We start from the raw sequence: 48761 nt of genomic DNA, 5'->3' as shown, positions 1-48761 counted from the left end.
GAGCTATTGGGAACCAGTGTGTCGGTGAGCTCGCGGCCACGGTATCCCTCGGGCTCGCCTGGCTGAAAGTCGTAACGGGGCCGGCCCGCGGATCCCACCGTGTAGTACACGGTGCCATCCGATTCCGGGTAGACGATGGAATTGTCGCCGGCCTCTGTGGTCGGTCGCCTCGCACGAATGGGATCGGTGCGCTCGAACACATGGTTGTGCCCTTGGAGTACCAGATCCACCTGATAGCGGTCGAACAGCGCGCACCACGCGTCGCGGACGCCACCGTCGCTGGCATGCGAGAGGGTCGTCGAGTAAGCGCAGTGGTGAAAAAAGCACACGATGAAGTCGATGTTCGGGTTGGCGCGGTATGCCGCCAAAGTCTTTTCCACCCAACCAGTTTGGGCTCCACCCGAGTAGCCGGTGTTTGCCCGGATCTCATACGAGACATCGTTGGCGTCCAGCGAGAGCACCGCGACATTGCCGTAGGTGAACGAGTACGCCGAGGGGCATCCGGCGGGGCCGTTGCCGGGAAAACCGAGACGGGCCAGATGCCCGCCGTAGCCGTGGTTTCCGTACGCCGCCTCCATGTCGTGGTTACCGGTCGCGAACATCCACGGTGTGATGGAGGCGCTGGGTTCGATGGATGTCAGATAGACATCCCAGACAAACGGGTTGTACTTGTCGAACCCGGTTGCGGGCTTGGCGCCGGAGGGCACGAACTGGGGCTTTCTCCCCATTCCTGACGGGTCCGCGTACGCGATATCGCCGGCCAAGATGTGGAAATCGGGTCGGCACGCCATGATCTGGTTCAAGACGTTCTGCGTGTGTGACACGGCAGGGTCGTTGTCCGCGCTGTAGTAGTTGTCGTCGTACTCACCGGCGGGCAGGCCCGGTGGGAGTGACGGAGTCTCGTCGGTGCCCTGATCACCCATCATGGTGAAACGGAAGGGGGCGAGCGCGTTTCGCGCCGATGGCATGGCCGACGCGGCCGAACGGGTGTCGCTGAGGAACCCGTCGCTGCTGCGCCAGCGGTAAAAATGCTTAGTACCGCCGCCGATCCCCTGCACGGGCGCGTGGACGTAGAACTGTTCGGCAGCCAGCACACCATGGTCGCTGGACGGGATCTGTGTCACCAGATTGCGGACCTCGGCTTCCAGGGAGGCGCCGAGTTCAGGCGTGGGGCCGTGGTCAAGAAAGATCTTGGTGCCGTGCGGATTCCTGGACAGCTGCCCGGAAAAGCTGAGCTGGCTGGAGGAGTCGGCGCCGAACCCGACGCGCCTGCCGGCCACGCTCAGGGGGGAGTCGTCCGCATACGCACGCCGCCCAAACGGTGATACCCCCAGTGCGGCGACTGCAGCGGCCGCGGCCGACCCGCGAAGGAAGTTGCGGCGGGACACCGCGTGACGGCCTAGATACCCGCGATGCCACTCGTACTGCTCGGCCATCGACATCGATCGGGCGATCGGCTCGGGTATGCCCATATCCGGTGTCTCACCGGCGGGGTTCACGGGGTTGCGCGGCATAGGTTCGAATAGTGGCCCACTGCATCGGGTAACGCGACCGCACAGGCCGGTACGGCCACGAACTCTTGATGAATCTTTCGTCGTCGCGTCATGAAGCCGTGAACCCGAGCGCGGCCAGTGTGGTGGTCACCTCGATGCTCGCGCCCAGCACGTCGCCCGTGATGCCGCCGAACCTGCGTACGCAATGGCGTACCAGGAGCGCGCCGACGGCCAGCGCGACGACCACCGCGGCCGGCCCCTGCCACGGCCGCCAGGGCTGTGCGATGACGCCGACGGCCATCGCCGCCAGCACCCATACTCCCGCGAGCCACAGTGGTTGAGATCCGGCCACTCTGGCACCGAAGCCGCTGTGTGCGGCACCGGGCACCCCACGGCGGCACGCCACGACCGCGCTGACCCGTCCTACCGCGACCGCCAGCGCGATGGCCAGCCACTCCTGCCGGGAAGCCAGCACTCCGAAGGACAACGTCTGCGCCAGTAGGGCGATGACGACCGCCACCACCCCGAACGGTCCCGCCGAACCATCGCGCATCACGGTGAGCGCGCGCTCCGGTGGCCCGTAACAGCCCAGCCCGTCCGTGGTGTCGGACAGTCCGTCGATATGCAGTCCACGCGTCGCGAGGATCATCACCGTGACCGCTGCCAGCCCGGCCAGTGGCGCCATGTACGCGAAGTGCATGATCCAGCTGACGGCCGCGGCCAGCGCACCCAGGGCGGCGCCTACCACCGGTAGCGCTCCCAATACCGGACCCGAGAGCGACCCGGCGAGCCGCGCGGGAACCGGTGCCACGGTGGCGAACTCGAATGCGCCGCCGACGGGCCGGAGTAGCCGCAGCAGCCGGTTCACGTGCCTGGCCCGTCGATTCGGGCCTCGTCGAACGTCGCCATCTGGGCCAGCGTGCCCGCGGCGGCCTGCAAGACGGGCAGCGCGACGAGCGCGCCGGAACCCTCGCCCAGCCGCATCTGCAGATCCAATACGGGTTCCAGCCGAAGGCGTTGCAGGGCAAGAGAATGTGCGGGCTCGGTGGAGCGATGTCCGGCGAGCCACCACTGTCGCGCCCCCGGTGCGAGCTGTTCGGCCACCAATGCCGCCGCGGTCACCACCAGCCCATCGAGCAACACGGGGGTGCGCCGCACCGCGGCGTGCGCCACGAAGCCGGTGATTGCCGCCAGATCGGCACCGCCTGCTCGACTAAGTAGTGCGACCGGGTCGGTGCGCACATCCTTGGTGCGGCGCAGCGCATCGCGCACGGCGGCGGTCTTACGTGCCCAGCCGGCGTCGTCGACCCCGGTGCCGCGACCCACCACCGCCACCGGCTCGCTGGCGGTCAAGGCCGCCACCAAGACCGTTGCCGGCGTGGTGTTACCGATGCCCATGTCGCCCGCGATGAGCAGATCGGCTCCGCCATCGATCTCGGCGTCGGCCAGGGCGATTCCGGCGGCCAGCGCGGCGTGAGTCTCCTCGATGGTGAGGGCGTCCTGCACCGCGATGTTGCCGCTGGAGCGGCGAATCTTGTGGGCGGCCAGGGATTCGGTCAATGAACCATCGGTATCGACGGCAATGTCGACCACGCGCACGCTGGCCCCGGCGAGCGCGGCGAGCACGTTGACCGCGGCCCCACCCGCATCGATGTTCCGCACCATCTGGGCTGTTACCGACGGGGGATAGGCCGATACACCACCGGAGGCCACACCGTGATCACCGGCGAAAACGACCACCCTCGGCCGTTGGAATGTCGTAGGGGGGCACTGATTCTGGCAGGCCGATACCCACACCGAGAGCTCTTCCAGCCGCCCCATCGCGCCCTCCGGTTTGGTGAGTTGCCGTTGCCGGTCGCGGGCGGCGGCGGCGATATCCGGATTGGGTGCCGAGACCGGGGCGAATCGCGGCGCCTCGCCGCTGGTCACGCGGTAGCTCCCTTGATCGCCAGCGGCTGGCCGGCCACCACCAAGAGCACGCGCTGACAGCGCTGTGCCACCGCCTGATTCAGGATTCCGAGCTGATCGGCGAACAGGCGCCCGGATGCGGTGGCGGGGACGATGGACAGCCCGACCTCCGGACTCACGATCACCAGGTCGCTGGAGTAGGCGCCGATCGCGTCGACCAGCGCACCGATATCGGCGGTGACGACCTCGCCGCCACGGTCCCAGGCGCCGCGGCTGTCCATCAGCGCGGTCAGCCAACCCCCGAGATCGTCGATAAGGGTCGGCACCGCCTCACCCGTGCGCAGCTCGTCGGCGATATCCGTTGTTTCGGCGGTTGTCCAGTGATCGGGACGCCGAGACCGGTGTGTGGCAACCCTTTGCGCCCACTCGGCATCCTCACGGACCGACGACCCGGTTGCCAGGTATCGCACGGGGCCCGAGGCGGGCAGCAGAGACTCCGCGAAACGTGACTTTCCCGAACGAATTCCGCCGAGCACCAGAGAGGTGGCCGGCGACGAGCCGCTGGCGCGAAGAGCCCCGGACACTGTGAGGCTAGACCGGCTCGCCGCGGTTCACCCGGGGACGTGGTGCCCGCATCTTGCGCAGCTGTGATGCACGGCTCGCCGCATACCAGCCGAGTTTGAAGCCACCCTCGTCGCTGGTCGGGAAACGTTCGGATACACGTTTGTTCACGAGTCTGCCGACGAAGACGCCGTCGACGATCATGACGATCATGAGAACCAGCATCGCCGGGGTCATCCACATCTGAACCTGGACGGACGGCACCGCGAACATGGAGAAGATCAGGAACAGCGCCAGGGGCATGAACAGCCCCAGCACATTGCGCCGCGAATCGACGATGTCGCGAGCGAACGCGCGCACCGGACCCTTGTCCCGGGGCAGCAGGTATGCCTCGTCTCCGGCCATCATCTTTTCGCGACTGTCGGCCATCCGGGAGCGCCGCTCGGCGTTCTCGGCCTTGCGCTCCGCGCGCGACAGTTTCGGCCCGCGCAGGGACTTACGACGCTGCCGGGCCTCGGCGCTGGTCAACGGGGCCGGAGCGACAGGTCCACGACGCTTGCCGGCGTCCCGCTTCGGGGTGGGGCGGCCCTTTCCGGCCTGCGCCGGTGATGTGACGTCCGTCTCATCGGACGGCGAAGAGGACGCGCTGACAGCGTTAACGGTGCCGTTTTCGGAGGTGGATTTCTTTCGGCCGAGCAGATTCACACGCCCAGATTATCCTGCGCGAATGAGTCAGATTCTGGTGGCGCCCGACAGCTTCGGCGACACGCTCACCGCCACCGAGGCGGCGAGCGCCATCGCGGACGGTTGGAAGCGGGCTCGCCCCGACGACATTCTCATCCTCAGCCCGCAATCGGACGGGGGCCCTGGCTTCGTCGAGGTGCTGGCGGCGCAGCTGCCGTCGGCGCACCGATACGCGGTGCGGGTGCGCGGCCCACTGGACGACGACGTCGACGCGGGATGGTTACTCGATGGAACGACCGCCTACATCGAGTGCGCGCAGGCCTGTGGGTTGCCGCTGCTTGGGCGCGTGCCGTCGGCCGACACCGCCTGGCGTGCCCACAGCACCGGGGTCGGGCAGCTGATCGCCGCGGCTCTCGATGGTGGAGCCACCCGGATCGTGGTTGGCCTCGGTGGCAGCAGTTGCACCGACGGGGGTGCGGGGCTCATCGAGGGTCTTGGCGGGATCGACGCGGCCCGTCGGCGGCTGGCGACCACCGAATTGGTGGTCGCCAGTGATGTCGAGCATCCGCTGCTGGGCGCCCGTGGCGCGGCCGCGGTGTTCGGCCCGCAGAAGGGAGCCGACCAGGAGACCGTCACACGCCTGGAGGAAAGGCTTACCGGGTGGGTCACCGAGATGGAGGCCGGAACCGGCCGCTCCGTGCGTGATCTCGCCGGAGCAGGGGCCGCGGGCGGAATCGGGGCGGCGCTTCTGGCTCTGGGCGGGCGACGTGAGTCGGGGGCGAGGATCGTCGCTGAGCACACCGGCCTGGATGCTGCGATCGCTCGGGTCGAGCTGGTGATCACCGGCGAAGGCAAGTTCGACGACCAAACCTTGCACGGCAAGGTGGCCGGAGCGGTGGCGAGCCGCGCCGGGGCAGCCGGCACCCGGGTACTGGTGCTGGCCGGGCAGGTGGCGCTCACGGCCGGTGAGTATGAGCAGGCGGGTATCGCGCGGGCCGAATCGATCGCCCAGTTCGCGGGCTCTGTGCAGCTGGCCATGGAGGACGCGGCCGGTCAGCTGGCCGGCTTGGCCGCCCAGATCGCCGGTGACTGGTCACGTGGCTAGGGCATAGATGTAGGAATAGTCGCAGACGAGGTACCGTTGAGGTCACTAGACGTTTCCGATACGGACGTCGACCCGAGAGCTTCGACGCAGGGGAGATCCCACATGACTGTCCAAGACGAATCGACCGCCACCTCCACCGAGGAGACCCATGGTGCCGTCTTGACCGATGCCGCTGCCGCCAAGGCCAAGGCGCTGCTGGACCAAGAAGGGCGTGACGACCTGTCGCTGCGCATCGCCGTCCAGCCCGGCGGTTGCGCGGGTCTGCGGTACCAGCTGTTCTTCGATGACCGCACCCTCGACGGTGACCTCGTGACCGAGTTTGACGGTGTGAAGCTGACCGTGGACCGGATGAGCGCCCCGTACATCCAGGGTGCCTCGATCGACTTCGTGGACACCATCGAGAAGCAGGGCTTCACGATCGACAACCCGAACGCCACCGGCTCCTGCGCCTGCGGCGATTCCTTCAACTGATCAGAACGCGTTCGCTCCGCGCATGTATGCGGAGCAGACGTAGATCTTGCCCTCGTTGATCAGTAGCTCGGCCTGCCCCTGTGGAGCATCCTTTCGCTTCTGGCTCGTCGCGGTGAACAGCACCTTGAGTTGGTACTCGGAGAAGTAGACGACCTTGTCGATCGACTTCACCGTCGCCGTTCCGAACGTTGTCACAAACTGTTGAGCGTTGGCGCGCACAATCGAGTCGTCGGTGTCCTTGTCGCGCACCGCGTCGTACAGGCCACAGCCGGCGTTGCGTGCCAGCGTCACGACGTCGAGCTTGGCCATCGCGTCCAGGTAGCCCTGGATGGTCTGCTCGATCTTCGCTTCACTGGGCCGGTGGGATACCCCCGAATTCTTGGTCAGAAATCCGAGCAGCAGTGCCAGCACCACCAGCGCCGCCACTACGGCGGCCGGCGCGAGCCATGCGGGCAGCTTGCGCTTGCGTTCGGGGTAGTCGACCGGAGGCGGCATGGGCGGCAAACCAGGGTAGGGCACCGTCGAATAACCTGGCTCAGCCATTGACTCTCCTGAAATTTCGTTTCCCCGGTTGTCACTCCCCAACAATCCAGGCTAGCAATCGGACACAACTACCCGAACAGTTACGCTAGGTAAGCTTCTGGGGTTGTCTCTCGACTTACCCAATCTGCCCGAATCCTACGAAGGGTCTCACGCGTGTCCATCATCGTCACCGGATCCATTGCGACCGACCACCTGATGAACTTCCCCGGGAAGTTCTCCGAACAGCTGTTGGTCGAGCACCTGCAGAAGGTGTCCCTCAGCTTCCTGGTGGACGATCTGGAAATCCGTCGTGGTGGCGTCGCGGGGAACATCGCATTCGCCATCGGCGTGCTTGGTGGTAAGCCCGCTCTGGTGGGTGCCGTGGGTGCGGACTTCGCCGAGTACCGATCCTGGCTTGAGGGTCACGGCGTCAACTGCGACGCCGTGTTGATCTCCGAGACCGCCCATACCGCGCGTTTCGTCTGCACGACCGATCAGGACATGGCGCAGATCGCGTCCTTCTACCCGGGTGCGATGTCCGAAGCCCGCGACATCTCGCTTGCCGATGTTGTATCGCGCACCGGTACACCGGAATTGGTCATCATTGGAGCCAACGACCCCGACGCCATGTTCCGGCACACGCAGGAATGCCGCAGCCTGGGGTTGCCGTTCGCGGCCGACCCGTCGCAGCAGCTGGCCCGGCTCTCGGGCGAACAGGCCCGCGAACTCGTCGGCGGCGCCAAGTACCTCTTCACCAACGACTACGAGTGGGATCTGCTGCTGTCCAAGACCGGGTGGACCGAGGCCGACGTGCGTGAGCGTGTCGAGCTGCGGGTCACCACCCTGGGGCCCAACGGCGTCGAGATCGTCGAGAAGGACGGCACGTCCCTTAAGGTGGGCGTGGTCCCGGAGAAGGGGCAGGTCGACCCGACCGGTGTCGGTGACGCATGGCGTGCCGGATTCCTCACCGGTCGCAGCGCTGGCCTGAACCTGGAGCGTTCGGCACAGCTGGGATCGCTTGTGGCCACGCTGGTTCTGGAAACTGTCGGCACCCAGGAATGGGTGTGGGCGCACGATGATGCGCGGGCCCGCCTCGCCGATGCGTATGGCCAGGAAGCAGCCGACGAGATCGGTGCCGCTCTCTAGAGCTGCACCGGGTAGTGCGGCTCCTGGATGTTCGGCCGCACCGACTGCTCGACGAAGATCGCATGCCACAGCATGAAGATCAGCACCGTCCACAGTCTGCGACTGTGATCGCTGACCCCGGCGGCGTGCTCGGTGAGCATCCGGCCGACGGCAGGCACATCGATCAGGTGCCCAGCCTGCGTGGTCGCCAGCATCTCACGGGCCCAGTCGTGCAGTAGTCCGTCGACGAACCAGTGCCGGATGGGTACCGGGAAGCCGAGCTTGGTCCGGTGCAGAACATGCGCCGGCACAATGGGTTCCAGTGCCTTGCGGAGGGCGTACTTGGTGGTCTCCCGGGTGATCTTCTCGCGGTAAGGCAGCTGCGAGGCCACCTTGAACACTTCGGGATCCAGGAATGGCACTCGCAGCTCCAGCGAGTTCGCCATCGTCACTTTGTCGGCCTTGACCAGAATGTCGCCGCGCAGCCAGGTGAACAGATCCACATACTGCATGCGCGCCACCGGATCCCAGCCCGCGCATCGCTCGTAGAGTGCGGCGGTGACGTCCTGGTGACCCCATTCCGGACGATAGTGCGGCAGCACCGCGCGCAGCTGTTCGTCATCGAAGCTGCGAGCGTTCCCGTAGTAGCGCTGCTCCAGTGTCATTGACCCACGGTGCAGCAGGCTCTTGCCGCGTACCCCGTCCGGGATCGCGGCGGAAAGCCGCGCGGCACCACGTCGTAGCGCGCCGGGCAGGTACTCGAAAGGTTTGAGCGACAACGGCTCCCGGTAGATCGTGTAACCGCCGAAGAGTTCGTCGGCGCCCTCGCCGGAGAGCACCACCTTGACGTGCTTACGCGCCTCCCGGGCCACGAAGAACAGCGGCACCAGGGACGGATCCGCCACCGGATCATCTAGGTACCAGACGATCTCGGGCAGCGCGGAGACGAACTCCTCCTGGCTGACCACCTTCACCACATGCCGGGCGCCGATGGCCTCGGCTGACTCCACCGCCACGTCGACCTCGGAATAGCCTTGCCGCTCAAAGCCGGTCGTGAAGGTGATGAGTTTCGGGTTGTGCCGGATCGCCAGCGCGGCGATGGCCGTCGAGTCGATACCGCCGGACAGGAACGATCCCACCGTGACATCGGCCCGCATGTGCTTGGCCACCGAGTCGGAGAGCACCTCGGTGATCTCGTCGTACCGGGCCTGGCGGGTCGCGCGGGTGAACGGCGTGACGGAGAACCGGGCGGGGAAGTAGCGCATGACGCGTGGTTTCTGGCCGGGGGAGATGCGGGCATACGAACCGGACTCCAGGCGCCTGATCTCGGTGTGCAGGCTCTCGGGCTCCGGAACGTACTGCAGCGTCGTGTAGTGCTGCAGCGCCCGCAGGTCCAGTTCGGTCCCGATGCCCAACTGCTCCACCAGATCCAGCAGGCATTTCTTCTCACTGCCCAGTGCGGTGCCGCCCGGGCCTGTCGCCATGAACAGCGGCTTGATGCCGAAAGGATCTCGCGCGCAGAACAGCTCGCGTTCCACCGTGTCCCAGATCGCGAAGGCGAACATGCCACGCAGCCGGTACAGCGCGTCCGGACCCCAGAAGTGGTAGGCCGCCAGGATCGCCTCACCGTCGCCCTCGGTGGCAAAAACGGCGCCGTAATCGGACCTGAGCGCTTCCCTAAGTTCCAGGTAGTTGTAGATCTCGCCGTTGAAGACCAGCACGTAGCGGTCGGGGGTGTCCACCGGTCCCCAGCGCAACGGCTGGTGTGAATGTGCGATGTCGATGATCGAGAGCCGGTTGAAGCCGAAGAGCACGTTCTCCTCGTGCCAAATCCCCGGTTCATCGGGGCCGCGATGGCGCATATGCACCATCGCCGCATCTACCGCGGGGCTATGGGATTCGAGGGAAGACCCGGGCGGTCCCAGCCACGCCACCAGTCCACACACGCGGCCAAGTATGCAACATCGCCGGACGTATCACGGGACCATGGTCCCGACACCGGCCCCGTCGCTGCCCCGATGCGACCGCGTGGTCTACGCTGCGTAGTATTCGATTGCTGCCACTGGTCAGCGATGGATTCTGGACCGAAACAGGAGGCTGCAAAACGTGACGTCACCGATGAGCCACGTGGGCGAAAAGGCTCGGACACGGTCCGGCTCACGGCCGTCCCTGCTGGCCACTGTGGTGCTGTTGGGCGCGGCGAGCTTCCTGCTCAGCGGTTGTAGCGTCCAAGAAGTGCTCCGGTTCGGGTGGCCCGAGGGCATCACCCCCGAGGCCCACGACTACATGGCTCCCCTGTGGACCTGGGCGGTCGTCGCCTCGCTGGTCGTCGGCGTCATTGTGTGGGGCCTCACCTTCTGGACCGTCGCGTTCCACCGGCACAAGCCGGGCGACACCGAGTTCCCGCGCCAGTTCGGATACAACCTGCCGCTGGAGCTGATCCTGACGGTGGTGCCCTTCCTGATCATCGCGGTGCTCTTCTACTTCACCGTCGTGGTGCAGAACAAGGTCATGCACAAGGACCCGAACCCTGAGGTCGTCGTCGACGTGACCGCCTTCCAGTGGAACTGGAAGTTCGGCTACCAGAAGGTCGCGTTCAAGGACGGCAGCCTCAACTACGAGGGCGCCGATCCGGAGCGCAAGAAGGCCATGAGCTCCAAGCCCGAGGGCAAGGACGCGCACGGTAAGGAGATTGTCGGCCCGGTGCGCGGCTTGAACCGTGAGGACCGCACCTACCTGAACTTCGACAAGATCGAGACCGTCGGAACCTCTTCGGAGATCCCGGTGCTGGTGCTGCCCAGCGGCAAGAGCATCGAGTTCCAGCTGGCCTCGGCCGATGTCGTCCACTCGTTCCGGGTGGTCCCGTTCCTGTTCACACGCGACGTGATGCCCGAGCCCAAGGCCAATAACTCCGACAACGTCTTCCAGGTCAGCAAGATCCTGAAGGAAGGCGCGTTCGTGGGTCGCTGCGTCGAGATGTGTGGCACCTATCACTCGATGATGGCCTTCGAGCTGCGCGTGGTCAGCCCCAATGACTTCAAGTTCTATCTGGAAGCGCGCAAGGCGGGTAAGTCCAACGCCGAGGCGCTGGCTTCGATCGGGCAGTCACCGGTCTCGATTACCACCAGACCGTTCGATGGCCGCCGCGGCGAGCTCGCGCCGGCGGACAACAACGCGGCGAAGAACTAGGCGAGGGAGCGCAGTATGCATATCGAAGCCCGACTCTTCGAGATCCTCACCGGATTCTTCGCCGTCGCGACCGTGGTCTACGCGGTACTCACCGCCCTGTACGCCAACGGCGGTGTGGAGTGGGCGGGAACCACTGCCATGGTGATGACCACAGGTCTGTCGCTGATCATCTCGACCTTCTTCCGCTTCGTGGCCCGGCGTCTGGACACCCGGCCCGAGGATTACGAGGACGCAGAGGTCGCCGACGGCGCTGGAGAGTTGGGCTTCTACAGCCCGCACAGCTGGTGGCCGATCATGATCGCGCTGGCCGCCGCCACCGCCGCCGTGGGTGTGGCGCTGTGGCTGCCGTGGCTGATTGCCGCCGGTGCGGTGTTCGTGCTCAGCGCCGTCGCCGGGCTGGTCTTCGAGTACCACGTCGGGCCGGAGAAGCACTAGCTCATCGCGTCTTTCGCGCCGTGTCCCACGGGCGTGCTCGTGCTTTGCCGCGAGACTCCCGTGACTGGTGTGACATCTCCGTGTGCACTCTCACGTTTTCGATAACAATCCGGTGGTCAGTTTGGTTTTTGCGGCCGTCGGGTTTCGTCGCCCCGGATGGCTTTGGCTATCGTTGCCATGGCGCCTCAGGCAGGTAGCCCGCCGGGGAGCGGGAAGTGACGAAAAGGAACTTGTGTAGATGAGTGGGACGGACAACCCAGGGTCGGGGACTCCCGGGGAAGTTCCGGATCTGGACGGTCCGAACCTGGACAAGGGCGATGCCGCGGCTGCTGACTCTTCCGGGGCGGACTCTTCCGCGTTTCATTCGCAGGCGTACTCGGCCCCCGAATCCGAGCAATTCACCAGCCCGTACGTGCCGTACGACGAATACGACACCGAGCTGGTCGATGGCGACGAGCCGCCTCCGCCGCGGTGGCCGTGGGTCGTCGGGGTGGCGGCGATCATCGCCGCGATCACCCTGGTCGCCTCCGTCGCGCTGCTGGTAGCCGGGCGCTCGGACGAGACGACTGGAGCCGCCAAGAGCACCTCGGTCACGCCGACCCCGAGCACGACGCCGTGGAATGAGATCATCACGACCACCACGCCCCCGCCGCCTCCTCCGCCCCCGCCGCCGACCACGGAGCCACCGCCCCCGCCTCCTCCGCCGGTGACTGAGACGGTGACGGTCGAGCCTCCTCCACCGCCTCCTCCACCGGTGACGACGCATGAGGCCCCGCCGCCGGTGACGACCACCACGACACCGCCGCCTCCTCCGCCCCCGACGACCACGACGCCGGCCCAGCCGCGGCAGATCACGTACGCGGTGACGGGTTCCAAGGCGCCGCTCGACCGCATCACGATCACCTACATAGACCCTCAAGGGCGTACCCGGGTGGCGCCGAATGCGTACATCCCGTGGTCTATCACCGTCACCCCGATCTCCAACTCGGAGATTGGTTCGGTATCGGCGAGCAGCATGCTGCGCTTGAGCCAGCTCAACTGCACGATTACTACCAGCGACGGTCAGGTGCTGTCCTCCAACAACAACAACTCGGCCCAGGCAACCTGCTGATGCCAGCGGGTCGATTGGCCAAGCCGCTGGAGGCACTTGCCGGTCCGGTGCGGCGATCCTCTCCCGAGTCCGTCGACCGGATGCTGATCGGGTTGTGCGCCGTGATCTGGCTGGCGTTCGTCGGGATGTTGGTCGGCGCCATCGTCGTGATGACGGGAGTGGGGGAGGACTCGACAGGGTCCGCTGGTAGCTCGTGGGGGATCTACATCGTCATCGGGGTGTCGCTTGCCGTCATCATCGGCGCCGTTCCGCTGCTGTTGCGCGCCCGTAAGACGGCGACCCGGCCCACGAGGCGTGGCGCATCAAAAGCCGCAGCTAAGCCGGCCAATGCCTCCGGTGCACGCAGCGTGCCGTCAGGTCCTCCTCCCGCGGAGGCCTCGACCGAAAAACTCAAGACATTCGGCGGTCTCGTGGACCCCGTGAGCCATGCTCCCAAGGACTACAACGGTCCCGGGTCGCCGGCATACCGGGCCGCCGCCGAGGCAGCGTCGAAATCGGCAGCAGCCGACCGGCTGTGGCTGCGCGCCACGGTAGGGATCGCTGGTGGGATCGGTCTGGCACTGCTGGCGGTGGTCACCGGTACCTACCTGCTGGCGGTGAACAGTGAGACCGCCGCCATCGTCGCGTTCGTGTTCGGTGGAGTGATTACCTGCGCGATGGGCGCGATTCCGTGGCAGACCCTCAAGAAGCTGCGTGAGCTCGGCGCGTCGTCGTCCTAGTCCGCGATCCCAGCGCGGGCAATGACTTTCGTGATGGTGGCCCGCACGAGTGACTCTTCCGGGACCGCGTTGCGGTGGCCGAAGTCCTGGGCCAGCTCGGCGCCCATGTAACGTCCACCGATCCTGGTCGCCCACTCGAGCATCTCGTCGAGATCGTTGCTCAGCCGCGCCTCCGCAGAGAACTGGACGTAGGAGTACGGTGGCCGCTGGTCGTCGACGGCCAGCGAGATGCGTGGGTCTCGCCGAATGGCCTTGCCCTTCAAGGTTTCCGTGCCCGTCGTGAAGATCAGCTCATCGCCGTCGGAGCCCTCGTGGAGCAGGAACCACACCGGCGTCACGATGGGTGCGCCGTTGGCCCGGACCAGGCCGAGCATTCCGGTGCGGGTGCCCTCGGTGGCGAAGGCCCACCATTGCTCGCGCGTCATCTCCTGCATACAGCCAGGGTAAAACATTGGGCCCCGCACACTTTCGTATGCGGGGCCCAATCGTCGAGCTGACTTCTAGTGGCCGTGACCGTTCGTCGACGGCTCGCCGTCCTGGTACTCCTTGAGAGCGAGCAGCGACTTGTGGTGCGCTTCGTGCTCGGCCTCCACGAGTGCGGCCTGTTCGTCGGCGGGGTCGGCGAACAGGAACGAGCCGGTGCCGGGTGCGCCGGCGGATCCGAGTTTGTTCATGCGCTGAGGCACTGCGGCACCCTGGTATTCCAGCGGGATGGCGTGGCCGTGTTCGTCGACTCCGGCCAGTGGCTGGTGCAGCTCGATGTATTCACCGTGCGGCAGTCGTTTGATGATGCCGGTTTCGATGCCGTGTTCGAGCACCGCGCGGTCGCTGCGCTGCAGGCCGATGGCCCACCGGTAGGCGAGGTAGTAGACGACGATCGGCAAGATGACCATGCCGATGCGGCCGATCCACGTCGTCGCGTTCAGCGAGATATGGAACTTCAGCGCGATGACGTCGTTCATAGCGGCCAGCGTCAGGATCATGTAGAACGAGATCGCCGCCGAACCGATGGCGGTGCGTACCGGAGCATCACGCGGACGCTGCAGCAGGTTGTGATGCGCATCGTCGCCGGTCAGCTTCTTCTCGATGAACGGGTACATGGTCAGTAGACCGAAGACCACGCCCATGATGATCGCCACCGCGAAAACTGCGGGCACGGTGTGCCCGAAGATGTACAGCTCCCAGGCAGGCCATAGACGCGCCAGGCCTTCCGTCCACTGCATGTAGAAGTCGGGCTGGCTGCCCGCCGACACCTGTGAGGGCTTGTAGGGGCCCAACAACCAGATCGGGTTGATCTGCAGCAGGCCACTCATCAGCGCCAGGATGGCTGTGGTGAAGGCGAAGAAGGCTCCGCCCTTCAGTGCGAATACCGGGAGAATGCGCACGCCGACCACATTGGATTCCTTGGCACCCGGGCCGGGGAACTGGGTGTGCTTCTGGTACCACACCAGTGCCAGGTGCACCCCGATGAGGGCCAGGATGATCGCGGGGATCAGCAGGATGTGCAGCGCGTACATGCGCGGGATCCAGATGTTGCCGGGGAAGTCGCCGCCGAACAGCGCCCAGTGCATCCAGGTGCCGACGACCGGGATACCCAAGGTGATCGATGACATCGCGGCGCGCAGACCGATACCGGAGAGCAGGTCGTCGGGCAGCGAGTAACCGAAGTAGCCCTCGAACATCGCCAGAATCAGCAGCAGCGAGCCGATCACCCAGTTGGCTTCGCGGGGTCGGCGGAACGCGCCGGTGAAGAAGATGCGCGCCAGGTGCACCATGATCGAGGCCGCGAACATCAGCGCTGCCCAGTGGTGGATCTGTCGCACGAAGAGGCCACCGCGAACCTCGAAGCTGATGTTCAGCGCGGTCTCGTAGGCCTTGGACATCTGCACACCGCGCAGCGGTTGGTAGACACCGTTGTAGGTGACCTCGGCCATCGACGGGTCGAAGAACAGAGTCAGATACACACCCGAGAGCAGCAGGATGATGAAGCTGTACAACGCGATCTCACCGAGCATGAACGACCAGTGCGTCGGGAAGACCTTGTTGATCTGCCGCTTCATCCCGGCGGCGAGGTGATACCGAGAGTCGATCGCCTCAGCTTGCTTGCCTAGGCGGGACGGCTTTTGGGCTGTTTCGCTCATGATTTGCGCTCCCAGAATGCGGGTCCGACGGGCTCGACGAAGTCGCCATTGGCGACGAGGTATCCGTCCTTGTCGACGGTGATCGGCAGCTGTGCCAGCGCACGGGCGGCCGGCCCGAAGATGGGCTTGGCGAAGTGCAGTGCGTCAAACTGCGACTGGTGGCACGGGCACAGGATGCGGTAGGTCTGCTGCTCGAAAAGTGATGTGGGGCAACCCAGGTGCGAGCAGATCTTGGTGTACGCGAACAGGTCGCCGTAGTTGAAGCTTTCCTGTCCCTTGCGCTTGATCACCTTGCCCATATCGCTGGGGCGCACCCGGATGATCATCACCGGGTTGCGTACGCCCATGGAGATATGCGACAGCTTCTCGTGCGATTCGACGGTGGTGCCATCGCCATCGGACTCGCGCCACGGGAACACGGTCTCCATGCCACCGGCGTCGATGTCCTCGGGGCGGACCTTCAGCAGGATTTGGGAGCTGCTGCCGACCGCTCGGCCCAGATAGATGGTTTCGCCCTTGTACCGCGGGGTCCAGCCGCTGGTGAGCAGCACCGGCTGCTTGCCGTTGGCGGTGGGGACCACGGGTGCCCACGGGTTCTTGATCAGGCCGCCGATGAAGGCTACGGCGGTGCCGGCGCCCATCGCGCCGACGCCGAACCCGAGAGCCCGGATGACCATCTTGCGGCGGGGGAGCGTCGAGGTCTCCAGGGTGTCCTGCAGCTGCGCGACGATGGTCTTGCGGTCCACCTCGGACGAGCCCGGCCCGTCGTGGCGGTCCTGGATCGAGATCTCCTGTGGAACGAACTTCTTGGTGTACAGCACCGCGCCGATACCCAGTGAGAGCACCGAAAGGCCCAGGGTCAGGCCGTACAGCGGTGTCGCGAGGTTGTACGCGGCATTCCCCGGATCGCCGAATGGCTTGTACTCCCAGGGCCAGAACAGGAACACACCGAGCAGGGCCAGGCCAAACACTCCGCCGAGGGCGAACCACAGGGCGATCAGACGCTCGGCGCGCTTCTCGGCCTTGGTGCCCTCCACGGGCCAGCGTGGTTCGCGGTAGACGATCTCGACGCCGTCGAGGTTGGTACCGAGCTTGACCAGCTCATCGCGGCTCATGGCCGCGAGCTGCTCGTCGCTGGGAATCTCTACTTTGGGATCGCCACTCACGCGCGCGCTCCAATCCACAGTGCCGCGGCAATGGCGGCGACGATGCCGATGATCCAGATGGCCATACCTTCAGAAGCCGGTCCGAAGCCGCCCAGGCCGTAACCGCCCGGATCGGGGGTCTCGGTCGAAGCCTTGACGTAGGCGACGATGTCCTTCTTTTCGTCGGGGGTCAGCTGGCGGTCGGAGAACTTGGGCATGTTCTGCGGGCCGGTCAGCATGGCGGTGTAGATCTGCTGCTCATTGGCCGGATCGAGCTCGGGGGCGAACTTGCCCGATGACAGGGCCCCACCGCGGCCGGTGAAGTTGTGGCAGGACGCGCAGTTCAACCGGAACAGGTCGCCACCGCGGGCGATGTTATTGCCGCGCAACGACGTTTGAGCGATTGCGCCGTCGCCGTCGCGGATGACCTGGGGTCCGCCGCCGTTGGCCTGGATGTACGCGCCGAGGGCGTCAGTCTGCTCCTCGTCGAAGATCGGGTCCTTGCGCTGGGCCTGGGCCTCGTTGCGCATGGCCGGCATACGGCCCGTGGAGACCTGGAAGTAGACGGCCGCGTCGCCCACGCCGATGAGGCTGGGGCCGCGGTCGGGTACACCCTGCAGGTTGGCGCCGTGGCAGGTGATGCACGAGGTCTCGTACAGCTGCTTGCCGGTGCGCAGCAGCGCTGACTTGTCCTCGTCGGCCACCGCGACCTGCGGGGTGGGCGTAAAGGTCGAGGCCAAGCCGCCGGCCACTACCAGCGCGATCAGCAGCAGCAAACCTGCTGAGATGCGACGGCGGAACTTGCGGCGTGCGCGTTTCTTGGCGGCTGTGTTGTTGACGGGCTCCACGCTCAACTGTGGGGCTCCCTTCACCGAGTCGGGCTGGTTCATCGGACGAAGTAGATGGTGGCGAACAATGCGATCCACACGATGTCGACGAAGTGCCAGTAGTACGACACGACGATCGCGGAGGTTGCCTGGGCAGGGGTGAACTTGCTCATCCGGGTACGAACCAGGAGATAGATGAAGGCGACCAGCCCGCCGATGACGTGCAGACCGTGGAAGCCGGTGGCCAAGTAGAAGGTTGAGCCATAGGCGCTGCCGGCGATGGTGGTGCCCTCATGCACGAGGTTGATGTACTCGTAGCCCTGGCCGAGGACGAAGAAGGTGCCCATGATGAGGGTGATGACGTACCAGCGGCGCAGTCCGAACACATCGCCACGCTCCGCGGCGAACACACCCATCTGGCAGGTGAAGGACGAGGCGACCAGCACGGCGGTGACGGGGATGGCAAGACCAAGGTTCAGCTCGGTGGGCTCCGGCGGCCAATTGCCACCGGACTGGGCCCGGGCAGTGAAGTAGAACGCGAAGAGTCCAGCAAAGAACATCAATTCACTGGAAAGCCACACAATGGTGCCAACACTCACCATGTTGGGCCGGTTCAGTGAATGAACCCGCTGGGTAATGGCGGTTCCCGCCGGCGATCCTGGGGCTGCTGCGGTCGTCACGTCGTAAGTATGACGCTTTGTAGTTGTCGAGAGCCACCCGGGTCCGACATTGATTTGTGACCGACTCTCCACAACGTGTGTGGCCTCTGATGAGAGTGGTGTCGGCCGCCGCCGCCCGGCGTGTCGCGGTGTGCCCGGAGGGCAATTGGTCCTTTGTTGTCAACGTTGTGTCCATGGGACCATTTGCGGCGTGCCCGAACATTCCTGGCCCCTGGTACTGGGCGAGCTGACCAACCGTCGTGACCTGTCGGCGGGTCAGGCGGGCTGGGCCATGGACCAGATCATGACGGGCGCGGCCACCCCCGCCCAGATCGCGGCCTTCGGGGTGGCGATGCGGATGAAGCGCCCGACGTCCGCCGAAGTCGGGGAGCTGGCCGACACCATGCTCTCGCACGCGGTCGGATTTGCCTCGGGTGAACAGATCGGCGCGAACGCCGTGGACATCGTCGGTACCGGGGGCGACGGCGCGAACACCGTGAACCTGTCGACCATGGCCTCCATTGTGGTGGCGGCGTGCGGTGTGCCGGTGGTCAAGCACGGCAACCGGGCCGCCTCCTCACTGGCCGGTGGCGCTGACACGCTGGAGGCGCTGGGAGTACGCATCGACCTGGGGCCCAAGCAGGTGACGCGCAGCCTCGCCGAGGTGGGAATCGGGTTCTGCTTCGCGCCGCATTTTCACCCGTCGTACCGGTACGCCTCCGCGGTGCGTCGTGAGATCGGTGTCCCGACGGTATTCAATCTGCTTGGGCCGCTGACGAATCCGGCTCGCCCCCGGGCAGGATTGATCGGCTGTGCGTTCGCCGACCTGGCGGAGGTCACGGCAGGGGTCTTCGCCGGACGTGGGTCCAGTGTGTTGGTCGTGCATGGTGACGACGGGCTCGATGAGCTGACCACCACCACAACCAGCACCATCTGGCGGGTTCAGGCGGGCACCGTCGACAAGCTGCGGTTCGATCCGGCGGCATTTGGTTTCGCGCGTGCCCGGCTCGAGGAGCTGGTCGGCGGTGATCCGGAGTTCAATGCCGCCGAGGTTCGGGCGGTCCTGGCCGGCGGAACCGGCGCGGTGCGCGACGCGGTGGTGCTCAACGCCGCGGGCGCCATGGTGGCGCATGCCGGGCTGTCCAGCGATGCCCAATGGCTGCCCGCCTGGGAGAACGCACTCGCGCTGGTGTCCAGCGCGATCGATTCAGGGGCAGCGGCGGCGCTGCTGGATAAGTGGATCGTCGTCAGCCGACGGCTCGGGACGGAACAGGACGCCCAGGTCTGATCAGCTCGGACATTCCCCAGTCGTCGTGGTGGACGGCATCCGCGATGCGTGCGCTGCGCGCTGTCGCCGCCCAATCCCGCAGGGGGCCCGAACATCCCGTCGCCTCGGCGTAGCCATCTGTCGAGGACACGATTCGTACACCGGGTTCGGCCAGCCAGCGCGTGATCAGCCCGGTTTCCTCGGGTGCGGCCCCGCCGAACGGTTCAGGGGTCGGCAGTACTACTTGGGCCGATGCCGAAGCCACCGCCACTACGGGCACCGGGGGGACACCCCTGCGGGCGACCGCCGCACCGGCCAGCTGTCCATGCCGCAGCACGGCGATGTGCCATCCGCCCGCACCGTCGGGCCGCGCGGCGATCAGTTCCTCGATGCGCGAGAGGGCGTGCAGGCGGTGCTGGCGGGCCAGTGCCTCGACGAGGGTGGCGGTCGCATCGCGCTGGCGTGCGGCACTTTCGTACCGTCGCAGACCACTCAGGTCGGCCACTCGGTCGCACATGGCGCGCAGCGGTTGTCCTTCGGTGCCGGCCAGGACCGCGAGTACCGGAATAAGCGCGTCGCGGTATTCGCTTGCGTCCACCCCGGCAGGGGTAGGGCACGGGGATGCGGTGTCGTGTGGATAGGACTGGCCGTTGCAGACGGGTCCGTGCCGGCCGTTGGCACCGATACGTGCGGCGCACGTGCGCACGCCGGTGAACCGGGCCAGTGCCAGGGCGGCCGTCGCCGCGTCGCCGCGTGCTCGAAATGGGCCGAGCATCGGGCGCCCGTTGGTGGTCCGGACGACGGCGAAACGGGGGAATGGCTCCTCGGTGAGCACCACCCACCACCAGCGGTGCGGGAATCGTGACTTCCTGTTGTAGGGCGGTGCGTGCGCACCCAACAGTCGCAGCTCGCGCACCGCTGCCTCCAGGGGATGCGCACAGGTCACGTGGTCCACCGCGGTGGCGATGGTGACCATTTCGCGCATCCGGCCGCGCGGGTCCGCGCCGGTGAAGTACTGCTGCACGCGCCGGTGCAGGTTGACAGCGGTGCCCACGTACAGCACCTCGCCGGATGGTCCGCGGAATAGATAAACTCCTGGGGCGTAAGGCATCCCATCGGCCAGCGAGCGTTTGTCGCGTAACGCGTTGGGCACCTGGGTCCGGTACCGCCGCAGCTCTGCCATGGTGTCGACGCCCTGGTTGCCGACCCGGCCGATCAGCGCATGCAGTACATCGACGGTGGCCCGGGCGTCATCGAGGGCCCGGTGGTTGGGGGTGGTGGATGCGCCGAGCAGCTGAGCCAGGGCACCCAAGCTGACCCGCGGCGCCTCCTCGCGCGACAACACCCGGCGGGCGAGCCGGACCGTGCACAGCACCGTGGGCTGCGGCCAGTCGATCCCGCATTGCCGCGCGGCCGCCTTGAGAAACCCGATATCGAAGCCGGCGTTATGGGCGACCAGCACTGCGCCACGGGCGAATTCGAGAAATGTCGGAAGCACCTGCTCGATCGGCGGTGCGTCCACCAGCATCGCCGAGGTGATACCGGTGAGGCGGACGATCTGTGGCGGCAGCGATCGTTTCGGATCGACCAGCGTGGCCAGCTCTCCGAGCACCTCGCCGCCGCGCACCTTCACCGCGCCGATCTCGGTGATCGCGTCGTTCTCCGCGCTGCCCCCGGTCGTCTCCAGGTCCACCACGACAAAGGTGGTGTCACGCAGGGCTTGCGCCGACGACCCCGGCGAGGAGTGCACCTCGTCGAAGGTCAGTTGCGTCATATCGTGACCGTAAGACCCGGGACTGACATATCGGCGTCACGCCACGGGGGTGCAGATCAGCGCGAGTGCGTCGTTTGTGGTCTCGACGCCGCCATCGCCGATCTTCTCCTCCAGCCGGGACCGCAATACGGCGCGGGCGGGGGCATCGAGCGCGAGGTGATTGGAGTAGGTGAAGACCATGTCCAGGTACGCCCGCGTGGGGAAGTGCCGCCGCTCCAGAAAATGGGAGTGCCGCACGTGGTACCCGGATTTCTCAAGGGCCGGGGAGACGGTGTCCTCGGTGTCGATGGAGGGGCGCCGGGTGGTGTCCATGAAATCGGCGTAGACGGTGTCCAGCTCGTCCTGTGTCGGCGTGGTGGGCACGATGCGGTTCCACACCAGGGCGAGGCGACCGCCGGGGCGAAGCACCGTCAACACCTTCGGCAGCGCAGCAGCGGGCTCTACCCAGTGGAAGGACTGGGCAAAGAGCACCAGATCGAACATCCGGCCCGCCGGCCGCCAGTCCTCGAACGTGGCCACCTCGACGGCGATGCCTTTCCCGGCCGCCACCCGTGCCATCCGCGTGTCCGGTTCGACCGCCAGCACCTCGGCACCGGCCGCGGCCAGCTGTGCCGCCGCGATCCCAGTACCTGCTCCCACATCCAGGGCGCGCGTCTGCCCGCCGGATACGAGCTCGTCGATCAGCGGCTGCGGATAGCGGGGCCGATGACGGTCATAACCGTCGGCGGAGTCTCCAAAGGATTCAGCCCGGCGGCGGTCGTGGTGTGCCGGCTGCGGCTGTTCCGTCATATCGACAGCGTGCCAGGGACCGTCCACTTGTCGGTGGGCGCGGTTACCGTCCGCCTGAACCCGAAAGAACGACTCATAGGAGAGGAGGAGCCATGCTCATCGATTGCGACGATTGCGCGATGCGCGGCCCGGGATGCGGCGACTGCGTGGTCAGCGTGCTGTTAGGGGTGCCCCAGACACTCGCCGACGATGAACGTGCCGCGCTGGCCGTCCTGGCCCAGGCTGGGATGGCGCCCAGGCTGCGCCTGGTGCCGATTCAGCGCGCGTACGACACGCCTGATTCGGCGAAGACGCCCGATGCGGGAGTCGCATAGGGCACACTCGAAATAGGTGCATGATGGCCCGCCCCGGAAACGGGGAGGAGAACCGGCGTTTACGCGATACTGACGTCATTCCACACTGCGGTGGACAATGTCGATGCCATTTCGTAACCTGTCTGAGACCTATCGGCGCCGTAGTTCGCGGCGATCACATTGCAGTAAAGGGATGTAGTCAGTGAGTGTCGGGCGTCTTCTTCGGAATCATTCGGATCGATTGACGCCCTCTCCACTTCGTCGCGCCATGCTCGCGGTGACTGCTGCCGCCCTGGTCGGTGGGGTATTTACGGGTGGTCAGATCGCGACCGCGGACCCCAACAACGACGCCGTCAAGAAGCTCAACGAGCTGTCTCGCCAGGCCGAGGCAACGTCCGAGGCGGCTAACTCGGCGAAGATCGATCTCGACGCCAAGCTGGCGGCCCAGCGCGATGCCGAAAAGGCTGTTCTCGCCGATGAGGCCGTCGCGAAGGCCGCGCGCATGGCGGTGTCCACCTACCAAGTCGACGTCAACAAGGCCATGGTCGCCGCCTATATGGGCGGTAGCACCAGCGGTTACGGCGCCGTGCTGACGTCAAACTCACCGCAGAACCTAATCGACCAGCTGTCGGTGCAACGCACCGTGGGCGGCGAGATGCGTGGCCGGATGGACAACTATCGCGCTGCGCAGTCCTCGGCAGATCAGGCCGAGCAGCGGTCCCGCGACGCCGCCGAGCAGGCCCGGGTGGCCGCCGAGCAGGCCAAGAATGTACGCGCTTCGTTACAGGCCAAGCAGAGCCAGCTGCAGGTGCAGATCGCGGTCGTCAAGTCGCAGTACAACACCCTGAGCCCCGGCCAGCGTGCACAGCTGCTGGCACCGGCACCCGTGCCCCCGCCGCCGGCCGGCGAGCCGGGCCAGGTTGCGGATGAGCCGCTGATGCAGGCCGCCGCCGCAGCACCCGCACCGGAGGCCGCCATCGGCGGCGGAGGTTCGCCTGTCGGCGCCAGCGCCGTTGCGGCCGCATTGACCCGGATCGGCGCGCCTTACTCGTGGGGTGGTTCGGGCCCCAACGCCTTCGACTGCTCGGGTCTGGTGATGTGGGCCTACGGCCAGCAGGGCGTGTCGCTGCCGCACTCCAGCCAGGCACTCGCACGTGGCGGTACACCCGTCGCGCTGAGTGACCTACAGCCCGGCGATGTCATCAACTTCTACGGGGACGCCTCGCATACGGGCATCTATGTCGGCAACGGCATGATGGTGCACGCCTCGACCTACGGTGTTCCGGTCGCGGTCGCGCCGATCACGTCATCCGGCCCGATCTATAACGCGCGTCGCTACTGAGGCGCGGCCTTCGTGCGCGCGTGCCTCGGGTAGCACGCTGGGCATCGTTCTTCGCGGTGCTCGTGCTGATTCTCTGCGGCGGTTGTCGAGCGCGGCCCGCCGCACCGGCCAGCGACGTCTGCACGGCGATTCAGGCATTGCTGACGCGCTACTCCGATGCGTTGCGCAGCCATGACGTTGCGGCATTGCGCGCCGTGCTCGCTCCCGACAAGCCCGCGTTCATCGAGGCTCAGCAGCGGGTGCAGGAGAATCTCTCGGGGCTGAAGGCCGACACGTTCGAGTACCGACTGGCGGCCGAGGTTCCGGCTAATCCCATTGCACGGCAACAGCAATGGATGCTGGATGCCGCGCTGGTTTACGCCGTCAGCGGGGTGGACACGGTCGCCGTCCGGCGCCCGGTCACGGTCGGTGTGCTGCACGACAATGACGCCTGGCGGTTATTCGACGCCAGCGCGGTCGCCGTGCCCTGGCAGTTCGCGCCGGTGGTGGAGACACGGACGCGGACGGGGGACCGGGACGTGGTGGTGCTCGGGCACCCCGGCTCTTCGGTGGCGCCGCGGCTCGTCGATGAGATTGCCAGTGCGCTGGCGTCGCTGTCGGAGTTGTGGGGCCCGCAATGGCGTGCGGGGGTGCTGCTGATCGCGGCCGGGACCGATGCCGAGTTCGCCGCCCTCGTCGGTGGCGAACACACTGACGGAATCGCCGCCGCCGCCGTGGCCGACCGTGTCGACAACGGAGTTGCCGTGGGGCAGCGGGTGATCTTCGCGCCCGGCTCGGCGGCCCTGCCACCCGATCAGTTTCGGGTGGTGCTGCGCCACGAGCTCTTCCATGCCGCGGCCCGCACGGTCACCGGCGACCACGCGCCCCTCTGGCTGGTGGAGGGCGTGGCCGACTACAACGGGCGCCGCGGTAGCGGTACCCCCTTCCGTAACGCCGCGCCCACGTTGACGAGTGCCCTTGCCGCGGGCCAGATTCCGGGCCATCTACCCACCGACGACGACATCGACAGTCCGGGGCCCCATCGCACACAGGCATACGAGGAGGCCTGGTCGGTGGCGCAATACGTGGCCGAGACCTTTGGCGAGCCCAAGCTTGTGCAGCTGTACCGGTATGGGGCGGATCTCGCGCCGGGCCCGCCCGGCGCGGCGATCCAGCGGGTGTTGGGCATCGACGAGGCAACGCTGGTTCGGCAGTGGCAGAGCTGGCTCGGCGCTCGTCCACTACGGTAGGCGTCGTGACCCTTCAGCCTGGCGGCCAGCGACGACGGATCCTGTTGGTCACCAACGATTTTCCACCCAGGCCCGGCGGCATTCAGTCCTACCTGCAGGAGTTGGTGATCCGGCTGGCCGGATCGCATGAGGTGACTGTCTACGCACCGCGGTGGAAGGGGTGTGAACGCTACGATGCCGCCGCCGAGTACCAGGTGGTGCGCCACCCGACCTCGTTGATGCTTCCTGGACCCGGCGTCCGGCAGCGCATGGTGGACCTCATCAGATCGCAGCGCTCGGATGTGGTGTGGTTCGGGGCGGCCGCGCCGCTCGCTTTGTTGTCCTCGGTGGCCAAGGCGGCGGGAGCCACCGTGACAGCGGCCAGCACGCATGGGCATGAAGTGGGCTGGTCGATGCTTCCGGTGGCGCGGTCCGCGCTGCGGCAGATCGGGGACAGCACCGATGTGATCACCTATGTCAGCCGCTACACGCGCGGTCGCTTCGCCGCGGCCTTCGGTCCGCGCGCCGCACTCGAACATCTACCGGCCGGTGTTGACACCGGCAGGTTCCGCCCCGACCCGGGCGCGCGCGAGGAGCTGCGGCGGCGTTACGGGCTGGGCGAGCGGCCGACCATCGTGTGCGTGTCCCGGCTGGTCCCACGCAAGGGCCAGGACATGCTGATCGAGGCGCTGCCGGCGATCCGGGAACGGGTGGACGGTGCGGCGCTGGTGATCGTGGGTGGCGGGCCGTATGCGGAACCGTTGCGTGCGTTGGCTACTCGAGTCGGCGTCGATGAGCACGTGGTGTTCACCGGCGGTGTGCCGTGGGAAGAGCTCCCCGCTCATCACGCGATGGGCGATGTCTTCGCGATGCCCTGCCGTACGCGCGGGGCGGGGCTCGATGTGGAGGGCCTGGGCATAGTGTTTCTGGAGGCGTCGGCCTGCGGTGTTCCGGTGGTCGCCGGAAACTCCGGGGGCGCACCGGAAACCGTGCGCGATGGAGAGACGGGACTCGTTGTCGACGGCAGGTCCGTGCCCGCGATCACCGATGCGATTGTCCAGATCCTGTCGGATCCGGCACGCGCGGCCGTGATGGGGGCAGCGGGGCGCACCTGGGTGACCGATCATTGGCGCTGGGATCATCACGCGGCGCGTTTCGCCGAACTGGTCACCGGCTCCGGATAAAGTTCCCTGGGTGGACCGATCTACTCGGGTGACCCCGAGTAGATCGCGTCGATATCTGCCGCGAACTTCTCGGCGACCACGTTGCGCTTCACCTTCAGCGTCGGCGTCATCTCGCCGGTAGCCTCGGTGAAGTCGACCGGCAGAATCCGGAACTTCTTGATGGCTTCGGCATGGGAGACAACCTGATTGGCTGCCTTCACGGCGGTCTGGATTTCCGCGAGGAGGTCAGGATCCTCGACCAGGTCGGCGACGGTGGCATCGGCGGGCTTGCCGTTGCGCTGCTTCCAGCCGTCGATGGCCTCGGGGTCGATCGTGATGAGAGCGCCGATGAACGGTTGCTTGTCGCCGACGGCCATTGCCTGACTGATCAACGGGTGAGCGCGCAGCTGATCCTCCAGCACCGCGGGTGCGACGTTCTTGCCGCCGGCGGTGACGATAATTTCCTTCTTGCGGCCAGTGATCGTGATGAAGCCGTCCTCATCGATCGCGCCGAGGTCGCCGGTGTGGAACCACCCATCCAAGATCGATTCGCTGGTGGCGGTCTCGTTGTTCCAGTACCCACTGAACACGACGCCACCGGACACCAGTAATTCGCCGTCTTCGGCGATTTTGGCGGCGTTACCGGGCAACGGCCTTCCGACACTGCCGATCTTGAGCCCGCCGATGACGTTCACGGCACAGGCCGCCGTCGTTTCGGTGAGGCCGTAGCCCTCGTAGATGGTCAGGCCGACGCCGCGGTAGAAGTGGCCCAGTCGGGCACCCAACGGAGCTCCACCGGAGATCGACGCCACGCACTCACCGCCGAGCGCCGCGCGCAGCTTGCCGTACACCAGCTTGTCGAAGGCGGCACGCTTGGCGCGCAACACGATGCCCGGGCCGCCGTTGTCCAGCGCCTGGCTGTATTCGACGGCGGTATCGGCGGCGGCGTCGAAAATCTTTCCCTTGCCGTCATTCTGGGCGTTCTGACGCGCGGTGTTGTACACCTTTTCGAAGATGCGGGGGACCGAGACGATGAAGGTCGGCTTGAAGATCCCGAATGTCGGCACCAGCGTCTTGATATCGCTGGTAAAACCGACGCTTACCTTGGACTGGAAGCACGCCATCGCGATACCGCGGGCCAGCACGTGAGCCAGCGGCAGGAAGATCAGCGTCCTGCTGCCCTTCTGCAAGTAATCCGGGAAAACAGCACGCGCGCCGCGGGTTTCGTACACCAGATTGGAGTGAGTGAGCTGGCAGCCCTTGGGGCGCCCGGTGGTTCCCGAGGTGTAGATGAGCGTCGCAGGGTCGGTGGCCTTGATGGCGTCGAGCCGGGCGGTGAGCTCGGCGGGGTCCACACCGGCACCCGCCTCGGTGAGTTCATCGAGGGCCGCAGGTGCGCCCGAACTGGCGATGTGAAACACGGTGCGCAGGTTGGGCAGTTCGGGCGCGAGCTCTTCGGCGATCGCGGCGTGGGCATCGGATTCCACGAACAGCGCCACCGCCGCGGAGTCCTGCAGTACCCACCGGACCTGATCGGCCGAGGACGTCTCGTAGATGGGCACGGTGATGGCGCCGATCGACAGGACCGCGTAGTCGATGATCGTCCACTCGTACCGCGTCGCCGAGATCAGCGCCACGCGATCGCCGGGCGCCACGCCCTTGGCGATCAGACCATTGGCCACCGCACGGATCTGCGCCGCGGCCTCCGCGTACGTGACGGGTGTCCAGGTGCCGTCGACGAGGCGGGAAAACGCCGCCTGGTTGGGGTCTTCACGCTCGTAGTCATAGACGGCATGAACAACCGACGCGTTGTCCTCGACGGTGAACGGGGCAGGGACGCTGAACTCTCGCACCGGCTCAGACTAGTCGTGGCCTCAAGATCGTCGAAGGCGTTGCCGCATTTCCTTCGGCGGCGAGGCTTAAGCTTGTCCGCGATGAACAGCATTCAGGTCGCCGACCAGACCTTTATCGCCGCAGATCCCGCGGACATCGGCCGCGCCATATCCAGCCCTGCGGATTGGCGCCGTTGGTGGCCTGACCTGCAGCTTAACGTCGTCGAGGAGCGAGGCGAGAAGGGTATCCGCTGGACGGTCGCCGGAGCCGTCACCGGAACGATGGAGGTGTGGCTCGAGCCCGCGCTGGACGGTGCGATCCTGCACTATTTCCTGCACGCTGAGCCCACCGGCGCAAGCGCCGCACAGGTGGCCAAGTTGAATTTGGCCAAGCTCAATCACGCCCGTCGCATCGCCGGGAAGCGGTTCGCCTTCGGGATCAAGCAGCGGCTCGAGGCCAGTCGGCCGATCGGCGAGTCGTGGGTGCCGCAGGCCTGATCAGATAGCGGCGAGCACGACCAACGGGATGGGGCGGGAAGTCGCCCGCTGGTAGGCGCTGTAATGGCCAGAGTTGTTGGTGTCGGCTAACTTCCACAGTCGCTCGTAATCCGCGTCACCGGGCAGCAGGGGTGTCGCGCGGACCCGGCGCTTATGCCTGCCCAGCTGCACCTGTACGTCCGGATGGGCCTTGAGGTTGTGATACCAGGCGGGATTGCGCCGGGCGCCGCCATTCGAGGCCACGATGACGAGATTGTCGCCATCCGTTGCGTAGGTCAGCGAGTTGATGCGCCGCGCTCCGCTCTTGGCGCCGATAGAGGTCAGTAGCAGGCTGGGGGCCATACCCGGAACACGATGACCCAGATAGCCTTTCGATGCGATGTAGATGCTCTGGTGCACACCGAGCACCTTCGCTACCAGACGACTCATGGGCGTCTCTCCTTCGCGCGGCCGCGGCGAATTGCCAGGATGGGAGTATCCGAGCGGCAGGGAGAAGGGTACCGTCTGTCAGGTGGCTGAGAAGACTACCCAAACGATTGCCATTGATGCCGAACCCGGCAAAGTGATGGCGGTGATCGCCGATATCGGCGCCTACCCGGAATGGGTGTCGGAGTACAAGGAAACCGAGGTGCTCGACACCGACTCCCAGGGCAGGGTCAAACGTGCCCGGTTGGTGCTGGACGCCGGTGTCCTCAAGGACACACAGGTCCTGGAGTACGTGTGGTCTCCGGATGGCCGCAAGGTCACCTGGACCCTGGCGGAAAGTTCCCTATTGCGTTCGCTGGAAGGGACATACCTTTTGGCGCCCAAAGGGTCTGGCACTGAGGTGACGTATGAGCTCGCGGTCGACCTTCAAATTCCGATGATCGGAATGCTCAAACGTAAGGCCGAACGCAAGATCACCGATTCCGCGCTCAAGGATCTGAAGAAGCGAGTCGAATCTGACCGCTAGCGACGTCGACGCGACGCCGCGCCCAGATGTCGAATCGCCGTTGACAGCCACCATCGGTCTTTTCGTCGGCAAGGGGGGCGTGGGTAAGTCGACGCTGGCCGGCGCCACCGCGGTGCGCTACGCGCGGGCAGGCCAACGGGTGCTCGCGGTATCCACCGATCAGGCGCATTCCCTTGGCGACGTTTTCGGCGTCCGGGTCGATCCGTCGCCGGGTGCCCATTGTGTGCGGGTGATCGAGGACCCGTACGGGGGGCAACTCGACGTCATGGCCCTGGACACCCTGGGTCTGCTGGAGCGGCGTTGGGGCGACATTGCCGAGATAATCGCCGCGCAGTACCCCGAATCGGATATCGGATCGCTTGCGCCCGAAGAGCTTTCCGCGCTTCCGGGTGTCCAGGAGATGCTTGGGCTGCGCGAGGTCCAGCAGCTGGCGGAGACGGGCGAATGGGATGTCGTCGTGGTCGACTGTGCTTCGACCGCCGACGCGTTGCGCATGTTGACCCTGCCCGGAACCTTCGCGATGTACCTGGAACGGGCCTGGCCGCGGCATCGTCGACTCGGCGGTGTCGGCACGCCTCGCGCGCAGATTCTGGCCGAACTGCTGGAACGCGTTGCGGCGTCGGCGGATCGGCTCGCGGGCTTGCTGTCGGACGCCGAGCGGGTGGGAGCGCACCTGGTGCTGACTCCCGAGCGGGTGGTGGTGGCCGAGGCCATCCGTACCGTGGGAGCGCTGGCGCTGATGGGCGTGCGCATCGACCAGGTGATCGTCAATCAGGTTCTCATTCAAGATGATTCGTACGAATACCACAATCTGCCGGCACATCCGGCGTTTGACTGGTACATGCAGCGCATCGCCGACCAAGCCGCGGTTCTCGACGAGATGGGGGAGGCGATCGGCGACGTGGAGATGCTGCTGGTACCGCATCTGCCGCGCGAGCCCATCGGGCCCGAGGCCCTCGGTGAACTGGCCGACGCGGTGCGGCGGCGCGACGGCGCTGCGCCCCCGGCACCGCTGGCCACCGTCGTGGAGCACGAATCCGGATCCGGAGCGGACACCGTCTATCGGTTGCGGCTAGAGTTACCGCAGATCGACCCGGCCACGTTGAGCCTCGGCCGGGTGGGAGATGACCTGGTCATCGGTGCAAATGGGATGCGCCGGCGGGTCCGGCTGGCCTCCGTGCTGCGGCGCTGTGTGGTTGTCGATGCCCGGCTTGTCAGTAGCGAGCTGACCATACGGTTTAGAGCGGATCCGGAGGTGTGGCCTACGTGACGGGTACCCATCCGGAGCTCGGTCCCGAGCTGCGGGCGTTGGCTGCCTCCATCCTCGACATGCTCGATCCGGCGCTACGGCAGGCTGCTCGCGCCCCCGGAGACGGCGCTGTGCGCGGAAAATGCAACCAGCTGTTCTGTCCCGTCTGCGCGCTGGCGGCCCTTGTCGAGGGTGAGCACCATCCGTTGTTGGCCACGATCGCCGAACACAGCCTCGCGCTGGTGATGGTGGTGCGGGCGATGTTGGAGGCCGAGGGGCAGGGTGGCCCCGACGATCCCGACGGCCCAGATGGTGGGCCCGGTCGCGAGTATCACAGTCCGTTCCCGGCTCCGTCGCCGAGCTCGCAATCCACTGGCTACCAACCCATCCCGGTCGACATCGACGAGTGACGAGCGCCCCGGCGCTGCCAGCGCGCCATAGGCCTCTACCAGCCGCGACGAGTTCACGATCTTGTCGCAGGTCCGTGCCCGGTACGGCAATGCGCGGGACCTTAGACAGTCCACGGAGATTCGCCGTCGCCGAGGGTAAGCTCGGCGCCAGCCCTGTGCTGCTCACGGGGATCGGGAGAGGATGCGCGATGTTCTATTGGCTGCTGAAGTTCATCTTCATGGGGCCGATCCTGCAGCTGATGGGCCGCCCGAAGGTCGAAGGTCTGGAGAACGTCCCTTCGTCCGGGCCGGTAATCCTGGCAGGTAACCACCTGGCGGTGGTGGACAGCTTCTACTTGTGCCTGGTGTTGCGCCGCCGGGTCACCTTCCTGGCCAAGAGCGAGTACTTCACCGAGCCCGGGTTCAAGGGCTGGCTCAAGAAGGTCTTCTTCAGTGGCGCCGGGCAGGTGCCGATCGATCGGGCCAGCGCTGACGCCGCTGAGAACGCGCTGAGCACCGCCAAGCGGTTGCTCGGGGAGGGCAAGCTGCTGGGCATCTACCCGGAGGGCACCCGGTCCCCGGACGGACGCCTGTACAAGGGCAAGACGGGTTTGGCGCGCATGGCGCTGGCCACGGGGGTACCGGTGATCCCGATCGCGATGGTCGGCACCGATGTGATGAATCCCCCGGGAACCGCTCGCTGGCACTTTTCCAAGGTCACCGTCAAGATCGGCAAGCCGCTGGACTTCGCGCGCTTCGACGGGATGGCCGGAAACCGCTTCATCGAACGTGCGGTCATCGACGAGGTGATGTACGAGCTGATGCAGCTGTCCGGTCAGGAGTACGTCGACATCTACGCGTCCGCGCTCAAGGAGAGCCCCGGCAAGCCCACGGAGTCCTCCACGCAGCCCGATCGCATCCCGGAGAGCGCCGCCGGTTAATCGGGGGTCCGTGCATCTTCCCTGCATCTGACGTGGCACCTCGCAGTGGGGCGTGGGTCAGCTATCGGCGCCGCGCCCGCTAGTCTTGAGGCCACCGGCGGGAGAACTGAGAGATGCGAGGGCCGTGCCGAATTCAATAAACGAAACCACCATCGCGGACCGCGGCTCCGCTCATCGAGTTGCCAGATGGATCACGTGGGGTGGCCCGCTCGTCCTCGCTGTCGCTCTGTTGCTGCACGCGGTCGTCTTCATTCACTGGCCGACGTATGCGCTGCAGATCGACGTGTTGGTGTACCGATTCGGTGGCACCCGCGTACTGGACGGGCTAGATCTGTACTCGATCGGGCGCAACGGCGAGCTCGACGATCTGCTGTTCACCTACACACCGTTCGCGGCATTGGTATTCACCCCGCTGGCCTTCATTACCGACTTCACGGCGCAGATCCTGTCGCTTGTGGTGTTCCCGGCGCTGCTCGTCTACTCGGTGTGGCGCATGCTGGCCTGGCTGAATGTCTCCGTCAAGGCCGGGTTGTGGGGGCTGCTGGCCCTGTTGGTCGGGCTGGTTTCGTGGCTGGAGCCGGTCCGGCTCTCCATTCAGCTGGGCCAGATCAACCTGCTGATATTGGCCGTCGTGGTCACGGACATCTTGGCTCCCAAACGGTGGAAGCTGGCCGGGGTCGGCATCGGGATCGTGGCCGGTATCAAGCTGACCCCGATGATCTTCATCGTCTTCTTGTTCCTGGTGGGACGGATTCGCGCGGCCGTCGTCGCGACCGTCACGCTGCTCGGCACCATCGTTCTGGGCTTCGTCTTCTTGCCGTCCGCCTCGCACTACTACTGGGTGGACCGTGCCTTCGAGAAGATCAGCCGCATCACCCGCGATCCCACCGCGAGCACCAGCATCAGCGGACTATTTCTCCGATTGGACCTGTCGGCCGGGACCGCCACCGCGCTGTCTGTGCTGGTGATCGCGGCGAGCCTGGTGGTCGCGGTCCTGGCCTACCGGCGAGGTCGGCTGCTGTTGGCGATCTCCATCGTGGGGATGGCATCGGCGGCGGCCTCGCCGTTCAGCTGGAGCCATCATTGGGTGTGGTTCGTGCCGTTGGTCGTCCACCTGGGTTACCGGGGGTACGTGCTGGGTAAACGGGCGTCCGCGATCACGATGTGGGCGTTCTGCGCGGTGTTCGCGGCCTGGTTCACCAGCCTGAGCGGCAAGACACCGGACTCGGGTGCGTTGACGCTGCGACCCGGCGGCGTGCTGAACGACCTGATCCCCAGCTTGTACGTCTTCGTTCATCTCGGGGTGATCGTGGCCAGCTGGATATGGCTGCGGCGTACCCCGTCGGACGTGAACGATGGTGTGCGCGAGGACGAGCCGGCACAGGCCGATGAGCTGGCGCCGGCCTCTCCGGCGCACAACTAGGCGGCAGGCGTGCGTTATTTCTACGACACGGAGTTCATCGACGACGGCCGCACCATCGAACTCATCTCCATCGGGATGGTCAGTGAAGACGGCCGTGAGTACTACGCCGTCTCCACCGCCTTCGATCCACAGCAGGCGGGCCCGTGGGTGCGCCAGAACGTGCTGCCGAAGCTGCCGGCGTTGTCATCGCCGCTATGGCGCTCACGCGGTCAGATCCGCGACGAGCTGGCCGAGTTCCTCGGTCTGAACGGCGGTGGGCCGGCCGAGCCGATCGAATTGTGGGCCTGGGTGGGTGCCTACGACCACGTGGCGCTCTGCCAGCTGTGGGGACCGATGACGGCGCTACCCCGGCCCATCCCACGGTTCACCCTGGAACTTAAGCAGCTGTGGCAGGACCTGGGCCAGCCGGCTGTGCCGAAACGGCCCGCCGACTCGCACGATGCACTGGTGGATGCCCGGTACAACCTGGCCCGCTACCGCGCGATGGTTCCGCAGGGCTGATCGCTGCGCAATCCCGGGTAAAAATCCGCTGGTAAGGGGCGGTTAAGATGGGTTCGTGAACTGGACAGTCGACGTCCCCATCGACCAATTGCCGGAGCTGCCACCGCTGCCGGCCGATCTGCGCGCGCGCCTGGATACCGCGCTCGCCAAACCTGCTGCTCAGCAGCCGAGCTGGCCCGCGAATCAGGCGGCTGCCATGCGGACCGTGCTGGAAAGCGTGCCCCCGATCACCGTCCCCGCGGAGATCCAGCGTTTGCAGGCCCAGCTGGCCCAGGTGGCACGTGGTGAGGCTTTTCTGCTGCAGGGCGGAGACTGCGCCGAGACCTTCGCCGATAACACCGAGCCGCATATCCGGGCCAACATCCGTGCACTGCTGCAGATGGCGGTGGTGCTGACGTACGGGTCCAGCATGCCGGTGGTGAAGCTGGCCCGTATCGCCGGCCAGTACGCCAAGCCACGCAGCTCGGACACCGACGCGCTGGGGCTGAAGTCCTACCGCGGCGACATGGTGAACGGTTTCGCCCCCGACGCCGCACTGCGTGAGCACGACGCATCGCGCCTGGTGCGCGCCTACGCCAATGCCAGTGCCGCGATGAACCTGGTGCGTGCCGTGACCGGCTCGGGCCTGGCCTCGCTGGCCCTGGTGCACGACTGGAACCGCGAATTCGTCCGCACCTCGCCCGCGGGTGCGCGGTACGAGGCGCTGGCCTCCGAGATCGACCGCGGCCTGAAGTTCATGAGCGCCTGCGGTGTGGCGGATTCCAACCTGGACACCGCCGAGATCTACGCGAGCCACGAGGCGCTGGTGCTCGACTATGAGCGGGCGATGCTGCGCCTGGCCGAGGACGAGAACGGCGAGCCCGCGCTCTACGACCTGTCGGCCCACTACCTGTGGATCGGCGACCGCACGCGGCAGCTCGATCACGCCCATGTGGCCTTCGCCGAGATTATTGCCAACCCGATCGGGATGAAGATCGGCCCGACGACCACGCCCGATCAGGCCGTCGAATACGTGGAACGCCTTGACCCGCACAACAAGCCGGGCCGTCTGACATTCGTCTCGCGGATGGGCAACTCGAAGGTGCGCGATCTACTTCCGCCGATCATCGAGAAGGTGCAGGCCACCGGACATCAGATCGTCTGGCAGTGCGATCCCATGCACGGCAACACCCACGAGTCGCCCAGCGGTTACAAGACACGGCATTTCGATCGGATCGTCGACGAGGTGCAGGGTTACTTCGAGGTGCACAACGCACTCGGCACGCATCCGGGCGGTATTCACGTCGAGATCACCGGTGAGAACGTCACCGAATGTCTTGGTGGGGCCCAGGACATTTCGGATGATGACCTGGCCGGTCGCTACGAGACGGCATGCGACCCGCGTCTGAACACCCAGCAGTCGCTGGAGTTGGCGTTTCTCGTCGCGGAGATGCTCAGGGATTAGAGCAGGTTGGTGATGTTGGCGCCCAGCGACCAGCATCCCGCCGCCACCGAGCTGGTGATGATGAGGACGATCACCAGCCACATGAAGATCGCGCGGCGGCTCTGCTGACGTTCGTACCGGTAGTCCGAGTCGTCGATATCGGCGAAGAATGCCGATTCGTCGGATTCGTCGTCGAATTCCCCATCGAGTTCGGGCTCGTACGCGGGCACCGCGTCCATCATCCGGGTGGGATTGGGCACCCTGGGGCGCGGCGCGGCGGTGGGCCGTGGAGCGACACCCAGGGCGGCCGCCGCCGAGGCGGTGTCGGCGGCGTCGAAATCACGGGCCGGTGCGGCGTCCGTGCTGCCGCCCGTCTCGATCAGCCGGCTGCGGTATCGCTGTTCGGCCACATGCTGTTTGGAATCCCGGGGCGCGGGTACCCGGAAGGACGGCAGGTGCAGTTCGGCGGCGATGGCGTCGAGTTCGGCGCCCATCTGTGCGGCGTCGGCGTAGCGCTCGTCCGGGTCGCGGGAGGTGGCGCGCAGCACCAGTTCGTCGAACTCCTCCGGGATACCGTCGATCGCCTCACTGGGTGCCGGGACATCACGGTCGATGCGTTGATAGGCCAGCGCCAACGGCGTGTCGCCGGTGAATGGTGTTGAACCGGTGAGCAACTCGTACATCAAGATGCCGGCCGAGTAGACATCGCTGCGTGGGCCGGCCGAGCCGGTGCGCACCTGCTCGGGGGACAGATACGCCGCGGTCCCCAAGATCACGCTGGTCGAGGTTATCCCGGCTTCGGCGACGGCACGGACGAGCCCGAAATCGGCGAGTTTGACCTCGCCGTCATCGGAGATCAAGACGTTCTCGGGTTTGACGTCGCGGTGCACCAGTCCCGACCGGTGTGCGACCGCCAATCCGCCCAGCATCGGGTTGAACACCGCGGCCACCGCGTGCGGCGGCATGGGCCCGCGTTCACGCAGCAGCTCCCGCAGCGTGCCCCCGTCGATCAGTTCCATCACCAGGAACGGGTGCCTACCATCCATTCCCTGGTCGAACACGGCCACCAGACCCGGGTGACGCAGCCGGGCGACGGCCCGGGCTTCGAGCCGGAATCGTGCGAGAAACCCGCTGTCGGAGGCGTAGCGGCTGTCCATCACCTTCACGGCCACCGGGCGGTCCAGCCGGGTGTCCAGCCCGCGGTACACGGTCGACATACCGCCCGTTGCGATCGCGGTTTCGATGCGATACCGACTGTCGAGCACCGCCCCGATCATGGGATCGAGGCGGCCGGTCGGGGACTTGGGCGATGTCATCGCATCGATCGTATCGAGTGATGCGGGATCGCCCCGCCGTCAACGTCGCTTGTCGAGCATTTCGCGGACGGAGTTGAGCATCGGCCCGGCCCCCGAAAACAGCATGGTCCGCCATTGACGATGCAGGGGGATGGCGGGGTCAAACCGGCTATAGGTGACCCGCAGCCGGGTGCCACCCGGTTCCGGGAGCAGGTTCCACCGGGAGGTCACTTCGATTCCGGGTGCGGTCAGCACCTGTTCGATGTGATCGCAGGGTTCCACGCTGGTGTAGGTGGTGCGGAGCACGCCATCGAATCCGACCGCGGGCTGCGGATGGGTGATGAGGACGCGGGTCTCGCCGACCTCGACCGGTGCGTCGTTGACTTCTTTCACCTGCGAGGCGGTGAGTTCTAGGGAGACGAGAACATCCCAGACCTTCTCGACGGGGTAGGGGTAGTACTCACTGTGGGTGACCGATGTCGGATCGCCGGAACTCGTCACGATCCGAAGGTTACGCGTGTCACCACACCCGGAGGGCACTTTTGGGCGACGGTGGCCCGCAGGACGACTAGCGTCATTCGTCATGAGCGCAATTCCCTACGTCGCCGACACGCTTGACGCCGATGAGCCGCTGTTCTCTCTCAAGGAAGTGGCTACGCGCCTGCGGGTAACGGTGAGCAAGGTTCAGCAGTATCTGCGTGACGGTGAGCTGATCGCGGTGCGTCGCGATGGCGAAATCAAGGTTCCCGTCATCTTTTTCAGCCCCGAAGGGCCCGTGGTGAAGCACTTGTCCGGGCTGCTGTCCGTGCTGCGCGACGGGGGATATCACGAGCCGGAAATCATGCGCTGGTTGTTCACCGGTGATGAGTCGCTCACCGTGACCAGGGACGGCACCACCGAATGTATCGAGGCGGCCCGTCCGGTCGACGCACTGCACGGCCACCAAGCACGCGAAGTACTGCGGCGTGCGCAGGCCATGGCCTACTAGGCGGCGGGTGCCGGAGTATCGGCCCCGGCCGGTTCGGGTTCGTGTGACTCGGGTGCGGTATTGATCATCCGCCACGCGATCGCGGCACAGGTCGCGGCGATCAGCACGTGGATCCACACGTACATGCCGTGGGAGCCATCGGGTTTGAAGATCACCATGATCCAGGTGGAGAACCCGGCGATGGCGGCGATGGCGGTGCGTGATTGCAGTAACGGCGCCGCAATGGCCAGCGGCCACGTGTAGTACCAGGGCAGCGCGGCGGGTGCCATGAGTACCACGATCACCATCGCCCACAGGATCCCGAACATCGCATCGCGTTCGTTGTGCCGGTGCCGCCACCACACCACCGGCAGCGCGAGCGCCACCAGTGCGGCGCCGACGGCGCGGGTGATCGACAGCAAGGCATCGAAGTTGACGGTGACGAAAAGGCCCGCGACGACGTTGATGAGGTTGGCGACCGCGGTAGGCACCGTCAGCCAGTTGATGATTTTCACCGAGCCCGCCAGTGCGGGTAGCCATCCCAGGCCGACTCCGGCGATCCACGACAGCACAGCGAAAACCGCGGCCACGATCGCGACAGAGGTCGCCGACGCCATCGTGAACGCGACGACCGGGCGGCGCTGCGGCGAGCCCTGGTCGGCGTTCTGAACGAGGCGGCGCATCCAGATCCACACCAGGAAGGGCAGCGCCAGCCCGGCGGTGGCCTTGACCGCGACCGCCAATGTCACTACTGCGATGCCCCAAACATGGTGCCGCTCAAGGGCGAGCGCGATGCCCGCCATCATGAGGCCGACCATCAGCATCTCGTTGTGCACACCGCCCATGAGATGGATGATGACCAGCGGGTTGAGCACACAGATCCACAGCGCCTTGCTGGCGTTGGCGGAAAGACAGCGCGCGACGCGGGGTGTGGCCCACACCAGCAGGGCCAGCCCGGGCAGCATGCACAGCCGCAGCAGCATGGTTCCCGCCACCACGTCGTCTCCGACAATCTGGGTGACGAATCGTGCGATAAGCATGAACAGCGGCCCGTACGGCGCGGTCGTGGTGGACCAGATCGGACTGACGTTCTCCAGCAACGGGTTCGGGTTCTCCACGGGCCCTACCACGTACGGGTCGAATCCGTCACGCAGCAGCGCGCCCTGGGCGAGGTAGGAGTACGCGTCCCGGCTGAACACCGGCACGGAGGCCAGCAGCGGCAGCAGCCAGCAGGGAATGACGATCAGGATGGACTCTTTGGTCACCTTGCCCGCGATCACATGCCGACCCAGCCCGAGCCACGCCAGCAGCATGAGGACTACCCCAAGCCACATGCAGATCGAGGACACCACCAACCCGTGGCCGAAACGCAACCAGGACAGCCCGACCGATTCCAGCAGCGGGTCGTGTTGCCGGGTGCTGCCCGCGCCCAATCCGCCGATGGCGATGAGGATGGCGCCGCCGAATCCGGTGACGGCCGCGCGTCCGGCGGGGGACCGCAGGAAGACGCCTGCCCACCCGGCATTTTCCGGGGGAGGCTCCACAGCCTTTGATGATGTACTCACGTGATCATGCGCTCCGGTTGGACACCAATCGGACAAGATCTGACAGCGCGGCACGGGCATCGTCGGCGATATCGGCGCCGGCCAACTGATCCAGTGCGCGGTGTGTGTGCTCTTCGATACGGGATTCAACGGCCGCCAGCGCGCCCAAGTCGACTATCAGTGAACACATCTCGGCGACCTGCTGATCCGTGAGCGGGCTACCGATCCAGGAGTGCAGCATGTCCTCGGCGGCATTGTCGTTGATGCGTGCCAGCCGCAGCGCCTCGGCCAACAGCACGGTGCGCTTTCCGGCACGCAGGTCGTCGCCGGCGGGTTTCCCGGTCACCTTGGGGTCGCCGAAAACGCCGAGTACGTCGTCGCGCAGCTGGAATGCGACGCCGATATCCAGCCCGACATCGCCGAGAAGTCCGGAGATCTCCGGGTTCTCGGCCGCGATCGCGACACCCAGCTGCAGCGGTCGCTGCACGGTGTAGCCGGCGGTCTTGAAGCGGATCACTCTCATGGCTGTTTCGACGGACTCATCGCCAGAGGATTCGGACAGAATGTCCAGATATTGGCCGCCGAGCACCTCGCTGCGCAGGATCGACCACACGCCCCGAGTCCGCGCATGTGCCTCCGGGGACAGCCCAGCCCCGGCCACCATGTCATCTGCCCAGGTGAGTGCCAGATCGCCGAGGAGAATGGCGGCGGAAATACCGAACTGCTCGGCGGAGCCAGACCAGTTGTTCTCGCGGTGCAGGGCGGCGAACTCGACGTGGATGGTGCGTTCACCGCGGCGAGTGGCGGAGCTGTCGATGACGTCATCGTGGATCAGCGCGCAGGTGTGCAGCAGTTCGAGGGCGGCACACACCCGCAGCACGTCGGGGTTCCACGGGTCGGGGTCGTCGGTCACCGCTCGCCAGCCCCAGTAGGCGAACGCCGGGCGCAGCCTCTTGCCGCCACGCAGCACAAACTGGTCGAGGGCGGTTATCGCATGCTCATAGTTCTGCCCGATATGCGCGGTGTGCTCGCGGCATTCGGCCAGGAACTGGCTCAGTTGGTCGCTCACCGCATCGGTCAGGTGCCGGGCGTTGGCAGCGGCTACGTTGACACTCAGCGGGGCGTCCTTTCACGGTGCGATAATTGGTCCCGGATACGCGGGGAGTGAACCCAGACTAATCGCACCTATCCTGGACAGGTGACAACTCACCCGCTCGACCGTGACGCATCGGTCGCCGAGCTGCAGGATCCGGGGTCGATCGCCGATCGACTCGCCGCGGTTCCGTCCGGCGATGTCGCGTTCTCGGTGGAGTTCATGCCGCCCCGCGACGAGGCTGCTGAGGCTCGGTTGTGGCGGGCGGCAAGAGTTTTCGAGCGGTATCAGCCGGTGTTCGTCTCGGTGACCTATGGTGCGGGCGGTTCAACTCGTGACCGCACGGTGCGGGTGACCGGTGAGCTGGCCGAGAACACCACCTTGCTCCCGGTCGCACATCTGACCGCCGTTGGGCATTCGGTCGACGAGTTGCGCGCCATGGTGGGGGCCTATGTGGACCGTGGCATCACCAATATCCTTGCCCTGCGCGGCGATCCGGCCGGGGACGTGAATGCGGAATGGATTCCGCACCCAGGTGGCCTGACCTACGCCGAAGAGCTGGTGCGTCTGGTTCGTGATCTGGGCGATTTCCATGTCGGCGTGGCCTCTTTCCCGGAGGGCCATCCGCAGGCGATCGATCTGGAACGCGATACGGCCAATCTGGTGAACAAGCTGCGGGCAGGCGCTGAGTACTCCATTACCCAGATGTTCTTCGACGTCGACGACTACCTGCGGCTGCGTGATCGGGTGGTGGCCGCCGATCCGGAACAAGGCGCCAAGCCGATCGTTCCGGGGCTGATGCCCATCACATCGCTGCGGTCGGTGCGTAGGCAGGTCGAGCTCGCCTCCTCGACGCTGCCCGCTGCGCTGGAGGAACGGCTTCTCCGGGCTGCCGGAGACGGTCCCGAGGAAAACCGTGACGAGGTTCGCAAGGTCGGCGTCGAGGTCGCCACCGCGATGGCCTCCCGGCTGATCGCCGAGGGTGTGTCGTGCGTGCACTTCATGACGCTCAACTTCGCGCGGGCCACCTCCGAGGTGCTGGAGAATCTCGGGGTGCGGGTTACTCCGGGAACTGGTCGGGCGTAAACCGGGGGGATTGGTCACGGTCCAGCCACGCCAGGGACGCGACGAGGGCGCCCACCAGCAGCGCAGAGATCGTCACGAAGATCGCGGCTCCATTGAACGAGCGGGTGCTGGGGTCGCTGTAGCGGGCGGTCGCGCTGAATGTGCTGACCACGCCGGGATTGAGTTTCCATTGCACGGCGTCGGAACCGAGCGTCTCCCCGTTGGTCGATTCGATATCGCCGGGAAAGGAAATGGCCAGCGACACATCGGCATTTGAGGTGTCTTCCAGCGCGGTGAGATCGGCGCGGCCCTCCAGCACGACAACGTCGCCGTTGCGTCGCAGTGTCAGGTCGAATCCGGCGGCGTTCTTGTTCATCCCGGCCAGCTGGGGGACCTCCGCGAAGGTCAGATCGTTGAAAATGGCACGCGACCCCACCATGCCGTTCTCCTCGTACTCGCCCACCTGAACCTTCTGGGCGAACGACATGTTGCGGTCGAGCTGAGGGCCCTTATCGTCCTTGCCCTGCGGTTTAGCGACGGCGATCAGTTGGCCGGAGACGTGATCGTCGGTGGTGACGGTCATCGAGGCCTTGATACGCACACATCCCGACAGCAGCGGCAGCGTCGTCAACAACAGCACGGCGACGATGCGCCCCACCCGCCCTGGCCTAGTCATCGTGGCTCATCGTGCCAGACGGTGGTCACGTCCGGCTGCCGATAGCCGGGCTCCAGAGGCAGAGGCCGGCCAAGCACGGCGAATCGTCTGGGGTCTCCCGCGAACTGGTGTTGCCGGATGACATCGGTGAATCCGAGCCGCCGGTACAGCCGCCATGCCCGGTTGGACTCACCGGTAATCTCGGGGGTGGACAGCAGGACATGCGATTCGGAGCGGCCCGCCAGCAGCCGCCGCGCCAACGCCTCGCCAAAGCCGTGCCCCTGAAGCCCCGGGTCGACATGCAGTTCCGTCAGCTCGAAGTACTGGTCGAGCAAGGCGCTGATGCGGTCGCGCGGCACTCCCGATTTCCGCAGGCCCTGGCTGACCTGCTGGTGCCACCATTGGTCTGCGGCACCGCGATAGCCGTACGCGATCCCGACGATGCGTGCCTGGTCCATCAGGTCCTCGTCGGGTCTGGTGTAGTCAGACGATGAGACGGCTGGAGCATCGAAGATGGCGGCCGCCTGCCAGCCGCGTCTGCGGCTGTGCTCCAGCCACATGGGAGCGCGCTGATCCTCGGTGCCATGGGGATAGCCCATGGCGATGACGTAGACACGAAGCGCTTCGCTGAGCCTGCGCTGCATATCGCGTTGCGACAAGTCGGCCACGAATGTCGTCAACGTGCGTCCTTTTGGTTTCCGTGTGGGCTCGGTGTGTACCGCCCGGGTTTATCACGCTCTGCCCAGTCCTGGGTGCTGTAGCTGTTTTTCCCGGGTCCGTCGGCGCGCCGCGTCGTGGGAGGTTGCCCGGTGGAGCCTGGCTGGGAGATTGGTGGGTGAACCGGGTGGTATAGCGGGTATTCACCTCGTATTATGAACGTGAGGGTGTTGTAACCGCAGCACCCTTGATAAAACGACACGACATACTCAACCGGTTGCAATGCGCCAGAGGGAGGGACCGATGCCACTCTCCGAGCACGAGCAGCGCATGCTCGACCAGATTGAGAGCGCGCTGTACGCGGAGGATCCCAAGTTTGCGTCGAGTGTGCGCGGAGGACGCCTGGGTGCGACCTCCGGCCGCCGTCGCCTGCAGGGTGCGGCGTTTTTCTGCATCGGATTGGCCATGCTGGTGGTTGGTGTCGCCGTGCCCGCCACCCAGATCGGGAACTTCCCGATCCTGAGCGTCATCGGATTCGTGGTGATGTTCGGTGCCGCAGTCTTCGCAATCATTGGGAGCCGGCGTTCCGAGACAAGTGCTACCGGGCAGTCAGGACCGGGTGGGGCCAGTGGTCGCATTCGCCGCCCCCGTGCCGCCGGGTCGTTCGCGCAGCGCATGGAAGAGCGCTTCCGCCGCCGTTTCGACAACTGACTAACGTCATCTAAAGCAGCTCGAGATCACAGACCCGCGCACTCCGCGCGGGTCTGTTGCTGTATGCGTTGCTGCCTGAGCAGGTGCACCCCGGGGCCGCCCACCGTGGGGTGATCGCTCGCAAGCCTGTTCGCCCGTGCAGGCCAAATCGTTATCAACTCGCCTGGATACTGGTGCCCCACTCATCCCCACTAGGTTGACCTGGGCAAACGGTATGTCGGTCGCCTCTGTTGACCTGATGGTGGGTGCATCGTGGGGAGACACGCGGCAAATCAGATTCAAAGTGGGGGATTGTGGGGTAAAGTGGCGCCTATCGGAGGAAAGGGTAGCTCCGAGGGTTTGGACAGGGAGGTGTCGAGATGTTTCTCGGTACCTACACGCCCAGGCTCGACGACAAGGGGCGGCTGACATTGCCCGCCAAGTTTCGAGACGCACTAGCGGGAGGGCTGATGGTCACCAAAAGCCAGGACCACAGCCTCGCCGTCTATCCGCGGGCCGAGTTCGAGCAGCTGGCACGCAAGGCTGCCACGGCCTCTCGCAGCAACCCCGAGGCTCGCGCCTTCCTGCGGAACCTGGCCGCGGCCACCGATGAACAGCATCCGGACGCCCAGGGGCGCATCACCCTGTCTGCCGACCACCGGCGGTACGCGGATTTGTCCAAGGATTGCGTAGTCATCGGATCCGTTGACTACCTAGAGATTTGGGATGCCGCTAAGTGGCAGCAGTACCTGGAGGAACACGAAGAGAACTTCTCGACGGCCAGCGATGAATCCCTCAATGGCATCTTCTGAGCGAGCCCGCGCAGCGCGGCCTCTGTCCGATACGGCCCTGGCGTACTTCCCCGACGCCAGGTTCGCACCATCGGGCAGGGACCGGGCTGCACGGTTTCCTCGCACCTACCAGCGCGCCCATAGAGGCATGTCCCGCCCCTACGGGGGCGTTTTTCGCTCCCGGAGGGGTGTCGCCGTGTCTGACAACAATTCTCGGCCCGGGTTCGGTCACATCCCGGTCATGCTCGAGCGCTGCTACGAGCTCCTGGCCCCGGCCCTGACGGCCCGGTCCGCGGATGGGTCCGGCGCCGTTCTCGTCGACGCCACCCTCGGCGCGGGTGGACACACCGAGTACTTCCTCTCCACGCTGCCGGGCCTCACGGTCGTCGGTCTCGATCGTGATACCAACGCCCTGGACATCGCCCGAACGCGGCTAGCGCCCTTCGGGACGCGATTCGCCGCGGTGCATACCCGCTACGACGGTCTCGCCGATGCGCTTGAGGGATTGGGTTACCGGACAACGTCTTCGGTTGACGCGGTGCTCTTCGATCTGGGCGTATCCTCCATGCAGCTCGATCAGGCCGAGCGCGGCTTTGCCTATTCGGTTGACGCTCCGTTGGACATGCGGATGAACGCGCACGACGCGCTGACCGCAGCGGACATCCTGAACACCTATTCGGCGGCAGAGCTGTCCAGGGTGCTCAGCAGGTTCGGGGAGGAGCGCTTCGCGCGCCGGATCGCCGGCGAGATCGTCCGGCGCCGCGCAATCGAGCCCTTCACGCGCAGTGGACAGTTGGTTGAGCTGCTGTACGCCGCCATCCCCGCCGCCACCCGTCGTACGGGCGGTCATCCGGCGAAACGGACTTTCCAGGCCCTTCGGATCGCGGTTAACGCTGAGCTCGAATCCCTTGCCGCCGCGATACCTACCGCGATGGCGGCGTTACGGCCGGGCGGTCGAATTGCGGTCATGGCCTACCAGTCGCTCGAGGACAAGATCGTCAAGGCGGAGTTCGCGACAGCCATCGCGTCCCGGTCGCCCATCGACTTACCGGTCGAGTTGCCCAGTGACGCACCGGAGTTCAGGGCGATCACCCGCGGCGCCGAACGGGCGAACGATGCGGAAATAGAAGTCAATCCACGTAGTGCGCCAGTGCGGTTACGGGCAGTCGAACGAGTTGCGGATAGGAGGAGCGCATGATTGGGGTGCGCAAGAAGGCTGCTGAGGCCCCCAAGAAGAACAGTTCCGCCAAGCCCGCCAAACGTCGCGGTGCCGCACCCAAGGCAACCGGTGCCGGTCCTTCGCCGCGCCCGCGCCGTTCGGCTCCGCAGACCATGCCGATTCCGGTGCAGCGTCAGGCGCCCGAGAAGATCCGTCCGGCGACCAGCACCCAACAGGCAAAGGCCCGAGCAAAGGCGCGCAAGGCCAAGGCGCCCAAGGTCATTCGCATACCACTACGTGAAAGAATTCTCACCCGCTTGTCCGATGTGGACCTGCGGCCACATGTGTGGATCGCGAAGGTTCCCTTCGTCGTGCTAGTCATCGGTGCTCTCGGTGTTGGCCTGGCCATCACATTGTGGTTGTCGACCGATGCCGCGGAACGGTCGTACCAGCTGGGTACCCAGAGGCGCACCAATGAGAGTCTGTTGCAACGCAAGGAAGCCCTTGAACGCGATGTGTTGCGTGCGGAATCCGCACCGGCACTCGCGGATTCGGCGCGTGACCTCGGCATGATCCCGTCGCGTGATATCGCGCATCTGGTGCGGGACCCGCAGGGCAACTGGCTGCTGGTAGGTGCTCCGAAGCCCGCGGAAGGTGTCGCACCGGCGCCGCTGAACTCCGTGATCCCCGATGATGTCGATGCTGTTCCGAAGGCCGGTAACTCGGTCGAGGTGCCCGTGCAGCTGCCGCCCGCGCCGCCGCCGGTGGCCGTGGTGCCGCATATGCCACCGCCGGCGGCCGTGCCTGCGCCGGTGGTGGAAGCTCCTGCGGGACAGGACCCGGCCCTCGCGCCGCCTGCGGTGCCGGTGCCCGCACCGGTCGTGGCGGCGCCGGATCCCGCCGTCGCGATACCGCCCCCTGTGCCCGACGCGCCGCAAGCATCAAATATCGTGAATTCTCCAGTTACCGGGGAACAATTCAATCCCGTGGCAACAACGAGTCCCCGCCCGGCGACGTGACCCGGCCGGTCGGTGCCCGTCGCACCCGACGGCCGATCGCTGCCGTTTCGCGGACAGCCGGATTCGCCTTTCGGCACCGGGCGGGCAATATCATCATCTTCCTCACGCTCGCCATCGCCGCCATCCAGTTGTTCACTCTGCAGGGACCGCGCGCCGCGGGTCTGCGCGCTGAGGCCGCGGGTCAGCTGAAGGTCACCGAGACTGAGAAGGCGTTGCGCGGCACCATCGTCGACCGCGCGGGCAACAAACTGGCGTTCACCATCGAGGCTCGTGCTCTTACCTTCCAGCCGAAGAAGATTCGCGAACAACTCACCAAGGCGTGGGAGAAAAGTCACGAGACCCTCAAGGACCCTGGGAAGAGTGACGCCGCTAAGGCCGCAGCGGCGAAAATCAGGGCCGTCGAGCCCGAGCAGCGGCTGCGGGACATCGCCGCCGGGGTCTCTGCCAAGCTCGGTAACAAACCCGATGCCAAGAGCCTGCTGAAGAAGATCCGCAGCGACGACACCTTCGCGTATCTGGCGCGCTCGGTCGATCCGGCCATCGCCGCCGAGATCGTCAAGGAGTTCCCAGAAGTGGGATCCGAGCGGCAGGACATCCGCCAGTATCCCGGTGGCTCGTTGGCCGCCAACATCGTGGGCAGCATCGACTGGGAGGGTTACGGCCTTCTCGGGCTTGAGGATTCTCTGGACAGCGCATTGGCCGGCAAGGACGGGGCGCAGACTTTCGACCGTGGCTCTGACGGCGCGGTGATTCCGGGCAGCTACCGCGACCAGCACAATGCCGTCAACGGATCCACCGTCGAACTCACGCTGGACAACGACATTCAGTTCTATGTGCAGCAGCAGGTCCAGCAGGCCAAGGACTTGTCCGAGGCGCGCAGCGTCTCCGCAGTGGTGCTTGATTCCAAGACCGGTGAGGTCCTGGCGATGGCCAATGACAACACCTTTGATCCGTCACAGAACCTTGGTAAGCAGGGCAACCGCGAGATGGGCAATCTCTCGGTGTCCTCGCCGTTCGAGCCCGGATCGGTGAATAAGGTCATTACCGCCTCGGCTGTCATCGAAAACGACTTGTCCAATCCCGATGAGGTGCTGCAGGTTCCGGGTTCCATCAACATGGGCGGGGTGACCGTCCGCGACGCGTGGCCGCACGGCACGGTGCCCTTCACTACCACCGGCGTCTTTGGAAAGTCTTCCAACGTGGGCACGCTGATGCTGGCCCAGCGCGTCGGTCCGGAACGGTTCATGGATCTGGTGGACAAGTTCGGTCTGGGGCAGCGCACGGGCGTCGGCCTGCCCGGCGAGAGCGCCGGTATTGTGCCGCCGATCGAGCAATGGTCGGGTAGCACCTTCTCGAACCTGCCCATCGGTCAAGGCCTGTCGATGACGTTGCTGCAGATGACGGGTATGTACCAGGCCATCGCCAACGATGGCGTGCGGATGCCGCCGCGCATCCTCAAGAGCATCACGGCGCCCGATGGCACCCGCAAGGAAGAACCGCGCCCGGAGCCGGTGCAGGTGGTCAACGCGGGGACCGCGCGCACCGTCCGGAATATGCTGCGCGCGGTGCTGCAACCCGATGCGCGTCAGATTCAGAACGGCACCGGCGCGTCCGGCGCTGTCGAGGGTTACCAGCTGAGCGGCAAGACGGGTACGGCCCAGCAGATCAATCCGGCCTGCGGGTGCTACTTCGACGACGTGTACTGGATCACCTTCGCGGGAATCGCCACCACAGATGATCCCCGTTACGTCATCGGCATCGAGATGAACGCGCCCAGGCGGGGTTCCGATGGGTCTGCGCACATGACCGCGGCACCGCTGTTCCACAACATCGCGTCCTGGCTCATGCGGCGTCAAAACGTGCCACTATCACCCGACCCCGGCCCACCGCTCATCCTGCAGGCCACCTGAGCCGGTCCTCGTCGGGTCAAGGGCATGCGGCCGCCCGGTAGTGTCGTTTGACGCGCAAGGACCCGGGGCGGCACAACGACGGCAGGAGGTGATCACTGGTGGCGGCATCCGGAACCCATCGGTTCCTCCCACGGACACGCCAGCACCGGGTGTCCGACCTCGCCTCACTGGTCTCGGTCGAACTGCGTGGGTCACGCACCGACACGACCGTCTCGGGAGTCACCCTCAGGGCGCAGGACGCGCGCGCGGGTGACCTCTTCGCGGCGCTGCCCGGCAGCAGCGCGCACGGCGCACAGTTCGCATCCCAGGCGGTCGCCGCGGGGGCGACGGCCGTGCTCACCGACACCGCGGGAGCCCAGCTGCTGGCGGATCAGGGCTCGGATCTCACGGATATCGCGGTGTTGGTTCACCCCATCCCGCGCGCGGTGCTCGGTCAGCTCGCGGCGACGGTCTATGGAGACCCCTCACGGCAGGTGCAGGTAGTGGGTGTCACCGGAACCTCCGGAAAGACCACCACCACCTACCTGGTGGAGGCCGGTCTGCGGGCCGCGGGCAAGCGTGTCGGTCTCATCGGCACGGTCGGGGTACGGATCGACGGCGAGGATGTCCCCAGTGCGCTGACCACCCCCGAGGCGCCGGCTCTGCAGGAGCTGTTGGCCGAAATGGTGCAGCGTGGTGTGGACACCGTGGTCATGGAGGTGTCCAGCCACGCGTTGGCGCTCAACCGTGTGGACGGCACGCACTTCACGGTGGGAGCGTTCACGAATCTCTCGCGAG

At 66.0% G+C, this 48761-nt stretch carries 50 protein-coding genes (1 of these 50 only partly in view); 28 read left to right on the top strand and 22 right to left on the bottom strand.

What is annotated here, in order from left to right:
* The 5 genes from B4383_RS15315 to B4383_RS15295 form a co-directional block, all read right to left on the bottom strand.
* The coding region (locus tag B4383_RS15315; RefSeq protein WP_078321080.1) for a metallophosphoesterase at nucleotides 1-1514 on the bottom strand (1514 nt) is incomplete at its 3' end.
* Nucleotides 1515-1602: 88 nt separating this feature from the next.
* The gene (locus B4383_RS15310) at nucleotides 1603-2361 is read right to left on the bottom strand and encodes an adenosylcobinamide-GDP ribazoletransferase (protein WP_078291464.1); all 759 of its coding nucleotides are present in this window, start codon (nucleotides 2359-2361) and stop codon (nucleotides 1603-1605) included.
* A complete protein-coding gene (gene cobT / locus B4383_RS15305; protein WP_078291466.1) occupies nucleotides 2358-3422 on the bottom strand; it encodes a nicotinate-nucleotide--dimethylbenzimidazole phosphoribosyltransferase in 1065 nt (354 codons plus the stop codon). The genes B4383_RS15310 and cobT overlap by 4 nt, the downstream gene beginning before the upstream one ends.
* Entirely contained in the window at nucleotides 3419-3985 is a 567-nt protein-coding gene (locus B4383_RS15300) for a bifunctional adenosylcobinamide kinase/adenosylcobinamide-phosphate guanylyltransferase (RefSeq protein WP_078291477.1), read from the bottom strand. Before B4383_RS15300 ends, cobT begins: the two co-directional genes overlap by 4 nt.
* Nucleotides 3986-3992: 7 nt before the next feature.
* On the bottom strand, nucleotides 3993-4667 hold the full coding sequence (locus tag B4383_RS15295) for a DUF3043 domain-containing protein (RefSeq protein WP_078291479.1): 675 nt from the start codon (nucleotides 4665-4667) through the stop codon (nucleotides 3993-3995).
* Nucleotides 4668-4689: 22 nt separating this feature from the next.
* Here B4383_RS15295 and B4383_RS15290 point away from each other — a divergent pair, with 22 nt between their 5' ends.
* Complete coding sequence (locus B4383_RS15290) at nucleotides 4690-5751, top strand: glycerate kinase (RefSeq protein ID WP_078291480.1); 1062 nt, start codon at nucleotides 4690-4692, stop codon at nucleotides 5749-5751.
* A 102-nt stretch (nucleotides 5752-5853) separates the two neighbouring features.
* Entirely contained in the window at nucleotides 5854-6222 is a 369-nt protein-coding gene (locus B4383_RS15285) for an iron-sulfur cluster assembly accessory protein (protein ID WP_030095452.1), read from the top strand.
* Here the strand turns inward: B4383_RS15285 and B4383_RS15280 are convergent, their stop codons facing one another.
* On the bottom strand, nucleotides 6223-6765 hold the full coding sequence (locus tag B4383_RS15280) for a hypothetical protein (protein WP_078291482.1): 543 nt from the start codon (nucleotides 6763-6765) through the stop codon (nucleotides 6223-6225).
* Nucleotides 6766-6918: 153 nt separating this feature from the next.
* Here B4383_RS15280 and B4383_RS15275 point away from each other — a divergent pair, with 153 nt between their 5' ends.
* The gene (locus tag B4383_RS15275) at nucleotides 6919-7890 is read left to right on the top strand and encodes a carbohydrate kinase family protein (RefSeq protein ID WP_078291484.1); all 972 of its coding nucleotides are present in this window, start codon (nucleotides 6919-6921) and stop codon (nucleotides 7888-7890) included.
* Here B4383_RS15275 and asnB read toward each other — a convergent pair.
* Nucleotides 7887-9815 carry an asparagine synthase (glutamine-hydrolyzing) gene (asnB, locus tag B4383_RS15270; RefSeq protein ID WP_078291486.1) on the bottom strand — a complete coding sequence of 643 codons (1929 nt, stop codon included), beginning with the start codon at nucleotides 9813-9815 and terminating at the stop codon, nucleotides 7887-7889. The two genes, B4383_RS15275 and asnB, sit on opposite strands and share 4 nt — an antisense overlap.
* Before the next feature lie 172 nt (nucleotides 9816-9987).
* On the opposite strand from asnB, the gene B4383_RS15265 reads away from it, so the two are divergent.
* The 4 genes from B4383_RS15265 (at nucleotide 9988) to B4383_RS15250 (ending at nucleotide 13323) form a co-directional block, all read left to right on the top strand.
* The gene (locus B4383_RS15265) at nucleotides 9988-11058 is read left to right on the top strand and encodes a cytochrome c oxidase subunit II (protein ID WP_139360806.1); all 1071 of its coding nucleotides are present in this window, start codon (nucleotides 9988-9990) and stop codon (nucleotides 11056-11058) included.
* A 15-nt stretch (nucleotides 11059-11073) separates the two neighbouring features.
* The gene (locus tag B4383_RS15260) at nucleotides 11074-11493 is read left to right on the top strand and encodes a cytochrome c oxidase subunit 4 (RefSeq protein WP_078291488.1); all 420 of its coding nucleotides are present in this window, start codon (nucleotides 11074-11076) and stop codon (nucleotides 11491-11493) included.
* A gap of 238 nt (nucleotides 11494-11731) precedes the next feature.
* Complete coding sequence (locus tag B4383_RS15255; protein ID WP_078291490.1) at nucleotides 11732-12604, top strand: MmpS family transport accessory protein; 873 nt, start codon at nucleotides 11732-11734, stop codon at nucleotides 12602-12604.
* Nucleotides 12604-13323, top strand: a complete 720-nt coding sequence (locus B4383_RS15250; protein ID WP_078291492.1) for a DUF2561 family protein — start codon at nucleotides 12604-12606, stop codon at nucleotides 13321-13323. The genes B4383_RS15255 and B4383_RS15250 overlap by 1 nt, the downstream gene beginning before the upstream one ends.
* Here the strand turns inward: B4383_RS15250 and B4383_RS15245 are convergent.
* The 5 genes from B4383_RS15245 to B4383_RS15225 all read right to left on the bottom strand — a co-directional run bounded on the left by B4383_RS15245 (nucleotide 13320) and on the right by B4383_RS15225 (nucleotide 18116).
* Nucleotides 13320-13757: a PPOX class F420-dependent oxidoreductase gene (locus B4383_RS15245; RefSeq protein ID WP_078291494.1), complete on the bottom strand. Its 438-nt coding sequence runs from the start codon at nucleotides 13755-13757 to the stop codon at nucleotides 13320-13322. The two genes, B4383_RS15250 and B4383_RS15245, sit on opposite strands and share 4 nt — an antisense overlap.
* A gap of 66 nt (nucleotides 13758-13823) precedes the next feature.
* Nucleotides 13824-15464 carry a cytochrome bc complex cytochrome b subunit gene (locus B4383_RS15240; protein ID WP_078291496.1) on the bottom strand — a complete coding sequence of 547 codons (1641 nt, stop codon included), beginning with the start codon at nucleotides 15462-15464 and terminating at the stop codon, nucleotides 13824-13826.
* Complete coding sequence (locus tag B4383_RS15235) at nucleotides 15461-16630, bottom strand: ubiquinol-cytochrome c reductase iron-sulfur subunit (protein WP_078291629.1); 1170 nt, start codon at nucleotides 16628-16630, stop codon at nucleotides 15461-15463. Before B4383_RS15235 ends, B4383_RS15240 begins: the two co-directional genes overlap by 4 nt.
* On the bottom strand, nucleotides 16627-17499 hold the full coding sequence (locus tag B4383_RS15230) for a cytochrome c (RefSeq protein ID WP_078291500.1): 873 nt from the start codon (nucleotides 17497-17499) through the stop codon (nucleotides 16627-16629). Before B4383_RS15230 ends, B4383_RS15235 begins: the two co-directional genes overlap by 4 nt.
* Nucleotides 17496-18116, bottom strand: coding sequence for a heme-copper oxidase subunit III (locus B4383_RS15225; protein WP_078291503.1), 621 nt, complete (start codon nucleotides 18114-18116; stop codon nucleotides 17496-17498). Before B4383_RS15225 ends, B4383_RS15230 begins: the two co-directional genes overlap by 4 nt.
* A 190-nt stretch (nucleotides 18117-18306) precedes the next feature.
* Here B4383_RS15225 and trpD point away from each other — a divergent pair, with 190 nt between their 5' ends.
* On the top strand, nucleotides 18307-19383 hold the full coding sequence (gene trpD / locus B4383_RS15220) for an anthranilate phosphoribosyltransferase (protein ID WP_078291510.1): 1077 nt from the start codon (nucleotides 18307-18309) through the stop codon (nucleotides 19381-19383).
* Here trpD and B4383_RS15215 read toward each other — a convergent pair.
* Together B4383_RS15215 and B4383_RS15210 are read right to left on the bottom strand one after the other, a co-directional pair.
* Nucleotides 19343-21136, bottom strand: coding sequence for a DEDD exonuclease domain-containing protein (locus B4383_RS15215; RefSeq protein ID WP_078291512.1), 1794 nt, complete (start codon nucleotides 21134-21136; stop codon nucleotides 19343-19345). The two genes, trpD and B4383_RS15215, sit on opposite strands and share 41 nt — an antisense overlap.
* Nucleotides 21137-21172: 36 nt before the next feature.
* A complete protein-coding gene (locus B4383_RS15210) occupies nucleotides 21173-21925 on the bottom strand; it encodes a class I SAM-dependent methyltransferase (protein ID WP_078291631.1) in 753 nt (250 codons plus the stop codon).
* A gap of 92 nt (nucleotides 21926-22017) precedes the next feature.
* Here B4383_RS15210 and B4383_RS15205 point away from each other — a divergent pair, with 92 nt between their 5' ends.
* From B4383_RS15205 to B4383_RS15190, 4 genes are all read left to right on the top strand, one after another.
* Nucleotides 22018-22239 (top strand): hypothetical protein, encoded by a 222-nt coding sequence (locus tag B4383_RS15205; protein WP_078291514.1) that lies wholly within the window; start codon nucleotides 22018-22020, stop codon nucleotides 22237-22239.
* Nucleotides 22240-22459: 220 nt separating this feature from the next.
* Nucleotides 22460-23560 carry a peptidoglycan hydrolase RipC gene (ripC, locus tag B4383_RS15200; RefSeq protein WP_286150639.1) on the top strand — a complete coding sequence of 367 codons (1101 nt, stop codon included), beginning with the start codon at nucleotides 22460-22462 and terminating at the stop codon, nucleotides 23558-23560.
* Nucleotides 23561-23625: 65 nt separating this feature from the next.
* Nucleotides 23626-24789, top strand: coding sequence for a hypothetical protein (locus B4383_RS15195; RefSeq protein ID WP_078291632.1), 1164 nt, complete (start codon nucleotides 23626-23628; stop codon nucleotides 24787-24789).
* Between the two features lie 5 nt (nucleotides 24790-24794).
* On the top strand, nucleotides 24795-25952 hold the full coding sequence (locus B4383_RS15190) for a glycosyltransferase family 4 protein (protein ID WP_078291635.1): 1158 nt from the start codon (nucleotides 24795-24797) through the stop codon (nucleotides 25950-25952).
* Nucleotides 25953-25972: 20 nt separating this feature from the next.
* Here B4383_RS15190 and B4383_RS15185 read toward each other — a convergent pair whose 3' ends face one another.
* Nucleotides 25973-27784, bottom strand: coding sequence for a long-chain fatty acid--CoA ligase (locus B4383_RS15185; RefSeq protein WP_078291518.1), 1812 nt, complete (start codon nucleotides 27782-27784; stop codon nucleotides 25973-25975).
* 81 nt (nucleotides 27785-27865) lie between these two features.
* On the opposite strand from B4383_RS15185, the gene B4383_RS15180 reads away from it, so the two are divergent.
* Nucleotides 27866-28261 (top strand): polyketide cyclase / dehydrase and lipid transport, encoded by a 396-nt coding sequence (locus tag B4383_RS15180; protein WP_078291520.1) that lies wholly within the window; start codon nucleotides 27866-27868, stop codon nucleotides 28259-28261.
* Here the strand turns inward: B4383_RS15180 and B4383_RS15175 are convergent, their stop codons facing one another.
* Nucleotides 28262-28690 carry a nitroreductase family deazaflavin-dependent oxidoreductase gene (locus B4383_RS15175; protein WP_078291522.1) on the bottom strand — a complete coding sequence of 143 codons (429 nt, stop codon included), beginning with the start codon at nucleotides 28688-28690 and terminating at the stop codon, nucleotides 28262-28264.
* Between the two features lie 82 nt (nucleotides 28691-28772).
* Here B4383_RS15175 and B4383_RS15170 point away from each other — a divergent pair, with 82 nt between their 5' ends.
* The 7 genes from B4383_RS15170 (at nucleotide 28773) to B4383_RS15140 (ending at nucleotide 35160) form a co-directional block, all read left to right on the top strand.
* Nucleotides 28773-29213, top strand: coding sequence for an SRPBCC family protein (locus B4383_RS15170; protein WP_078291639.1), 441 nt, complete (start codon nucleotides 28773-28775; stop codon nucleotides 29211-29213).
* The gene (locus tag B4383_RS15165) at nucleotides 29203-30483 is read left to right on the top strand and encodes an ArsA family ATPase (RefSeq protein WP_217697254.1); all 1281 of its coding nucleotides are present in this window, start codon (nucleotides 29203-29205) and stop codon (nucleotides 30481-30483) included. Before B4383_RS15170 ends, B4383_RS15165 begins: the two co-directional genes overlap by 11 nt.
* Nucleotides 30480-30872: a hypothetical protein gene (locus tag B4383_RS15160; protein ID WP_078291642.1), complete on the top strand. Its 393-nt coding sequence runs from the start codon at nucleotides 30480-30482 to the stop codon at nucleotides 30870-30872. The genes B4383_RS15165 and B4383_RS15160 overlap by 4 nt, the downstream gene beginning before the upstream one ends.
* 188 nt (nucleotides 30873-31060) lie before the next feature.
* On the top strand, nucleotides 31061-31792 hold the full coding sequence (locus tag B4383_RS15155; protein WP_078291526.1) for a lysophospholipid acyltransferase family protein: 732 nt from the start codon (nucleotides 31061-31063) through the stop codon (nucleotides 31790-31792).
* A 124-nt stretch (nucleotides 31793-31916) separates the two neighbouring features.
* Complete coding sequence (locus B4383_RS15150) at nucleotides 31917-33215, top strand: glycosyltransferase 87 family protein (RefSeq protein ID WP_078291528.1); 1299 nt, start codon at nucleotides 31917-31919, stop codon at nucleotides 33213-33215.
* A gap of 9 nt (nucleotides 33216-33224) precedes the next feature.
* Nucleotides 33225-33716, top strand: coding sequence for a polyadenylate-specific 3'-exoribonuclease AS (locus B4383_RS15145; RefSeq protein ID WP_078291530.1), 492 nt, complete (start codon nucleotides 33225-33227; stop codon nucleotides 33714-33716).
* A gap of 55 nt (nucleotides 33717-33771) precedes the next feature.
* A complete protein-coding gene (locus B4383_RS15140; RefSeq protein ID WP_078291531.1) occupies nucleotides 33772-35160 on the top strand; it encodes a class II 3-deoxy-7-phosphoheptulonate synthase in 1389 nt (462 codons plus the stop codon).
* On the opposite strand, the gene B4383_RS15135 is transcribed toward B4383_RS15140, so the two are convergent.
* Both B4383_RS15135 and B4383_RS15130 read right to left on the bottom strand, forming a co-directional pair.
* On the bottom strand, nucleotides 35157-36455 hold the full coding sequence (locus B4383_RS15135; protein ID WP_139360799.1) for a protein kinase: 1299 nt from the start codon (nucleotides 36453-36455) through the stop codon (nucleotides 35157-35159). The two genes, B4383_RS15140 and B4383_RS15135, sit on opposite strands and share 4 nt — an antisense overlap.
* A 39-nt stretch (nucleotides 36456-36494) precedes the next feature.
* Nucleotides 36495-36935, bottom strand: a complete 441-nt coding sequence (locus B4383_RS15130; protein ID WP_078291534.1) for an SRPBCC domain-containing protein — start codon at nucleotides 36933-36935, stop codon at nucleotides 36495-36497.
* Nucleotides 36936-37017: 82 nt separating this feature from the next.
* Here B4383_RS15130 and B4383_RS15125 point away from each other — a divergent pair, with 82 nt between their 5' ends.
* The gene (locus B4383_RS15125) at nucleotides 37018-37422 is read left to right on the top strand and encodes an Rv2175c family DNA-binding protein (protein ID WP_078291536.1); all 405 of its coding nucleotides are present in this window, start codon (nucleotides 37018-37020) and stop codon (nucleotides 37420-37422) included.
* Here the strand turns inward: B4383_RS15125 and B4383_RS15120 are convergent.
* Complete coding sequence (locus B4383_RS15120; protein ID WP_286143846.1) at nucleotides 37419-38903, bottom strand: alpha-(1->6)-mannopyranosyltransferase A; 1485 nt, start codon at nucleotides 38901-38903, stop codon at nucleotides 37419-37421. The genes B4383_RS15125 and B4383_RS15120 overlap by 4 nt on opposite strands.
* Nucleotides 38904-38970: 67 nt before the next feature.
* Complete coding sequence (locus tag B4383_RS15115; protein WP_078291540.1) at nucleotides 38971-40014, bottom strand: polyprenyl synthetase family protein; 1044 nt, start codon at nucleotides 40012-40014, stop codon at nucleotides 38971-38973.
* A 129-nt stretch (nucleotides 40015-40143) separates the two neighbouring features.
* On the opposite strand from B4383_RS15115, the gene metF reads away from it, so the two are divergent.
* The gene (metF, locus tag B4383_RS15110; protein ID WP_078291542.1) at nucleotides 40144-41124 is read left to right on the top strand and encodes a methylenetetrahydrofolate reductase [NAD(P)H]; all 981 of its coding nucleotides are present in this window, start codon (nucleotides 40144-40146) and stop codon (nucleotides 41122-41124) included.
* Here metF and B4383_RS15105 read toward each other — a convergent pair.
* Nucleotides 41099-41761 (bottom strand): DUF3153 domain-containing protein, encoded by a 663-nt coding sequence (locus B4383_RS15105; protein WP_078291544.1) that lies wholly within the window; start codon nucleotides 41759-41761, stop codon nucleotides 41099-41101. The two genes, metF and B4383_RS15105, sit on opposite strands and share 26 nt — an antisense overlap.
* Before the next feature lie 14 nt (nucleotides 41762-41775).
* Nucleotides 41776-42438: a GNAT family N-acetyltransferase gene (locus B4383_RS15100; protein ID WP_078291546.1), complete on the bottom strand. Its 663-nt coding sequence runs from the start codon at nucleotides 42436-42438 to the stop codon at nucleotides 41776-41778.
* Between the two features lie 280 nt (nucleotides 42439-42718).
* Here B4383_RS15100 and B4383_RS15095 point away from each other — a divergent pair, with 280 nt between their 5' ends.
* The 6 genes from B4383_RS15095 to B4383_RS15070 form a co-directional block, all read left to right on the top strand.
* Nucleotides 42719-43126 (top strand): DUF3040 domain-containing protein, encoded by a 408-nt coding sequence (locus B4383_RS15095; RefSeq protein WP_078291646.1) that lies wholly within the window; start codon nucleotides 42719-42721, stop codon nucleotides 43124-43126.
* Between the two features lie 359 nt (nucleotides 43127-43485).
* Nucleotides 43486-43917, top strand: a complete 432-nt coding sequence (mraZ, locus tag B4383_RS15090) for a division/cell wall cluster transcriptional repressor MraZ (protein ID WP_078291548.1) — start codon at nucleotides 43486-43488, stop codon at nucleotides 43915-43917.
* A 175-nt stretch (nucleotides 43918-44092) separates the two neighbouring features.
* Nucleotides 44093-45094 (top strand): 16S rRNA (cytosine(1402)-N(4))-methyltransferase RsmH, encoded by a 1002-nt coding sequence (gene rsmH / locus B4383_RS15085; protein ID WP_078291550.1) that lies wholly within the window; start codon nucleotides 44093-44095, stop codon nucleotides 45092-45094.
* Nucleotides 45091-46074, top strand: a complete 984-nt coding sequence (locus B4383_RS15080; protein WP_078291552.1) for a hypothetical protein — start codon at nucleotides 45091-45093, stop codon at nucleotides 46072-46074. The genes rsmH and B4383_RS15080 overlap by 4 nt, the downstream gene beginning before the upstream one ends.
* Nucleotides 46071-47984, top strand: a complete 1914-nt coding sequence (locus B4383_RS15075) for a penicillin-binding protein 2 (RefSeq protein WP_139360798.1) — start codon at nucleotides 46071-46073, stop codon at nucleotides 47982-47984. Before B4383_RS15080 ends, B4383_RS15075 begins: the two co-directional genes overlap by 4 nt.
* A gap of 98 nt (nucleotides 47985-48082) precedes the next feature.
* Nucleotides 48083-48761 carry the 5' portion of a UDP-N-acetylmuramoyl-L-alanyl-D-glutamate--2,6-diaminopimelate ligase gene (locus tag B4383_RS15070; RefSeq protein WP_078291554.1) on the top strand. 899 nt of this gene lie beyond the right edge of the window, so the window shows 679 of its 1578 coding nt (coding positions 1-679); the start codon lies at nucleotides 48083-48085; the stop codon falls past the right edge of the window.

Source organism: Mycobacterium sp. D16R24, assembly GCF_002013385.1.
GTDB lineage: Bacteria > Actinomycetota > Actinomycetes > Mycobacteriales > Mycobacteriaceae > Mycobacterium.
This window is presented reverse-complemented; position numbering and strand designations above follow the sequence as displayed.

What these genes read in the sequence shown, in the direction of transcription:
- B4383_RS15290 (WP_078291480.1), top strand. Translation starts at nt 4,690, where the DNA reads ATGAGTCAGATTCTGGTGGCGCCCGACAGCTTCGGCGACACGCTCACC.
- B4383_RS15285 (WP_030095452.1), top strand. Translation starts at nt 5,854, where the DNA reads ATGACTGTCCAAGACGAATCGACCGCCACCTCCACCGAGGAGACCCAT.
- B4383_RS15280 (WP_078291482.1), bottom strand. Translation starts at nt 6,765, where the DNA reads ATGGCTGAGCCAGGTTATTCGACGGTGCCCTACCCTGGTTTGCCGCCC.
- B4383_RS15265 (WP_139360806.1), top strand. Translation starts at nt 9,988, where the DNA reads ATGAGCCACGTGGGCGAAAAGGCTCGGACACGGTCCGGCTCACGGCCG.
- B4383_RS15260 (WP_078291488.1), top strand. Translation starts at nt 11,074, where the DNA reads ATGCATATCGAAGCCCGACTCTTCGAGATCCTCACCGGATTCTTCGCC.
- B4383_RS15255 (WP_078291490.1), top strand. Translation starts at nt 11,732, where the DNA reads ATGAGTGGGACGGACAACCCAGGGTCGGGGACTCCCGGGGAAGTTCCG.
- B4383_RS15250 (WP_078291492.1), top strand. Translation starts at nt 12,604, where the DNA reads ATGCCAGCGGGTCGATTGGCCAAGCCGCTGGAGGCACTTGCCGGTCCG.
- B4383_RS15245 (WP_078291494.1), bottom strand. Translation starts at nt 13,757, where the DNA reads ATGCAGGAGATGACGCGCGAGCAATGGTGGGCCTTCGCCACCGAGGGC.
- B4383_RS15240 (WP_078291496.1), bottom strand. Translation starts at nt 15,464, where the DNA reads ATGAGCGAAACAGCCCAAAAGCCGTCCCGCCTAGGCAAGCAAGCTGAG.
- B4383_RS15230 (WP_078291500.1), bottom strand. Translation starts at nt 17,499, where the DNA reads ATGAACCAGCCCGACTCGGTGAAGGGAGCCCCACAGTTGAGCGTGGAG.
- B4383_RS15215 (WP_078291512.1), bottom strand. Translation starts at nt 21,136, where the DNA reads ATGACGCAACTGACCTTCGACGAGGTGCACTCCTCGCCGGGGTCGTCG.
- B4383_RS15210 (WP_078291631.1), bottom strand. Translation starts at nt 21,925, where the DNA reads ATGACGGAACAGCCGCAGCCGGCACACCACGACCGCCGCCGGGCTGAA.
- B4383_RS15205 (WP_078291514.1), top strand. Translation starts at nt 22,018, where the DNA reads ATGCTCATCGATTGCGACGATTGCGCGATGCGCGGCCCGGGATGCGGC.
- B4383_RS15180 (WP_078291520.1), top strand. Translation starts at nt 27,866, where the DNA reads ATGAACAGCATTCAGGTCGCCGACCAGACCTTTATCGCCGCAGATCCC.
- B4383_RS15175 (WP_078291522.1), bottom strand. Translation starts at nt 28,690, where the DNA reads ATGAGTCGTCTGGTAGCGAAGGTGCTCGGTGTGCACCAGAGCATCTAC.
- B4383_RS15155 (WP_078291526.1), top strand. Translation starts at nt 31,061, where the DNA reads ATGTTCTATTGGCTGCTGAAGTTCATCTTCATGGGGCCGATCCTGCAG.
- B4383_RS15135 (WP_139360799.1), bottom strand. Translation starts at nt 36,455, where the DNA reads ATGACATCGCCCAAGTCCCCGACCGGCCGCCTCGATCCCATGATCGGG.
- B4383_RS15125 (WP_078291536.1), top strand. Translation starts at nt 37,018, where the DNA reads ATGAGCGCAATTCCCTACGTCGCCGACACGCTTGACGCCGATGAGCCG.
- B4383_RS15095 (WP_078291646.1), top strand. Translation starts at nt 42,719, where the DNA reads ATGCCACTCTCCGAGCACGAGCAGCGCATGCTCGACCAGATTGAGAGC.
- mraZ (WP_078291548.1), top strand. Translation starts at nt 43,486, where the DNA reads ATGTTTCTCGGTACCTACACGCCCAGGCTCGACGACAAGGGGCGGCTG.
- B4383_RS15080 (WP_078291552.1), top strand. Translation starts at nt 45,091, where the DNA reads ATGATTGGGGTGCGCAAGAAGGCTGCTGAGGCCCCCAAGAAGAACAGT.